The following is a 57,671-nucleotide window of genomic DNA, read 5'->3' on the forward strand; positions in this document are numbered from 1 at the left end:
ATTGTTATCGGTCTTATAAGCTCTACTTCTACTCCCGCTTCTTTTGCTTTTTTGACAGCACCTTTTGCTGGTCTGGTGGTTGAACCAAATACAAAGAGGGCTGTTTTTGCTTTTTCATTTTTCTCGTTCTCCAGCATTACTATATCATCATAGTATTTATCAAGTTTGGAATTTATCCTTCTTACATTGGCATCTATTGTCGATGGAGTTAAATCCGGTATTCCGTCTTCTCCGTGAATCATGCCGGATATATTGTACCTGTAGCCTCCACCTAATGGCGGCAGTACAGGTAAACCTGTCTCATCTATTTTGTAGGGAAGGTATTCCTCTTCTGGTAATGCATCCTTCCTTCTGTCTACTATCTCTAGGTCTTCTTTGTCAGGTATAACTATACTTTCTCTCATGTGTGCCAGAAGTTCATCCATTAAAATCACTACTGGCACCATATATTTTTCTGACAGATTAAATGCCTTTACTGTTATCTCATATGCTTCTTTTACTGAACCGGGCATTACTGCTATCCGTGGGCTGTCTCCATGTGAACCCCATTTGGCCTGCATTATATCTGCCTGATGTGGTTTGGTGGCTCCACCTGTTGATGGGCCCACCCTCTGTGCATTGTAAATTACTATCGGCAGCTCTACCATTGCTGCATAACCTAAGTTCTCCTGCATCAGGCTAAATCCAGGTCCACTTGTTGCGGTCATGGATTTCTTACCTGCTGCTGATGCTCCTATTATTGCTCCTATACTCCCCAGCTCATCTTCCATCTGTATAAATCTTCCTCCATGAGAAGGCAGCTTTTCTGAAAGTATTTCTATTACTTCTGTTGAAGGGGTAATTGGATATCCAGCACAGAATTTTACTCCTGCTGCCAGTGCTCCCTCGGCTACCGCCTGATTACCCTGCATTAGTACTGCTTCTTTCATATACTTAATCCTCCTCCACTATTTCTATTGCAAAGTCCGGGCAGCGTAGTTCACACAGCATACAGTTAATACATGCATCTGCCTCCACTACCTTTAGTTTGCCTGTAATGTCCAGTTCTAATACATCTGTCGGGCAAAAGTCCACACATATGCCGCAGCTTTTGCACCATGCCTGATTGATCTCAATCTTTGCTTTGTTTTTGCTTTTACTCATAATTTAGCTCCTTTTCTAATTATTATTCAGCACTTTTTTTCTGAAAGTCTTAATAATCAACCCAAAGAGAGGTGTTGACTGCAGTGCAGAAAATAGTGCAAGTGCAAGTAAAATTGCAGAAATTGGACTTCTCAAAAAAATCATCCAGGATCCTCTACTCATTAAAAGTGACTGGTTTAAGCTTGTATCAAACATATGACCTAAAATAAGACCTATTACCATTGGAGCAGTCGGCATATCTATTTTGTTCATAAAATAGCCGAGTATTCCAAAAATGAACATCAATATAACATCAAAAAAACTATTATTGATTGCAAAAGAACCAACTACAGCCAGTACTACAATTAATGGCGCAATAACTTTATTATCTATTTTAGTTACATATATTGTTGCTCTTGTAAACATTAAGCCAATTATAAACATAAATATATTAGCAAAAAATAGCCCCCATATTAATGTATATGTTACATCAGCATGTTCTGTCATCAGAGTTGGTCCGGGTAAAATGCCGTGTACCATAAGTCCACCTATTAAAACAGCAGTAGATGAACTACCCGGTATACCAAGTGTTAGTGTTGGTATCAGGGCACCACCAACAACAGCATTATTAGCTGCCTCTGCTGAGGCAATACCTTCCGGCCTCCCCTGGCCAAATCCTGTTTTATCTTTTGCCCACCTCTTTGCTTCATTATAGGCAAACCAGCAGGCAGTGTCTCCACCAGTGCCAGGGATTAAACCAGTAATTACTCCTATTCCAGAAGATCTCAAAATTGTAACAATCAATTTTTTAAATTCTTTAAAAGTTGGTAGCATTTTATCTTCAATCGGATTAATTTCTCCGCTATTCATTGCAGACTTCTGTTCTATTAAATGTATTGCCTGTGGGATAGAAAACAAGCCAATAAGTGCTACAACAAAAGGAATCCCAGAAAACAAGTACATATTACCAAAAGTAAATCTCGGTGTACCAGTTGTTGGATCCATACCAATTAAGGCTAACAGTAACCCAATGGAACCAGATAAAAGTCCTAAAACCGTTGAACCTCTAACAAGAGAACCAATGATAGTCATTCCCAGTACAGCTACCGCAAATAGCTCAACAGGCCCAAATTCCAGTGCCAGTTTTCCCAAAAGTGGTGCAATAGTCAAAAGTACAAGTGCACTTATCATACCACCAATAAATGAAGAAGTTAATGATATACCAAAAGCTTTACCAGGATAACCTTTTTGAGCCATCGGATAACCATCCATAATTGTAGCTGCCGCAGCCGGTGTACCTGGTGTTTTTAAAAGTATAGCTGCAATTGATCCTCCATACATGGCTCCCATATATAGTGATGCGAGCATGCTGATACCTGAAGCAGGATCAAGTCCAAAAGTTAAAGGCAGCAGTATTGCAATAGCCATTGTAGCAGATAATCCCGGCATTGAACCAACAAATAAACCGATACTTGTGCCGAGAGCAATCAAAAGTAAATTAAAAGGCTGTATTACATTGGTAAGTCCAAATAAAATATTATCCATTATCATTTCAATTTATACCTCCTACGAAAGAATACCCATCGGTATCGGCAAATTTAAAAATTTAACAAAAACTAAATAAACAAATAAATTAAATCCTACAGTTATAAGAATAGTATTTCTTAAACTTGTTGATTTTAAATACATAAATGAGGCTATTATAAAAACTGGTGTAACTATAAAATAACCAAGAGTTTTTAAAGTGAAAACATAAATTCCTATCATAACTGCAAATATAAACGCTTTTAAATAATCAATTTCTCCTACAGCATCTGTAAATTCAGAATCAATTTTTTTCTTTTTTTTCTTTTTAGGCTTATCCTTATTAACAAATTTCAAAATTTGCTCCACCAGCATTAAAATAGTGAAAAATACAATTATATAAATCAAAATAACAGGAAATCTTTTAGCCATACTGGGTAATTTACCGGTTCTACTGTAAAAAACTCCAGCCATTGTTAAAACCACAGCAGCAGTTAAAAAATATTTCCATAATGCTTTAAACAATTTCACGCCAATTGTCACCTTCCTTTTAAGAAAATAGAAGGGATTTTTAAAAATCCCTTCTATTTTTATGTCTTAAATGCCTTTATTTATATTCAATATTTAATGCAGCTTTATTTAATTTTGGTACTGATCTTTAACGTTTTCCCAGATTTCACCATAAATTTCAGACTGAGTCTGTAAGTATTCCCAATATTCATCACCTGTTTTAATATCAAGATTCATAGCTCTATCTGCTGCAGCCTTCTGGAACTCAGGATCTTTGGCCATTTCTTCTACAGCTGCTATTAATGTATTTACTGCTTCTTCTGGCATACCCTTAGGTCCACTGATACCACGTGAAGAACCTGCAACAACATTATATCCTAATTCTTTCATTGTAGGAACATCTGGCAGTGCGTCCAATCTTTTTTCAGAATAAACAGCAAGTGCTTTTAAGTTACCTTCTTTAACCTGTGGATATGTGATACCTACGTTATTACTGCTTGCATCAATTTTTCCACCCATAGCTGCCTGCCATGAAGGTCCATCACCTGTGAAGGGAATAAGCTGAAAGTCAAGTCCTGTTTCTCTTTCCAGAATTAGCATCGAGAAAAAGTCATCTCCACCAACACCAGAATGGCCAACAGTAACTTCTCCAGGATTCTCTTCAGCATATGCCATTAATTCTTCCATTGTATCAAATGAACTATCTGCTGGTACAACCATAATACCAGGGTCTGTTACTATATTTGCAATAGGATCAAACATATCAATATGATATACTATTTCTTCATTCATAATATAGTTAGTCATAAGCATTGGAGTGTTTGTTACACTGATTGTATATCCATCATTAGGAGTATCATAAGCCAGTTGAGTCCAGGCAATTGCTCCTGTAGCACCAGGCTTATACTCATTAACAAAACTTGTATCTAAAATATCCTGTAGAAATGGTTCAATTAACTGTGCAAGTGCATCACTACCTCCACCAGGACTGAAACCCATAAGCATCTTAATTGGCTTTTCTGGATAAGCCGCCAGGGACAAACTGGAAATCACAAAAACCATGATTAATACCATTACTAAAATTCTCGATTTCTTTAACATAAAATGAAACCCCCTTGAATTTTTTAGTGCTTTGTTCTACAACATCCAGCTGATATAATTTCACAACCACCTCCTTCTAACTTATTACCTTATATTAATTATATTTTATATTTTTTAAACATAAAAAATTATAACACTATATATAACTGCAGAATGAAGCTTGTATAAGCTGAATTTTATATAAAATACTCATAATAGTAATCTCCTTTTTCATTATTGTCTGAAAATTCATTAAATTATTCGCTCATACACTCAATAAAAATATATATTATTTCTTTGTCAAATGTTTTGCCAAACAAAAGGATGGCAATTAAAATAATTGATTACTTATTAGAATATTTTATCTTATACTAATATAATAGAATATTTTGACGAAGAATGCCTTTCATATATTGTTCAATAGTAAATAATCATGCATATATTGTTGTATAAGTTTAAAAAAATAAAGGATTATCTAATTTTTTTGCGAATTCTTACAATAATAATTTTATTTTAGAAAGGAAAGATACATAATATGAAGAAAAAAAAGATATTTATTTTTGCTCTACATGTTCTAATGATAACACAGACTTACTTTTTTCTGCCATTAATTCCAATTTATGCTAAAGAATTTGGTATAACGCAATTTTTAATCGGCCAAATTATATTTTTTTACAACCTCCCCAGTGGATTTACCAAAATTTATATTGGTTTTCTAATTGACAAAATAGGAAGTAAAAATGTGCTTATATTATCAAATATTATATTTATAATTGGAGTAATATTTTATTTTTTTCCGGGGAGTTTTTTCATATTATGTACCGCTCAATTTTTAACAGGAATAAGCAGAGCTGCTTTCATGGCCAGTACAGCCTTTTATTTTTCCGAAATGGATGCAGAAGAGCGCGGGAAAAATCTGGGAATTAGAACTGCAGGAATTGGAATGGGATTTTTTATTGGCCCAGTTTTAGGAGGTTTAGCAAGTGACCTCTGGGGGTATTATGCTCTTTTTATTATACTGTTAATATCATTTCTTTTAAATGCTTTTCTTCTAAAAAATCTGCCTGAAATAAAGTTAGTTGGGCAACAAAAGTCTTTAAAACCAGAGAAAAACAGCAGCTTTATTGAAGATACTAAAATTCTGCTTAAAAATCCAGAATACCTTATAGTTATATTGAGTGGATTTACCATTTCTGCAATTATGATTTTGACAGATAATTATCTACCTCTTTATCTTAATGAAATAAGTCTTTCTATGAGGGCTGTTGGATTTATATTAAGTGTTAAAGGTCTATCTCAGATAATATTTGGGGGTATTATGGGCAGCCTATCTGATAAATATGGAAGAATGGTTTTTGTCTATGGAGGAGTAATAATTCCTGCCGTATCCATTATGCTGCTTCCTTTTTTAACAAATTTTTATCTTCTTGTTCTGTTTGTTTTTTTAATATCTATTGGCTTTACGGTTTTGAACCCAATCTTAAATGCACTTGCAGCTGAAACTGTAAAACCGGAGAAAAGGGGCTTTTCCATAGGCATCTGGCAGTCCAGTGTAAGTTTTGCAACCACTATATTTGCTCTTTTATTTGGCTATATGTACAGTGTTTTGAATTTGAAATTTATTTTCATTCTTGCCAGTTCGTTTCTTTTATTATGCCTTATTGGTGTCATTATTTTGCGGTACAAATTTGCGCTCGGCAGGAATAGTAAAATTACAGGAAGTGAGTTCTTATGACCAGTGATATTGATCACAGTAAATCTGATTTTAGTTTACTTATAGAGGATTTTATTATTTCTCACAGAAAAAAGCCAGTAGTTTTAAGAGGAGACAAACATTACCATAATGCATACGAGCTTCTGCTGACAAACAGCGGCTGTGGAAGATTTTTTATAAAAAATAGGAATTATAAAATTCAGGACAAAACTATTTTTATAATTGACGAATCAGAAATCCACAGACCAAAAATATCTGAAAAAAACCCTAGTTTCGATAGATTTATCATTCATATAAAAGAAAATTTTCTAAAAAGTTATTTTAACAATATTGAAAGTGATTTTAATCCACTGTATATTTTTAACAAAAATATTAAATCTTTAAAATTAAACAACTCTCAATACAACAAATTAAAATATATTACAGAAAAATTAATTTTCGAATCAACCAAAAAACAGCCTGGATATCAGTCAATTATTCATGCCTATCTTTTAGAAATGTTTGTTATGATTTTTAGACTTACAGAAAAAAATAATTTTCCTGAACAAAAAGTGGATTCTTCCAACCAAAAACTCCACCAAATAATTGAATATATCAATAATAATTATAAAAGAGGTCTTACTCTAAAAGATATTGCTCAAAATTTATATATCAGCAAATACTATTTGAGCCACTTTTTTAAAAAGAAAACTGGATTTACAGTCATAGAATTTATCAACAGCAGACGTATAATTGAAGCACAAAAAATGCTGACCAGCACAAATTTAAATATCACTGATATTGCAATGAATGTTGGTTTCAATACTTTAAATCATTTTGAAAGAACGTTTAAAACTATTAATGGTATTACACCAACACAATACAGAAATATTAACAGCAATAATTTTTAGAGCAGTTTAACTGCTCTTTTTTTTGAACAAATTTAAAAAATAATCCATCTAATTTACAAATTACAAATATATTATTTATATTAACAAATATTTATACTTGATTTATAATAAAATTTATTATATAATTAAATAGGTTTATTTTTACCTATTTTTCAATTTATTTATATTAATAGAAGGGAGTAGATATTAATGTTTAATCAAAAAGGAAAGATTTTCGTTATGCTCAGTCTTTTAACTGTCTTTAGTCTTTTTGTTTCCGGAAGTGTTATGGCCCAAACAAAATTTTTATCCATAGCTACAGGAGGAACTTCCGGTACTTATTACCCAATTGGTGGTGCAATTGCAAAGGTACTGAATGAAAACATAGAAAATGTAAATGCTTCTGCTCAGTCTACAGGTGCCTCTGTTACAAACAGCAGATTAATTTATAATCAGGAAGTTGAACTTGCCATACTGCAGAATGATATAGCCAGTTATGCGGTTAATGGCCAGAATCAATTTGAAGGAAATACTGTTAAAAATATGACAGGTATTACCGCACTATATCCCGAAGTTATACAGATTGTAGTTCGAGCAGATGCAGGTATAGAAAAAATATCTGATCTAAAAGGAAAAAAAGTAGCGGTTGGAGCTCCCGGCAGTGGTGCTGAGGCTAATGCCAGCCAAATTCTAAACTTTTTTGGATTGAGTTATGATGATATCGAAGAAGATTACTTATCATTTGGAGAAGCTGCAAGCCGTCTTAAAGACAGGCAGATAGATGCTGCTTTTTTAACAGCAGGTATACCCACTGCAGCAGTTATGGATGTTGCAGCCACCCAGAAAATCTCTTTACTAAATTTTAGTAAAGCAGATATAAAAGCTTTAAACGGCAAATATCCATATCTTACTGGTGTAACAGTTCCTGCAGGTACTTATAATGGTTTAGATAAAGATGTTACTACTGTTGCTTTAAAAGCAATTTTAGTTGCAGATTCTGATCTTTCAGAAGAACTTGTTTATAATATTACTAAAGCTATTTTCGAAAATCGCGATACACTTATCAATGCACATGACAGAGCAAAAGATATTAAACTTGAAAATGCTAAAGATGGTATGACAGTTAAACTTCATCCTGGTGCAGAAAAATACTTTAATGAAGTTGAATAATTATCTTTATAATTTTGAAGTTGATTTATGGAATTTTAGTGACTATTTTAATTAAGCTGAATAAGTAATTTTTGAGTTGGAAGGGAGGTGACCGGGTTTTCTATACCCGGTCATAATCCATTATGAAAAAATATTTTACAGCACTTATGATTATAATTTCTTTTATTTTATTGCTATATTTCAATTCCACTGTTTTAACTTTAAAAATTTATGATCTGGACAAGAATAATCTAATTTTTTCTGAACCAGTAAAAAATACAGATTCTTTTACAATTAAATATAATCATTCTGTAGCAAGAACACCTGTTTTTGAAATTTTTATAATTCAAAATGAAAAAATATATCTAAAAAAAACCATATATCAATCGTATGGTGCCGGCTTACCTTTTTTGAATAAAAACGATTATAAATTAAAAAATGATAAATTTATTATAGATAATATTGATCAGCAATTACCAGAAATTTTGCTTAGAGTAAGCAGTTATGCTGAACATAAATTTATATATGCAGATAATACTTATAAACTCTATAGTTTATCTGAAGATGAAAATCTCTTAAAAATATATCTTGAAAGAGAAAAGGTCTTTTCAAAAATTCTGGAGGAGATAAAAAATGTCTGAAAAACCACCATTAAAAGAAAATGAACTTTTGAAAGATTTTGATCCAACTGCTGATTATAGAAATTTCAGAGGTAAAGCAGCATTAATAATTACCATTATAGCTGTTTCTCTCTCTCTATTCCACCTCTATACTGCGGGATTTGGAATATTACTGGCTTTAAAACAGAGATCCGTACATTTAGGATTTATATTTACACTTATTTTTCTGCTTTATCCACCAGTAAAAGGGAAAAAAAATAATAAAATATTCCTGTTTTTTGATATCATTATGGCCGGACTCAGTATTGTTATATCTTCATATATATTTATAAACTATCAGGAATTAGTACGAAGAGCCGGTATGTTTACACAGCTTGATTATATTATGGCAATTACTGCAATAATTGTTGTACTGGAAGGAACCAGAAGAGTGATCGGGCCAGAACTGCCAGTTATATCTGTTCTCTTTTTGGCATATGCTCATTATGGTCCTCAGATGCCTGGCATGCTGGCACACAGAGGATATTCCTGGTCCAGAATTGCCAGCCATATGTACTTTACAACTGAAGGTATCTTTGGCATACCACTTGGAGTATCTGCAACATATATTTTTCTGTTTTTACTGTTAGGTTCTTTTGCTAAAAGGACTGGTTTAGGAGATCTCTTTATAGATCTGGCCATGGCATTAACCGGTAAAACTACCGGAGGCCCGGCAAAAGCTGCTGTTATTTCCAGTGGTTTTATGGGCTCTATTTCTGGAAGTTCAGTTGCCAACACAGTAACAACAGGTTCTTTTACAATCCCATTAATGAAAAGAGTAGGCTATAAGCCGAGATTTGCTGCTGCAGTAGAAGCTGCTGCTTCAACCGGTGGACAAATAATGCCGCCAATAATGGGAGCCGCCGCCTTTATTATGTCAGAATTTATTGGAGTACCATATGCCAACATAGCCAAAGCAGCAATTTTACCTGCAATTTTATATTATTTTTCTGTTGGTTTAATGGTCCATTTTGAGGCCAAAAAATTGGGTTTAAAAGGTATGAATAAAAATCAAATTCCAAAATTATTAAATGTCTTAAAAAATAGAGGCCATATGATTCTTCCTCTGGTAATAATATTTTATTATCTTTTTAAAGGTTATACCCCATTAAGGGCAGCATATATAGGAATACTTGTCTCTTTTGCTCTTTCTTTTTTGAAAAAAGATACAAGAATGAGCCTTAAAGATCTTATAGATACATTAAAAGAAGGAGCCATTTCTGCTCTCGGGGTTGCAGCTGCATGTGCCAGTGTAGGGTTTATAGTAGGTTCTACAACTTTAACCGGTCTGGGACTTAAATTCACCACAATAACAGTTTCACTTGCGCATGGTAATTTATTCTTAGCTTTATTTTTTACTATGGTAGCCTGTACAATTTTAGGAACGGGTCTACCGACAACTGCAACTTATATAGTTCTGGCCACTATGGCCGCCCCTGCTTTAACTGAACTCGGTGTTCCTATACTTGCAGCACATCTTTTTGTTCTCTATTTTGGAGTTGTTGCTGATCTGACACCTCCAGCTGCACTTGCAGCCTATGCAGGAGCAGGAATTGCAGAATCCAATCCGCTTAAAACAGGATTTACAGCAGTAAAACTAGCCTTCGCAGGCTTTGTTGTTCCATTTATTTTTGCATATTCCCCCTCTTTACTTCTAATAAATACCAATCTGGTAGGAGTAATAATTATTACAATGAGTTCTCTTATTGGAGTATTTGCACTTTCTGCTGGGGTTTTAGGCTATCTAAAAAGGAGAACAACAATTATTGAACAGCTTCTGCTCGGAATAAGTGCTGTTGGCCTGTTATTTCCAGGCTGGGAATCCGATCTTTTCGGCATTACTATATTATCAATTGTCATTTTTATGCAGTTTACAACTGATAACACAACTTCTGAAATATTAGGGGAAAATTAAATATATAAAATAAGAAAACTCCGCCTAAATATTTTTAATATCTATCAGGCGGAGTTTATGATTCCAAATTAAAAAGTTTATGTTATTCTAATACAGAATTGGGGACAAACAGGACTGCAGTATCCACAGAGTATACATTTTTCGTGATCCACTGTAACCTTATCATCAACAATGGAAAGTGCATAATTAGGACAGGTTTCTATGCATTTCAAACATTTTATACACAGCTTATTCAATATAGTAAGCTTTTTCTTCTCTTTTTCTATTTTCATATCCTCGGTTATTTTTTCACCGGCAAATATTTTCAGATTTAAATCCACTTCTTCTTTTGCAACCATTCCAACTGCAATAGAATCTATAAACTCTTTATTTAAAACAAATTCAAAGGCCTCATTTATATCATCAATCAAATTACCTCCCGCAAGAGGCTTCATTGCATAAACAGCTTTGCCAGAATCATGTGCATACTTCAATGCCAGGCTCATATCTTCTCTGCTTCCATCTACTATTCCTCTGCCTGTTATATTATAAATTGCAAAAACAACATCAATATTCTCATTTTCTGCTGCCCTTTTTACAACTTCAACATAGTGGGTGGCAATTCCAATATTTTTTATTTTACCCTTTACTTTCAGATCAATCAGTGCACGCAGAGTTTCTTTTCTTTTAGAAAAAGGCTCTGACTCTCTGGCAGCATGGATATGAAATATGTCGAAATATTCAATTCCTAATTTTGTTAAGCCATTCTCGACATGCTCTACTACCTCCTCATACGTCTCAGCATGTGATTTAGAAGTTATTACAAAATCTTCCCGATCCAAATTTTTAATTACTGGAGCAATATAATCATAAGTTCTGTACATTTCTGCAGTATCAATAAAATTTATGCCTGAATCAAAAGCATATTTGATTACCTCTATACCATCATTTAACGGCATGTTTTTCTGTGCTGGCCCAAGTGGAAGTGCACCAAAACACATTTTGCTAACTTCCAGATCAGTACTTCTCAATAATTTTTTTTCCATTATTCCACCCCTCTTTAATTTAATATATAAACATGAATTTTTTTATTTCAGCCCAAATTGTATCACTCAACAACTATAATATTATAAGGTTTATCAAGTACTATTTCTGGAACATTTTTATATACTTCTATTTTACCTAAGACTTTAACTTCTTTTCCTTCAAGATATTCGGCAGGGTTGTAATCGAATTTAATCAAATCTTCATTAAATATAACCACAGCGAAATCTTCATTATAATTCTCCGAAAAATTTAGGTATGTTACTTTATCTGAGCTGTAGGTGGATTCAATTTTTCCCTTAACAATAACTATTTCATTTACATAAGAGTCAGCATTTTGCCAGCTTATAACCTCTACCTGATCCTGATAATATTCTATTTTGGACCAGATTCCTGTTTTTTCCCTTCGTGCTCTTTTTGCTGTTTCTTTAAATTCCGCTTCATATCTCTTATTTGGTGGAATGATCATCAAATTAGCATAACCTTCCTGAAGCAGCTGCAGGTTAAACATTTCTGAATCATTTAAATAAATATAGGCCAGCAGGCGTCCATATTTATCTTCTTTTTCAGTATCAAATTCCAGCTCCACTTTTTTATCCAGAATCTTATCTTCTGCAAATTCTTTTGCTTTAAAGGCGAAATATTCTCCTTTTCCTTTTTCCCAGTCGATCTCTGGACAGTCAACACCCAGAACTCTTATTGTTTTACCACTGGAGGTTTTATATGTATCTCCATCAATTATTTTATTTATATGAACTTCTGCCAGAGAATTCTTCTGACTTATAAAAAAATAAGACCCTAAAAGCAAAATTAATGCTGCTGTCAAAATAAATAATTTATTTCTCATAATATACCAACTTTCTTCAATACAATCTTTCCCCTTTTTTATCTAAAACAGTCAGAAAGCTCCATCTAAATCTGTTTTTGATTTAGGTGGAGAGGTTCACACTCTGCTAAAAAAAGAAAAGAGAGCAGGGATATTTAATTTTTTAGTATATGAATCTTAAAGAAATCCCCGCTTTTTGCAGCTTAAAATTTTTTTGAGAAACTCCTATATTTATATTATTCTATATTAACAGCATTTATACCTTCAAAAATATATCTAATATAAACCACATTCTCTACTTAAAGTAAATATTTGATTTTTTAATAAACCAGGAATTTAAAATAAATCTGTCCTGTAGTAGTAGGCAGTAAATTTTAAAAAGTCCTCAATCTTAAAAAACTCAAAAATAAAGAAAGAGGACTTTTTATTTATCTTTAGCTGTCATTAATATTAAATTGATTTACCAGTTTGTTTAAGTTTGCTGCCATTTCGGCAAGTGTATCTGATAGGCCTGTAATTTCTTCAATAGATGCATTCTGCTCTTCGCTTGCTGCTGCGACTTCCTGAGTATTTGCAGAAGTTTCTTCAGAAATACCTGCAATTTCTTCTATTTCACTGACAATTTCTATACTATATTTATCCACATCATCTACAACCTTAATTGATGAATTGATTCCAGAAGATACATTTGCAATTTTATCTTCAATCTCAACAAAAGATTTTTCTGCACTGTTAACTACCTTTTCTCCATTTTTGATTTCTGTAATTCCCTCGTTCATACTCGAACTTGCATTTCTAGTCTCATTTTTAACATCTTCTATCAGCTTTCTAATTTGTGCTGCTGAATCAACTGATTCTTCGGCCAGTTCTCTAATTTCGTCTGCAACAACACTAAAACCTCTTCCTGCTTCTCCAGCTCTTGCAGCCTCAATAGCTGCATTTAAAGCAAGCAGATTTGTCTGTTCAGCAATATTATTTATTATATTGAGTATTTCATCAATTTCATCTGAAATTGATTCTAGATTACTTATTCCAGCTGCAACATTCTGTATCTGACTGCGGATTTTCTGCATCTGTTTGCTTACATTACTTATTTCTATTTTTCCGCCAGCTGCAGCATTTTCCATTTCATCAGCCAGTAATTTGACATCCTGATTTGATTTTTTTAGTTTATCTATATCTTCTGCCAATTTTTTAACCCTGTTATTGATATTTTCTACACTTTCTGCCTGTGTATCAGCACCCGTGGAAACATCGCTTATAGACTGTGCTACCTGGGTTGATACACTTCCAACTTCCTGAGAAACTTCTTTTAAATATGTAGAAGATTCTTTTACTTCATCTGAAGCTTCATTTATATTTAAAATCAGTTCTTTAAATTTGCTGACCATATTGTTAAAAGATTTACTTAATTTACCTATTTCATCATTTCTATTATTTGTATTACTGAGCATAACCTCTTTATTTAAATTTCCAGCCGCCAGTTCTCCAAAAGCTCTGATAAGTTTTTCCAGAGGTTTCAACTGCCAGTTAATTAAAAAATATGAGCTTAAAAACAGCAGTAAAATCCCAATTGCTGAAATTATGAGTATTATATTTCTAATTCTATTTACAGGATCTTTTATTACCTCTAATGGAACATCAACAGCCATATAAATACCATACTGATCACTTATCTGCTCAAAGGTCTGCTGTATGCTACCTCCAGTGCGGGAAGATGATTTTACACCACTATTAATCTGCTGCAGAAACCATGTATTTTCAATTTTTTCTCCCATCAATCTTTTATCAATATTGCTTAATATGATTCCATCTTTATTAATAACACTAAAAGCAGATATATTTTCCACCGTTTCTATGCTTTTACTATAATAAATATCAAGACCGGTCGCAATAATATAATAACCAATAATTTCTTCCTGATCACTGCCATTTTTAACAATTGGAGAACTGAATAATATTCTTTTTTTCCCTTCAATAGTATAAACTTTATCATTCTCAATATTTTTGTACATATCATCTGTTAATTTTTTACCAATATACTGATATAAGTTTTCCTCATCTTCTACTCTAGAATCAGCAAGTACTATTCCATCTTTGTTAACAACATAAGAGAATTCTGATTCTTTCATAATCTGGTTGTTTTCTCGCATTAGAGAAGCTCTTTCAAGAAAAGTGCCTATAAGTCCACTCATCTGCAGATCTATAAGTTGTCCATCTCTTATGTAAAAACTACTCATATCAGCCAAATCATATATATCTTCTATCTCAGAAAAATAATCTGCTGTATATTCCGCCTGCTCAATTTTTGCTAAAATCTCCTGCCTCTGGTTCTCCCTAATCAGGCTTACTTTTTCATTTATCTGCTCAGACATTATATCCTGACTGTAATTATATGTAAAAAATGCTACAAAGCCCATTACAACTACTATAACAGCTGTTAATATAATACTTATTTTCCATTTTAAATCAATATTTTTAAACAACCGCAACAACTCCTACTTGATTTTTTCTGTTATTAAAAAATGAATAATTCTGCAAATAAAGTCATTTGCCTGAAGCCAACTTCCCTCCTTCCATAATTTAGTTCTTTAAAAAAATTAGTCATTATTATATATATTTATACTCAAACTTCGCACTTGTGAAAGTGCTTTTGCACCTTGAAATTTCAATATTATTCAGCAAAAAAATATCGAATAGCTTCTGTTTTAAAAGCTGCAAACGCTTATAAAACTAAGGGAGTTCCTGTAAGCTCAATCTTTTTCTATCTGTTTTCTCTGATTTTTGATAACCGTTCTATGTATATGGATATTTTAACAGGAAAAAATGAAAAAGATTTTGCCAAAGATACTGTTTATCGTTTTATGAAATCTATCAACATTAACTGGATACAGTTCACAACTCTTCTTGCTGGTAGAATCATTGATGACAGCATTGAGCATTTAACAAATAATGATCGTGTAAACGTTCTGATTATTGATGATACAACCTTTGAGCGTTCAAGATCCAAAAAAGTTGAACTGCTTGCCAAAATATATGATCATGCCAAAAAACAGTATAAATTTGGATTTAGATTACTTACTCTGGGCTGGTCAGATGGAAACACATTCCTGCCAGTTAATGGCTGCCTGCTCTCTACTAAAAACTCTAAAAATCGAATTAATGAAGCAGCTGAAGTTGACAAACGTACTGTCGGTTATTCCAGAAGAAAACTTGCTCAGACTAAAGCTACTAAAGTTATGCTTGAACTGCTTGAAGCTGCTAAAAAAGCAGCTATTCCAGCATCTTATGTACTTTTTGATACCTGGTTTTGTTCTCCATCTTCTCTGATTGCTATCAAAAATATTGGCTATGATGTAATAGCAATGGCTAAAAAGACATCTAAAGTGCATTATCTTTATAATGGGAAGATGCAGCCTTTAACAAAGATCTTCAGAGAAAATAGAAAACGTCGTGGCAGATCACGTTATCTTCTTTCTGTAGAAGTTACTGTAGTTAAAGATGGGCAGTCTATCCCTGCCCGCTTTGTCTATGTTCGCAACCGCAATAAACGAAATGAATATCTTGCTCTAATCAGCACTGACATGAAGCTAACTGAAGAAGAAATTATCCGGATTTACGGCAAACGCTGGGAGATAGAAGTATTCTTTAAGGTTTGCAAGTCATATATAAAGCAGAGTAAAGAATGTAGATCATTATCGTATGATGCTATGACAGCTCATGCAGCAATTGTTTTTACAAGATACATGTTACTGTCAGTAGAAAACAGAAAATATGCAGATGACAGAACACTTGGGCAAATGTTTTATCTTCTGGTTGATGAAATGGCAGATATCACCTGGATTCAGGCCATACATATGCTGATGGAAGTTTTTATTACAACAATTAAAGACAAATTATCATTAACTTCAAAACAGCTGGATCAGCTTTTAGAAGCATTTATCATGGCATTACCAGAAAATTTAATAGAATATCTACCAGTATCTGCCTAAAACAGTGAAAATCACATTACTTTAATTCTGCTAAATATTGAAATTTCAAGGTGCAAAAGGGTTATCTATGTGCGAAGTTTGAATATATTAGCAAAATGTTTAAGATTATCATCTAACATTTTAATCATTTTCTTATCTGCACCTTTTTGAGGTCCATATACTTCAGCTGCACCTCGTTTCCCAACCAAAGGATTATCAACATCACAAGCTACAATAATATTTATATTTTTTATCCTATTGTCTAAATTTGTGGTTTCAATTTGTACAATATTATTTAGATTTTTACCACATGGTTCAACCAAATTCCCATTTTCATCAAAAAAGTTAACACCCATAGCATTAGCCATTCCAGCACCACAATCATTTGTCGCACTTCCACCGATTCCGATGATGATTTTATTTATTCCACGATTAATTGCTGACATAATTAATTGTCCAGTTCCATAAGTTGTAGTTATAGCTGGATCCCTTTTATTTTCTGGAATAAGTGTAAGTCCAGATGCTTCAGTCATTTCTATTACTGCAGTTTCTTCATCACCTAAAATGCCATAATGAGCTTCAACTTTATTTTTCAACGGTCCTAAAACTACTTCTTTTATAAATATACCATTTGTTGCATTAACTAAAGAATTAACAGTTCCTTCCCCTCCATCTGCAAGAGGGAGAATTTCTGTTTCAATATCATCAGAGAAAAATTCTATTCCCTTTTCAATAGAATTACACACCTTTAATGATGAAAGTGATCCTTTAAAAGAATCTGAAGCAATTAATATTTTCAAAAGAATCATCCTCTAAAATAATTTTGGATTAAAAAAATTTCATATATTTATTTACTTATCTACATAATATTCCTTAGTAGGCCTACCTACTTTTCCATATATTAATTTAATCTGTATTTTATTTTTTTCAGCTAAATACTCTAAATATTTTCTTGCTGTAATTCTGGAAACACCAAGCTCTTTAGCAATTTGATTTGCTGAATTATATTCTTTTTTATTTTTAAGATAATTATATATTTTTTTTAAAGTTATTTCTGATATACCTTTAGGTAATAATTCATTTGATTTCTTTTCTTTTTTTTGGTAGATAATTTTATCAACATTTTTTTGCGTGAAATTTTCATTTTTATTAAACATATCTATATAATTTAGATATTGTTCAAGTGATTTTTTTAACCTTTCAAATTTGAAAGGTTTTATTAAATAGTCTATAGCTCCATATGAAAATGCTTCATGTATTTTATCAACGTCACTAGCTGCAGTAATAAAAATAATATCACATGAAAGTTCTAATTTTCTAATTTTTTTTAATATTTCTATACCATCATTATCTGGCAAAAATATGTCTAATAAAATTAAATCAGGTTTTTTATTCTTTATTTTTTTTGTTATTAATTTAAAATTACTATTTACTTCTCCAACAACAGTAAACCCCTTTATTTTTTTTACAAATTCTTTGTTTATTTGTAACACCATAGGGTCATCTTCAACGATCAAAACTTTTATATCCATCTAAATAAACCTCCAGGAAAAGCTTAAACTTAATAAGGGATTTTTATCTTGAACTTTGTCTCAGTTTTATTACAGTCAACTTCTATTTGACCTTCCGCTTTATTAACAATATTAATCACATTATTTAAGCCCATACCCTTTCCGTCTTTTTTGGTAGAAAACCCTTTATCAAATATCTTATTTTTACACTTTTCTTTTATACCTGAACCATTATCTTTTATTTCAATAATTAAATTTTTATTTTCTTGCTTCACAAGAAGTCTGACTTTTTTATCATCTTTTTCAATATTTTTTAATGCATCAAAGGAATTATCAATTAGATTACCTAATACAACTATTGCATCATGTTCATTAAAATGTTTCGGTAATTTTTCTAAAAAGCTATTTTTTAGTACATTAAATTCAATATTATTTTCTTTAGCCTCACTATATTTTCCCAACAAAAATCCAGAAATACTAAAAATTTTTATTCTTCTAAGTATATATCCAAGGTTTTCTTCTTCAAATTTTTGCTCATGATTAATGAAATTAATTGCATTTTCATATTTTCCTAATTGAATTAAACCAGATATAGTGTGCAGTTTATTAATATATTCATGTGTTCTTGCTCTTAATGCTGAAACAATATTTTGAAATCCAGTTAATTTTTCTGCTAACTCATTTATTTCAGTTGAATCTCTAAAAGTTGCTACTGCTCCAATTATTTTATTATTTACAATTATGGGAATCCGATTTGTTAAAATTTCTTTTCCTGAAATAAGTTGTTTTTGATCAAATTCAGGTTTTCCACTATTTACTACATCTACTAAACGCGTTGTTTTTATTATTTTTTCAACAGGTTTATCAAGAACATCCCCATTTATATTTAATATATTTTTTGCCGAATCATTGATCATTGTTATTTTCCCTTTTTTGTTTATTGCAATAAGACCCTCTCTCATTGAATCAAGAATTGTTTCTTTTTCTTTAAGCAAAGTAGCTATTTCAATAGGTTCTAATCCAAATATTGAATTTTTAATATTTATAGACAGATAATATGATAATATAATAATTAAAATAAAACCTATCGGCAGTGTAGTAATAAAAATTTTATAAATTTCATTAAAATATTGCGAAAATTTTGGTTGAAAAAAACCAACAGCAACAAATCCTATTTGTTCATTTTCTGAATAAATTGGTGCAAACCCTCTGATAGAAGGTCCAGATATACCTACAGCCCTAGAATAATAACTTCTGCCATTTAACGCACCTTTTTCATCTCCACCGGTAAATTTTTTTCCAATCAAATTTTTGTTAATATGACTATACCGAATAGAATCCATATTATTAAATACAACAAAACTAACATTGGTAGTATCTACAATATTATCAGCAAGATCATCCAAATATTGAGACGGATGTTCACTAAGATAAGCTTCTATAACTTCTTTATCTCTAGACAAAATCTTAGCAATATCTTGTACGTGCTCACCTATTCTTTCTACCACATTTTTTTGTAAAGTGTTAAGCATAAAAAGTGAAATAATAAGAAGAATGAACACTCCTCCTAAACTTGTGTATAAAATTATTTTATTTCTAAGTTTCATGCTTAACACCTAACTTTAATAATTATAAATTATTAGCATAATCTTCTATTTCATCTATTTTTAATAATCTTTTCTTTTTAATAGCATTCTTTTTAATAATCTTTAATAATTTCATTTGTTTTTCTTCATTTAATTCAATATCAAGTAAGTCAAGAACTCTTTTAATATTAGCTAAACCATTATGTTTACCAAAAACAATATCTGTTTTTTTCTGACCAACAAGCTCCGGAGAAATAGGAGAATATTCTAACATATTCTCCTTACCACAATTAAGTACCCAGGAAGTTACAATACCTGATTCTACATCAAAAATATTTTCTCCAACTATTGGACGATTAGGTCTAATATTTATTCCTGATAATTTTTGTACTAATAAAGATAATTCTTTTAATTTTGAAACATCTATATTTAAATCTTTATTATACATTGTAAGAAGTGAAAGAATTACATCTTCAAAAGGTGCATTCCCAGCTCTTTCACCAAGCCCTGTAATAGTTGTATGAACAACGTCTACTCCTGAAGCTAAAGCTATAATAGAATTAGCCGCTCCAATTCCAAAATCATCATGAAAATGAACTTCTAAAGGTTTATTAATATTACTTTTTATTTTATTTATTAAATAAGGTATAGAGTGAGGATTCAAACCTCCCAAAGTATCAACTAAAGCAAGTGAATCCATATGCCCTTCAGAAGAAACAGTTTTTATTAAATCTATGAACCAATCAAACTCTGCTCTGCTTCCATCAATAGGAAAAAAAACTGTATATAATCCTTTTTCTTTTGCAAAACTTGTTGCTTCAATTGAAAGTTCAACTGCTTTTTCTAAAGACCAATTATATGCATTTTCTATTATATGTTTGCTAGCAGGAATTTCTATAACAATACCATCTGCTCCACACTCATGAGCAATTTTCACATCTTCCTTCATACATCTAGCAAATGAAAATATTTTTGCGTCTCCTAAATTAGCATGTGCAATACTTTCTAAAGCCTCCCGATCGTCTTTTGATACCGCCGGCATTCCAGCTTCAATCCTATGGACACCAATTTGAGCTAATTTTTTTGCAATTCTTACTTTTTCATTTTTAGTAAACACAATTCCCGCCTGCTGCTCTCCATCTCTTAAAGTAACATCATGTACTTGTATATTATCTGAAAAATTATAATTTGACATTACTTCTTCTGAAAAATTCCAGGGACTAGTAAACCAATTCTCTGTCTTCCAGGGTTTCTCACGTAAATTCAAAAAAATTCTCCTCTCTATTTATTATATAATTTATTAATTAAGAACTCAAATAACATTTTCTTGTTTAATCATTTTACAACACAATTTAATTGCTTCACTCATTGCTCCAGGATCTGCTTTATTTTCACCTGCAATATTATAAGCAGTTCCATGTGCGGGAGTAAGAATTGGAAAAGGTAATCCAGCATTCAAAGTAACTCCTTTATCCAGTCCTTTTAGTTTTAAAGCTATTTGACCTTGATCATGATACATAGTAATAATTATATCGTATTTTCCTCTAAAAGCATCAATAAATATTGTATCTGCAGAAAAAGAACCGAAAATTTCAAGTCCTTTTTGTCTTTTGTTTTCAATTACTGGTCGAATTATATCAATTTCTTCTCGACCAAAGAGACCATCTTCACCTCTGTGAGGGTTAAGAGCACAAACAGCAATTTTAGGTTCTTTATTTTCTACTTTTTTAAATGTATTATACGCTAAATCAATTACATTATTTATATTTTTAAAATTAATGAAGTTATTGACTTCACTAATTGAAACATGTGAACTAACTCTTGCTGTCCATAAACCATGCAAATAATTCATTTCACCAACTATATTTTCCCATGATAAAAGATCAACAAACAACTCTAATTCATCTCGATATAAAAATCCACCAGAATTAATTTTCTTTTTATTTAGAGGACCATAAACAATTCCATCAATATACTGATTATCAGCATAATAAAGGATTTTTTGTAATATTGGTATTACTAATTTTGAAGAATTATTATAAATTTTATTTTTAGAAAGACTATTTTCTTCGTATTTTTCAAATCTTAGAAAAGCAATATTATTATCTGAGAAATTAACATTTTCTATATTTTTGTAAGTAGAATACTTTATATCAACATCCGTAATATTAATTGCTCTCTTTATATCTTTTTCTATTCCAAAAAGCAGAATATTTTCATTATAATTATATTCCGATAATGCTTTAACAACAATTTCAGGTCCTATTCCTTCAGGATCTCCTAAAAATAAACCAATCAAATTTATCACATCCTTTTGGATCAGATATCAATGATTTTAATTTTAACATTTAAGGTTTTATCAATACTTTAATTAAATTATTATCATTACTGACAGCCTGAAAAGCCTTCTCGATCTCTTCCAATTTATACTCATCTGAAATCAAGCTTTCGATATCAATTAAACCTTGCTGTACTGGTCTTAAAGCTTTAGGAGCCCAAACATATCTCTCTTCAGGAGTATGATGAACTAAACCAGTATTTCTGATATATAAACTGTGATGATGCCAGCGGTGAATATCTAATGTCACGGGCTCAGTAATCCAGCTATATAATGATATAATTCCATTGTGTTTTACTAAATCACTAGCCATGTTCATACTTTCTTCTGTTCCTGCTGCCTCTATTACTACGTCAAAACCTTCTCCATTTGTTATATCCATTAATTTTTGATTAATATTTTCGTCATTAAAATTAAAAACAATATCTGTGCCTAGTTTTTTTGCTAAAGAAAGTTTTCCTTTTACAACATCTACACCCACAACCTTATTAGCCCCTTTCAACTTTGAACCTTGAGCTAAAATTTGACCGGCAAATCCTAAACCTAGAACTAAAACATTATCTCCTAAATTTACACCCGAATTTAAAGATGAATATAATGCACATGCAATAGGCTCTCCCAATGCTGCATAACGCATATTCATTCCTTCTGGAACAGGTTGAAGATATTTTTCTTTAATCACAAAATAATCAGAAAAAGTATGATAATGTCCAAAAGAAATAACTTTATCACCAGGTCTATATTTACTTACTCCTTTTCCAATATTTATTACTTCACCTCCACCTTCATGACCTAAAAGAAGGGGATAATCTTCTTCAGGTGGTAATTCTCCCTTATAAAACATTTTATCAGTGCCACATATTGAAGCCTGTTCAGTTTTTACTAATACATCATTTTTCTCTATATTCAATTCTTTTTCTACCAAATATATTTCGCCTTCATTAGCGAGTTTAGCAACTCTTGTTTTCATTATTTTTCACCTTGTTTATTTATTGGAATCAAACATAAAAATTCAAAGTTCTCATCATAAGGATTTTTAAATTGATGAGTTTCATTAGCTTTTACATAAGCAGACATCTCTGGCCCAATTTCATGCTCATCACCATCAGAAACCATTATGCCTCTACCTTTTATAAAATAATTTTCATGTTCCCAATTATGCTTATGTAAGGGGGTATTGCCACCAGGTTCCACAATAAAATATCTCATTATAAAATTTACATCACCATCTTCAGGTCCCACTAAAACTTTTTTATAAGTTTTTTTTACGCCTTCTTGACCTGATAAATCCACTTTTTTTACATCAGAATTCTTTTTTATAATCATTAATTCTCAACTCCTATTTTAAAATATAAATATATCTTCCGGTTGAATTCAACCGGAAGATATTATCCTATATTATTTACAACATTTCTTCAATCAATCTTTTTGTCCTTACTGGATTTATTACTCCACAGTGACATTGTTTGGTTATTTCATTAACAGCTTTATCAATATTTAATTTATTATTTTTTACCTTCTGAGCTAAATCTTGAACTAAATTAAAAGATACCATTCCATGTCCACACATAGTAGATATTTGTAAAACTTCTTCCCGTGGTAATCTGTTAGTATTACCCCATATTCCTAATGAATTATTTACAGTGTGAAATTCTGTTCCACTTTCTTTACAAATTTTTTCAACACTATCAATTAATCCTGACACTACTATAGATAAACCTAAATCTTTATCCTTTAACTCTTTTAATACTTTAACAACTTCTTTCCTTTCATCAAAAACTGCATGAACTATAGAATTATCCTGAAATTCTTCTTCAATTTTTTTAACACCAACTGAATACATATTACCAGTTTTCATATCACCTAAATTTTTATAATTATATTGCTTTACCACTTTAAAAAAATCTGCAAACAAAGATGCTGTACCTTTTGCATTTACTTCTTGTGCAGATATAGCAAAAACTACATAATCATCTTCAAGACTTTCATATGGACCTCGGCGATGCAATGTATGAGTCATTAGTTAACCTCCTTGAAATCATATTTTGGTTTGCCCAATCCAACATTTATTTTCCCATTTGGATATACTTCGTATCCTTTTTCTTTAACTATATCTCTAGCTGGTATTTTATTATTTTCAACAACTTTTGATATTAAATCAATACTAAATACTGTTTCAATTTCTTTTTCTACATCTTTTAGATCTTCTAATAAATTTTCAAGCTGATCAAGAGGTAAAGTGAATTCAATAATTGCAGATAATGTCTTCTCATTTAAATACTTTTCTGTAATTGCTCCAGTATTTTTATCTTTCATTACTGTTGTTACCGGGTTACAATCTGCAAATTCAACATCATATTTTGCACAAGTTCTTGCTACTTTTTCAACTTCATAAAATCTTGTTCCTGTATTGGGACGACCCATCTCAATTCCTACTCCAGCATAACCAGGTTTAAATGTACCTGTTACATCATTAGTTTTCATTTCCTCTGTTCCTCGCCCTAAAACATTTGTGGACTTATGAGTTTTTAATGGATCACTAAAAGTATTTCTGAATTCCCTTAATTCATCTTCTAACGGATCCTGAATGAAAGCAGATGTTGGACAAACATTTGCATGATAACATATATTACATTCTACACATTCATCAATATCTATTTTAACTGCATCATCTACTTTTATAATTGCACCAACTGAACAATAAGGTATACATGTTTCACATTTTATGCATTTGTTTTGATCTATTTTCATTTTCTTTTTCCTCCTTAAAATTCTTTTAGCATTTTTATGTAATTTTCTTTGGTTTCTTCTTTTATATGATAAACATGACCTTCTTCAGGAAATTTCTCTTCTTTAACATCTTTAATATATTCCTTAAAAGCATTTATTTCTATTTCTGCTACATTTGCATACTTTTTAACAAACTTAGGTGTAAATGCCTGAAACATTCCCAGCATATCTCCACAGATTAGAAGCTGTCCATCACAGGGTAAACCTGCCCCGATTGAATATATTGGAATATCTAGTTTCTTTGTTAAAAATTCAGTTAATTCCGGTGGAATTGCTTCAACAAGAATTGAAAAAGCTCCAGCTTCTTGAATAGCAAGGGCATCTTTAATTAATTCTCGTCCACTTTCTGGGTTCAATCCCTGAGCTTTGAAGCCACCTAATTGACCGGAACTTTGTGGTGTTAATCCAATATGACCCATAACTAAAATTCCAGCATCAGTAATTGCCTTTATCTGATCAGCAACCCTTCTTCCTCCCTCTAGTTTTACGGCATCAACATCAGACTCCTTTAAAAACCTAACAGCGTTGTTCACCGCTTCAGTGGAAGAGCTTTGGTATGATCCAAATGGCATATCTCCTATAATAAAAGTTTTTTCAGCACCTCTTCTTACATCCTGACAGTGGGCTATACAGTCATCCATTGTTACAGGTACTGTACCTTTATAGCCTTTAACTACCATTCCCAGTGAATCTCCAACTAAGATCATATCCATACCTGCTTTTTCTGCAAATTGGGCTGTTGGAAAATCATAGGCTGTGATCCAGGCTACCTTTTCTCCTTTTTCTTTCATCTTCATTAAGTCAAGAACACTTTTCTTTTTACCCATTTTTATCACCTTTCCAAACAGTTTTTTATTTTATAACGCCATATTAAAAATATTAACAATATCAGCCTTATTTAATTCCATATATCCACCCACTGGAGCAATATTATCTGCCATCTCTTCAAACTTTTCTTTTCCAATATTAAAATATGATAAAGAAAGTGGTGCTCCTATTTCTTTAAACCATTTTCTTAAAAGTTTAATACCCTCTGTGGCAGTATACTTCTCTCCTAGTTTATTCACATCAAGTCCAAAAATCCTATTTCCGAATTGTACAAACTTAGATATATCATTTTTCATAACATAATCAAGCCAATTTGGAAGTAGAATGGATAAACCTGCACCATGTGGTATGTCATAATAAGCACTCAATTCATGTTCTAATTTGTGACAGGGATGAGTTGTTCTTTCATCTTCAACTCCCATTGCTAAAAGTCCATTTAAAGCCATCGTAGAACAAAGAAGAATATTTGCTCTTGAATCATAATCTTTAGGATTTTTTAGTACTTTTTTGCTCTCTTCCATTAAAGTTAAAATTATTCCTTCTGCCCATCTGTCTTGAAGTGGTACCTCCTTTACATGTGTAAAATACTGTTCCAATACGTGAGCTGTGATATCAATTATTCCATAAATTGTATGTTTTTGAGGAACACTAAAAGTTATTGTTGGGTCAAGTACAGAAAATTTAGGAAACAAAACATCACTATGTATTGAAAGCTTTCTGTTTTCAATTTTATTTGAAATTACAGCCCCGTTATTCATTTCAGAACCTGTAGCAGCAAGTGTTAATACAGTTGCTATGGGCAAAGCAGCAACAGGATCATTATTTTTATCAAACATTTCCCATGGATCACCATCATATTTTACTGCAGCAGCTACTGTTTTAGCAGTATCTATAGTGCTACCTCCTCCAACCGCAAGAACTATATCAATTTTTTTTTCTTTTGCAATCTTTGTACCTTTTCTAACAAGGTCTATTCTTGGATTAGGTTCTACCCCTTCTAAATTATAGATTTTAATATCATTTTTTTCTAAAATTTTAACGACTTTTTTATACAAACCAATTCTTTTCACACTTCCTTGCCCGGTGACTAATAAAACTTTTTTTCCATACTTTAAAATTTCGCTTCCTAAAACATTCAATTTATCACTGCCAAAAAAAATTTTTGTAGGATTATAAAATTTAAAATTTTTCATATAACCATCCTTTATCTATCAAAATATATATTCTTACCTGTTATAGAAATTGGAATACCTACAACAATTTCTCCATCAATAATCTTCTCTTTTTTTGCCACAGCTCCTATTCTATACATTATTCTGTTATCAACATTAAACAAAGCTGCTGTCTTCACTGCTGAACCTAATGCAATCCCTAAATCTATTAATCTCCAGGCACAAACAGGACCATCAAATTCTTCTCCTTTTCTCATTTCTAAATCATTACAATTATTATAACCACATGCTCCACAATTCAGGCCTAATGCTTTAGCTTCATTTAATGATATAATTAAAACAGCAGAACTTTTTTTTACATTTTCACCATCTCTATCAAAGTTTTTCTTTTTGTTTTCTTTTCCATATTTAATCATAGCATCAGCAAGTTTTTTTATTTCTTGTTCTTCTAATATTTTTGTTTTCAGATAGTTACTTCCACCTGCTTTAGGTGCTGTTATAGCAGAAATATTCATGAATTGTGCAACTGTTTGAGTTACTTGTTTCATCTTTTTCCTCCTCAACCTTCAGATTTGATATTTTTAGTAATCTGATAATCTTTAAAAGCACTATACATTGACCAAATGAATAATATGAGGCTTAAAATTAACAATGTAGCCGAAATTGGTCTAGTAAAAAATATTGTGAAACTTCCATATGACATACTTAAAGCTCTTCTCATACTGGGCTCTGCAATTCCTCCGAGAACAAGTCCCAAAATAATAGGAGCCAATGGATAATCTTGTTCTTCTAAGAAATATGCTATTATTCCAAATATTAACATAACCCAAATATCGAATACATTTGTTCTATTGGCATAAGCCCCTATAGTACACAGTAAAATAATTATACTAATTACTACTGTATAAGGGACTTTAAAAATTTGAGTGAACACTCTAACAAATCCTTTATTCAAAAGAAGTATAAAAACATTCACAATAAATAAACCAGCAAAAATAGTATAAACTAATTTAGGTTGTTGTTGGAAGAGCAATGGTCCTGGTTGCATTCCATGTAATATAAATGCTCCTAACATAACTGCTGTTGTAGCACTACCTGGTATTCCCAAAGATAATAGTGGTATCATTGCTCCTGCAGAAGCAGCATTATTTGCAACTTCTGGAGCAGCTACACCTTCTGGAACTCCTGTTCCAAAGTCTTTTCCATTTTTTGAAAATCTTTGGGCAAAACTATATCCAAATAAACTTGCAGTTGTTGCTCCAGCTCCAGGAAGAATTCCTATAAAAGTTCCCAAAAGAGAGTTTATACTCAATATTTTTTTAAATTTTACAAAAAAATGAAAAGGAGGTAATAAAGTTCCTGAGTATTGTGCTTCACTGTTCATTTCAGATAATTTTGCTCCTTTTCTAATTTGCCTTAACATTTCAGAAATTGCAAAAGTACCTAAAATAATTGGCACTAAATCAATACCACCTAAAAATTCAGATATTCCAAATGTAAATCTTGGCATCATTTTTACAGGATCTAAACCTACAGTGGCTAATAAAAGACCTATACACATAGTTATAAAAGCTTTTACTAAATTTTTGCTTCCAAGAGAAGACACTAAAGTAAGACCAAAAATTGCTAATGAAAAATACTCGGCTTCTGAAAAATTTAAAGCCCATTTTGCAAGCTGTGGAGCTAAAAAAGTTAATATAATTGTTCCTACAATTCCACCAGTTGCTGATGCAAACACGGCAGTTGATATTGCTTCGTTCATCCTACCTTTTTGAGTCATTTTATATCCATCTAAAGAAGTTACAACTGCTTCAGGAGCTCCTGGAGTTCTAAACATAATTGCACTAATAGATCCAGCATAAACAGCCGCTGAATAAACTGCAGTTAGTATCAAAAAAGCTTTTACAGGCCCAATCCCATATGTTATTGGCACAAGAAGTACAACAGTCATTACACCACTCATGCCTGGAACTGCTCCACTAACTAAACCAAGCACTACTGAACTTATAATTAATATTAAGTTTACTGGAGAAAGTGCTGTTCCAAATCCCATCAATAAATTATTTATCATAGGTAATCCCCCTAACAAATTTATTAATCAATAAAAAATATAGCTAACTTTTCTAAATATACTTTGTCCTCTGGGCAATAATAGATTAAGATAATTTGGAAATATATATGCCAATAAAACAACTATAACAATAGCAATAACAGGAGCTAATATTTTTTTTCTATATCCTAAATTCCAGAACATTGAAACTAATAACAGGGGGGTTAACAATATAAATCCTAAAGTTCTTAAAAACATAGAATAAATAGATAATATAATTAAACTTATAAAAAATTTTTTACTGTTATTTTTTATTTCTTCAATATCTTTTTCTTCTTTATATGCCTCAGTTTCTTCCATTATTTTATCTCTTTTTTTAAATAAAGAACCAAGATTAATTAAACTTAACACTAGCATAAAACTAATTATTATTCTTGGCCAAAAAGCTGGTCCTACTCCTTTAGATTGATTTACATCAAACGTATTGACATAAAAAAGCAAAAATATTGAAATAAAAAATATAATTAAAGCTATAATAATTTCCTTTTTGAAAGTTCTCATTAACAACCCTCTCTTTTCATTCTAGGCACTAGTTTTAAAACTAGTGCCTAGGTAATAACATTTACTTAATATAAATATACTAGTCAAGCAAATGCTTGAGATTTTTCATAGTTTCAACATCTTTCTTGAAAAATTCTTCGAATTCTTCTGTACTCATATATCCATTTCTTAAATCTAAAAAGTTCTTACTTTCGAATTCTTTATAATGATCACTACTCATAGCTTTTTTATACATATCATGAATCTTTTTAACTATATGGTCTGGAGTACCCGCTTTAACAAAGATACCACGCCAAATTCCTAATGTTGCATCCCAACCTTTTTCAACAGAAGTTGGAACATCTGGATAACCTGCAACTCTCTCTCCATCTTTCAAAAATACCAATGGTCTTACTTCCCCAGCATCTAATAAACCTTTTATTTCCTGCATCTCAGCCTGAAATGCATGTAAGTTTCCTGCCAAGCCATCTTTTTGTTCACTACCGGCAGAATCATAATTCACAGTGGTAATGTCAATTCCTGCTGCTTCTGCAAAATTTTCAATAAATAATTGTGTTATAGAACCAACAGTACCGATTTTCACTTCACCTGGATTATCTTTAGCATAGTTTACTAATTCATCTATTGTTTTAAATTGACCATCTTTTCTTGTAACAATTATTGAAACATCTGATTGAGCTCTCATCACAGGTTGCCAATCTTCAACATCATATTCAACAGTGCCCATTGCTATATTTAAAGAAAGAGAAGATGGAGCAAATAAAATTGTATATCCATCAGCAGGTTGGTTTTGAACATAAGCAGATGCCAAAGCACCATTAGCTCCAGGTTTATTGCTTATAACTAAAGGAACATCAATATAATCTTTTGCAGGAGTAGAAAGTGAACGAGCAGCATTATCAGTACCTCCACCTGCACCATAACCTACTATAACATTAATTGTTCTCTCAGGATATTCAGCCAAAACTGCACTCGAAAAAAGACTCATAATTAAAAACCCAAGAACAAAAATAGTTGTTAATTTTTTCATAAAAATCCCCTTTCGCTAAATTAATAGCTAATAATTTAATGTCAAACCAACTGAACTAAAATAATTTTATATCACCTCCCAATTTAAATTTAATTAATTCTCAGACACAATTCTCTCAATTATCTTAGCTGCTCTTTCTGGATTAAAAACTCCACAATGACAATTAGGTGCAATCTTTTTTGCTGCTTGTTCTGGAGTCATTGTTCCTTTTTTAACATTACTGATTACTAATTGGGTCAAATTAGAAGAAATCATACCATGTCCACACATAGTAGTTATTTCTAATATTTCTTCATCTGGAAGAAGATTAGTATTCCCCCATATGCCAAGAGAATGTTCTATAGTATGTCTTTCAATACCAACTTTTTTAGCTATTTCATCAACTGCATCTAATACACCAGTAGCAATAACAGACATACCCAAATCTGCTTCTTTTACTTCTTCCATTGCCTTTTCCATAGTTTCTTCGTCAGTAAAAACTGCATGAACTACCGAACTCTCAGTAATATTTTCTCTTATTCCCTTCTCTCCAACACCATATTTATTTCCAGTTCCACAATCACCAAAGTTAACGGGATCATATTTTATAACAATATCAAAAAACTTTGTTAATTTGGGTATACTCCCTTTTTCATTAAAACCCTGAGCTGGAATTGCAAATAATACAAAATCATTTATTAAACTTTCATAGGGACCACGGCGATGTAATGTATGAGTCATTATTTTCCCTCCTTAGCTTTTGGTCTACCTAAACCAAGATTTGTTTTCCCATTTATAGAAGGGTCAAATCCTAAATCTCTAGCAATTTCTGCAGCAGGCAAAGTATTATCATTCTCTAATTTCCCTGCTAAATCAAGACTAAATACTGTTTCTAATTCTTTAGAAACTTCTTTAATTGCATTTAAAGCTTCTGGTACTCTTTCCCTATCGATATCAAATTCAACAATAGCTGATAAAACTCTTTCATTTAAATACTTTTCTTGAATTTCTCCAGTTTCTTCATTCTTCATTAAAGGTTTTAATGGATTACATGGTTCTAATTTATTAATACCAATCGATGCTAATTTTTTAGTAACTTTTTCTACATCATAAAATCTTGTTGCAATTCCTGGACGGCCCAATTCAACTGCTATACCTACATGCCCTTTTTTAAATCTACCTGTCACTTCATTCGTTTTCATTTCTTCAGTTCCTCTTCCTAATACGGCAGTCGATTCATGAGGCACAAGTGGATTGGAAAATGCTTTTCTTAATTTTCTTAATTCATCCATTTCTCCTTCATAAAATGCATCTACCGGACAGCCAGCATGTTTCTCACAAATTCCACACTCAACACATTCATCTTCTACTATGTAACAAGTTTCTTCTCCTTCTTTTATAGCTTCTACTGGACAATACGGTATACACTGATTACATAATATACATTTACTTTCATCAATTTTCATTAATAAATTTCCTCCTTTTTAAACTTTAATTTTTGACTTATTTCATATTATGGTATAATCTTTTGATCCCCCCTATTATCAATCCCCTTATTATTAAAAATAGCTATTATTTTAATACCAGCTGTAACTAAAAACATAAAAACTTTTATCACGATCTCTTAATTTATTATTCTTTAACAAATTTTTGTTTCCTAGATAAGAAAATAAAGAAAATAAAGTAAATTGTGTAATATCATATTATTAAAAATATTATGTCTTTTTATATTATAAGTTATATTAAGCTTTTTTTGTGTTGTAAATGTAAATAATATGTATTAAAGTTGAAAAAGGCCCCAGTACTGGGGCCTTGATTTATAATCTGTTTCATTACATATTAATATTTAAATCTTATTTAAATCTATTGATCATAGAATTTGTTCATAAAATTATTCTGCAGTTACATTATTATTATCGGCAGTCATAAAAAAAGATAACCAGATTCAGAAGTACTGTGACTTCATCAGCTGGCTTTAGATAACATATGCTCTTTATATTGATATTATTTAACTTAATTTAAATTTTTTCAAATATTTTCGTCATTATTTGACAGATTATTTTTTTCAATTAAAAACTTTAATTTCTCCGCAAATCTTAAATCATCTGCTTCAGATCTTTTTTTATGGGAATTATGGCGTCCTGTTTTACGCCTCCATTTAAAGTTCTGATGCCTCTGCATTAAAAGATAATCTATATTATTATCAGAAAAAATTTTACCGGAAAAACTTATTACCTGGGCACCTTTTCCCAGAACAACTGCTGCCAGACCATAATCACCGGTAACTACAATATCATTTTCCCGACAGAAATTAAATATTTCCATATCGGCAGACTGATATTTCTGATCAACTACAAATATCTTGCCATAATCAACCGTAAGATGGTGATTTAAATCAGTAAAAATATCAAGCTCAATTCCATATTCCTCGGCAATATTTTCTACTATTCCAACAACAGGACATCCATCACCATCTACTAAAATTCTCATTTTCAATCTTTGTACCTATCAAGAATTTTATCCAGCTGACCGGTTTTTCTAAATAAATGCTGTAAAATTTGTCTTACAGCACCATTACCACCATTATAATCAGAGATATAATCTGCTATTTCTTTTACAGCTTCTGCTGCATCAGCCGGACAGCCGGCAAAAGCTGCTTTTTTCATGACTTTAAAATCATTTAAATCATCACCCAAATAAGCTATATTTTCGAAAGTTATTTCTTTGTCCTGCATTATTTCCTGCAGTTTACCTTCTTTATCCTTTATATCCTGATAAAGTTCTTTTATTCCAAGTTCTGCCGCCCTTCTTTCAACTATCTTTGATTTCCGTCCAGTTATAATTATTATATCAATTCCAGTTCTTAGAGCTCCAGCAACCATAAGACCGTCCTTTACATTAAAAGTTTTCATCTCATTATCAAAGTTATCCAGATAAACCTTTCCATCTGTCAGTGTTCCATCTACATCAAGAAAAATAGTATTTATTTTTTCCATTATACCAGCTCCATCTTAAAATATTTCTGCCTCAGCTTCTCTTTGTACCGCCAGGTGGTACTCTTTCTGTTATCCATAAATAACAGCACCTCATCTTATAAATTTAATCAATTATTGAGATTCATTATCAGTTATTATATATCTTTTAACATTTACTGTAAAGTAAAAACTCCACCATTATGGTGAAGTTTTTAAATTAAAAATATTTAGATAGTAAAGATATATCAACCTATTTTATACAGGCTGAATAATGACCCGATTCCTTTTCTTCAAGCTCCACCTCTGTTCTAAGGCATTTCTCATCGGCCAGAGGACAGCGGGAACTGAAACTGCACCCTTCCGGCAGATTAATCATACTGGGGATTTCTCCTTCAAGCTTTATTTTAATATCTTCTTGTTCTGGATCTGGCTCAGGAATAGCAGACAGCAGTGCCTCTGTATAAGGATGGAGTGGATTACTAAATATCTGGTCAACTGTTCCCAGCTCAATTATTTTCCCCATATACATTACCGCTATCCTGTCAGCTATATATTCAATAACTCCTAGATCATGTGTTATAAAAAGCATAGTAAGGTCAAGTTTTTTCTGAAGATCCTGAAGCAGGTTTAATATCTGGGCCTGAACAGAAACATCGAGTGCAGAGGTCGGTTCATCAAGGAGCAAAAAATCCGGATTTAAAGCTATTGCTCTCGCAATACCGATGCGCTGTTTCTGGCCACCGCTAAATTCATGTGGATAACGGTAAAGATGTTCTTTTTTTAAACCTACAATATCCAGCAGCTCCAGTATTCTCTGCTTTAAAATTTTATTTTCTATATCAATATCATGAATTCTAAAAGGTTCTTCAAGAAGTTTTTTTATTGTTCTTCTGGGACTTAGAGAAGAATGTGGATCCTGAAAAACAATGGCCATATTTTTACGGAGTTCTTTTATCTCATTTTTGGAAAATTTATTTATATTTTTATCTGCAAATATTATTTCTCCACCATCCGGTTCAAGCAGAAGCATCAGAGTTCTGGCCAGAGTAGATTTTCCACAGCCCGATTCTCCCACAACTCCAAAAGTTTCTCCTTTTTTTATGAAAAAACTCAGATCATTAACTGCTTTAATAACTGTTCTTTCTTTGTTAATTAATCCTTTTTCTTTTACAAAATATTTTTTTAAATTTTTTACTTCAATTAATTTATCCATTAAAAATCCTCCAGTTAAAATTGCAGATGACATTTCACATAGTGATTTTCATCTATGTATTTTCTCGGCGGTATAGTAGAACTGCATACATCCATTTTATATTCACAGCGTGGATGAAATCTGCAGCCAGATGGTGGTGTTATCAGATTGGGAACTTTTCCTTTAATAATTTTAAGTTTTTCTCCCCTGCTCTCCCTGCGAGGTATTGCTTTAAGCAGCCCCTCGGTGTAAGGATGAGATGGGTTCTTAAATAATTTTTTAACAGGAGCATATTCAACAATATTACCAGCATACATAACAGCCACCCTGTCACATACACGTGCCACAACACCAAGATCATGTGTTATCAGCAGCATCGAAGACGACATCTCATCTCTAAGATTTTTAATCAATTTAAGAATTTGTGCCTGTATAGTAACATCTAGTGCTGTTGTTGGTTCATCAGCAATAAGCAGCTGTGGATGACAGGAAAGTGCAGTAGCTATCATTACTCTCTGCTGCATACCTCCACTTAATTCATGCGGATATTTTCCCATAATGTGTTCCGGATCAGGAAGACCTACTTTTTTAAACATTTCCAGCGCTATTTTTTTCGCCATTCTGCTGCTTTTCCTCTGGTGCTTTTTTATAACCTGTTTTATCTGGGTACCAACATCAAACACGGGATTGAGAGAATTCATAGGATCCTGAAAAATCATAGATATCTGATTACCTCTAATATCCTGCATTTCTTTTTCTGTTTTTTTGATCAGATTTTCTCCATTAAAATTAATTTCTCCGGAGAGAATTTTACCCGGTGGATCAGGAATAAGTTTCATAATAGAAAGAGCAGTCACAGATTTACCGCTCCCGGTTTCTCCCACAAGACCCAGTGTTTCCCCCTTATTTACTACAAAAGAAACATCTTCAAGTGCTTTCACTTCCCCTTCATAAGTGAAAAAAGATGTCTTCAAATTTTTAACTTCAAGTAAAATCTCATTTTCATCCAAATTATTTTCCTTTTCCATTTTACTACCTCCTGAGCCTGGGATCAAGCACATCCCTCAGACCGTCACCTAAAATATTAAACCCTACCACCACAAATAGTATGGCAAGTCCTGGAAATGCAGCAACCCACCATTCAGAAACAATATATTGGCGGCCATCACTGACCATAGCTCCCCATTCTGGGAGTGGAGGCTGAGCACCAAACCCTATAAAGCTCAGTCCTGCTGCTGCAAGTATAACTGTACCCAAATCCATAGTTGCCCTAACTATTATAGGGGAAAGGCAGTTTGGTAAAATATGAATAAATAATATGCGGATATCACTGCCCCCCATAGAGCGAATTGCCTCAATAAACTGAGAGTTTTTAATCGATAAAACCTGGCTCCTCACCAATCGTGCATAAACCGGCCAGCGCACAAGTGCAATTGCAATAATAGTATTTCTTAAATTGGGTCCTAATGCTGCTGCAATTGCCATCGCTAAAATAAGTGGTGGAAAAGATAAGAACATATCGGCTATTCTCATCAGTATATTATCACCTGCACCACCAATATAACCACTTACAGCTCCGACAATAATACCTATGGCTGCTCCAATTGAGACAACTATAATTCCTATCAGCACAGAAATCCTGCTGCCATATATAATTCTGCTCAAAATATCTCTTCCCATATCATCGGTTCCCAGAGGATGCTGAAAGCTGGGAGCTTCAAGTCTGGCCGACATTTCCTGATAATAAGGATCATGTGGAGCCAGAAAGGGAGCAAAAACAGCTATCAATAGAAAACAGGCTATTATAAATGCTCCAATCATAGAAAGTGGACTTTTTGAAATTAAATGTAATGTATATTTAAATTCTTTAATTTTAGATTCATGTTTTTTTAACCAGCTATCTATAAGTGTATCTGTTGTTTCCATGTCTGCTGCCTCCTTATTTAATTAATTTATCTCATCATATTTAATTCTTGGATCAAAAAATCCATATAATAAATCTACAAAAAGATTTGCAAGTGAATATACCAGTGCTATTAAAAGAGTAACACCCATTACAGCTGGAAAATCAAGAAAAAGCATGGATTCGACAACATAACGTCCGATACCAGGCCAGGAAAAGATTGTTTCTGTCAGCACAGCACCAGACAAAAGACTGCCATAAGACAGTCCAATAATAGTTAATGTAGGTATAAAAGCATTTTTAAATGCAAGCTTAAATATAATCAATTTTTCTGACAATCCAAAAGAATATGAACTTCTAATATAATCCTGATTCATAACTTCCAGCATACTGGAACGCATCATTCTTGCAATCTGTGCTGTAGAAAGATATCCAAGACAAAAAGCTGGAAGAATTATGTGTTGCAAACTGCTCCAGAATGCATCAAAATTTCCGGTTATTAAGCTGTCTACAAGATAGAGACCTGTAATATCTCTGGGCGGCATAATAAACATTGCAATTCTGCCTGAACTCGGTAAAAAGTGAAGATGATTATAAAATAAGGCCATAAGTAAAAGTCCAAGCCAGAAAACAGGCATAGAAACACCCAGCAGTGAAAAAATTCTCGCTCCCTGATCAAGCCAGCTGTCTTTTTTTACAGCAGATAATATTCCCAGGGGAATTCCTAAAATAATGGATAGAATAATAGCAAAAGTGGATAATTCAAAAGTGGCAGGAAAAAAATTTTTTAAATCTGCAGTCACATCCCTCTTGGTTCTTATAGATTCACCAAGATCAAAATTAATAAGTCCTTTCATATATATAAAATACTGTTCATGAATTGGTTTATTTAAACCCAGATCCTCTCTCATCTTTTCTATCTGCTCATCTGTTCCCCGTCCACCGAGCATTGTAAGCACAGGATCTCCAGGCACAACATGAGAAAGGGTAAATGTTATTATTGAAATTCCAATCAGCATCAAAACTGTATAAAACAGCCTTTTAAGTAAAAAAACTTTCACCAAAATACCTCCTTGACGACAATTAAATTCGCTGCCCTCAAAAAGAGAGCAGCGATACAGTTTTACTTATAAGCACTGGTGAAATCAAAGATTCTTACTGGATTGTACTCATAACCTTTAACTTCATTTCGCAGTACTACAATATTCTGAGGCTGATAAAGCATTGCCCATGGTCCTTCTTCAGCCAGCATTCTATCAATTTTATGATATAACTCTTTTCTTTTTTCTGGATCATTAATTTCTGCAGCTTCTTCTATTAAATCATCAAGCTCTTTACTGCTGTATGCTACCCTCTGAGTAAGTGAACCTTCACTGTGTCCAAAAGGATGAATAAAGTTATGTGGATCAGGATAATCAGAACCCCATCCGCTCAGCATAAGTTCAAGCTGCTGATTTCTGAACAATTCATAAAAAGCAGCCGCATTTAACTGTCTAACTTCTGCATTAATTCCTACTGCAGACAGATCATTTTGAACACTACTTATTACCTGCTTCCACATTGTTGAAGAAATACCGGTCAATTCAATATCAAACCCATCCGGATATCCGGCTTCAGCCAGCAGCTGTTTTGCTTTTTCCGGATTATATTCATATACCCCCATATCTTCCTGATAACCAAGCAGTGGTTTTACTATAGCCCCTTCTAATTTATTACCTGCACCTCTAACAAGGTGTTCAATCATTGCATTATAGTCAATAGCATGTTTTATAGCCTGACGTACTTTGAGATTATTTAGAGGTTCTTTGCTTACATTCATCCCCAGATAATAGGCTCTTAAATCAACACCTTTTATAACATTTAAATCTTCATTAGCCTCAAGATCAGCAAGCTGGTCTGGTGTGAGTTTATACGCCATATCTATATCTCCATTTTCCAGCATCATTTTCTGTGTAACGCTTTCAGAAACGTTTTTTATTATAACCTGACGGAAATTAGGCTTTTCACCCCAGTAATTTTCATTTCTCTCCAGCACAATGGAATCTCCCCTGTTCCAGGTGACAAGTTTGTATGGTCCTGAAGCAGCCTCTCCGGACTGACCGTTTAACCATCCTTCCCCCCAGTCACCATCTTCTTCATGTGCCATGACAACTTCTGGATCTACTATTCCTGCACATGTATTACTCAGAACACTTGCAAAATATGAGGCAGGAAATTTCAGCCCTATTTCCAGTGTATACTCATCAACAACAGTTATGCTCTCAGGGGACATAACTTCATTTAACATCCAGGAAGGGCCCTTACCCATTTCCATAGATCTCTGCAGAGAAAACTGAACGGCTTCTGCATTAATTGGGTTTCCACTTGCAAACTCTGCATCTTCTCTGAGTTTAATAGTCCACTTTAATCCATCTTCAGAAATCTGATATGATTCTGCCAGATGTGGAACAACCTCTCCTTCATCAATTACAAAAAGATTATCATACACATTTTGTATTGTATTACAGGAAGTAAACTCATAGGCAACCGCAGGATCTAAAGAGGCAGCATCAAAATTATCAGCAACTACAAGAACATCATCAGGTATAGCTGCAGCACCAACAAAAGCCGTATTAAAAACAAAAACAGACATTAAGAGTAGTAAAATTAATATTTTTTTCATTTATTTTAAGCCTCCTATTTATTATTCTACTACACACTCCAACCGAATAAAAGGAAATTCACCTCCAACTTTATATTTTTGAAAATTTTCAAGTCAAAATTGCTTCCAGCAAAAACTGCAGGTAAAAATAAAATGTCCTTCGGACTTCTTTATTACAGTAAGGTTAAATTTTGTTGATGTCGGAAATTATGAATCTATAAATTTTATCCACAATAAATCAACTGGTATAATTTCTTAGATATTAAAAAACCCGGTGGATTGCCACCGAGTTTGATTTTCCAGTAGAAATCACCTGCATTTTATTAAGAGAGGTAGCACATCACCAACTGAATAAATATGGTGACAGTACTGCATATCTTATATACAGTCCCAGCACTCTGTTTCGGACAAAACAGAAAGCTTCGGCAGATCCACCTTTCATTTTAGACCACTGTCCAGTGTTATGCCCAAAATTACTGATCAGTCTCTGCACCTCTACCCCATCTTATTAAGATGAGGCAACCTCTTATATTCTCTTTTAGTTAATTAAATTATAACTGAGATAATTTTTTTTGTCAAATTGACTTACACTAGGAGTTTCCCCAAAATTTATTTTCAAGCTGCTCTAATTTTTGAATTAAATCGTAAACTCTGTTATAATATTTCTAATATTCTTTATTTTAACACCACTGCCGAAAATACTGTCTGAACGGTATTCTCTTTATTTTTTAAAAATCATTTGCGGAATTTCTGTATTTATTTAAATATAATTATTCAAAAAGAGATTCAAACTCCTGATAACCTTCTTCAGCCAGGTTTTCTGCTGGGATAAATCTTAGAGCTGCTGAATTAATACAGTAGCGCAAACCTGTTGGCTCAGGGCCATCCGAAAATACGTGACCTAAATGAGAATCTGCACCTTTACTTCTGACCTCAATTCTAGTCATCCAGAGTGAGTTATCTTCAACTTCAACAATATTTTCCTCGACCAGCGGTTTAGTAAAGCTCGGCCATCCGGATCCGGATTTAAATTTATCTGTTGAAGAAAAAAGAGGTTCTCCTGAAACAACATCTACGTAAATACCAGGCTTTTTATTATCCCAGTATTTATTATTGAATGCAGGTTCTGTAGCATTAAGCTGAGTTACCTTATACTGCAGGTCTGTCAGCCTTGCTCTCAATTCCTGGTCACTTTCTTCTTCATTAATTACTACACTGTCAGCATCTTCAGTCTTACAGAAAGTCACACATTCTGCCGAGTCAATATTATTTTTTTCTAATAGCCTTTCCTGCAGCTCGGTAGTCAAACCAAGCTCACCTATATTTTTAATAATATTATCCCGCTCTCCATTACCGGTAATATAGCCGCTCACTTTTGTTACCGCTGGAGAATTTATAAACTCCTGTATTATCATCTGATTCAAATAATCCATCTAATCTACCTCCTGTATATAAAATAATATATATCCTACCTTGCTACTTATATAATAGTATTAATTACTGTTAAATAATAGTAAGTAGATTACTCAGGATTAAATTTGATTTTAGCTTAAAAAATAGATATGATTAAAACAATGTTCATAATTTAACTAAAATAAATACATAATAAGGAAGTTGATTAAATATGACTAAAGAAAAAAATAAAAAACCAACTACAAAAACGGCAGTTACTGCACTATTGACAGTTATTGCAGTGATTTTAATTTCAATTCGTACAGCTCTTGTTTTACAGTCAGCTTTAGTTTTAGGAGCAATGACCGCCGCTTTATTTGCCCTTTATCTCGGTTTAAGCTGGAAAGAAATTGAAAGTGGAATGATTAGCGGTATTAAAAATGCTCTGGGGGCTTCAATAATTTTAATTATCATCGGCATGGTAATTGGAAGCTGGGTTTTATCAGGAACAATCCAGACAATGGTCTATTATGGATTGGAGATTTTGAGTCCGAGTTTCTTTTTACCGGCCGCCTTTCTGCTCTCAGCTCTTACCTCTATTTTAATCGGAAGTTCTTTTGGAACAATTGCCACCATGGGGATTGTCCTGCTTGGAGTTGCTGAGGGACTGGGAGTTCCTAAAGCAATTACTGTAGGAGCAATAGTCTCTGGTGCTATGCTGGGTGATAAAATTTCTCCCATGTCGGATTCAACAAACTTAACTGCCGCCATGAGCAGTACAGATTTATTTGAACATATTAAATCAATGCTTTACATATCAGTTCCGGCAGCTTTTATAAGTTTAATCCTCTACTCTATTATTGGATCTTCCTATCTTGATGTTGGAGCTAACTTAAGTCAAATTTCAATGATTATGGAAAATTTAAGCAGCAATTTTAATATTTCTTTGTGGACTTTAATTCCACCAGCTTTAATGCTTCTGCTTTCACTCTTTAAAATGCCTGCTATTGCCTCACTTTCGATCAGCTTTATCACAGCTTCCATTTTTGCATTTTTAACTCAGGGGGCTTCTTTTGCTGAAATTTTAAATGCAGCTGCCAGCGGCTATCAGGCAGATACCGGGATGGAACTTTTGGACAGCCTCTTAACTCAGGGGGGAATAAATAATATGATGAGTACAGTTGCTATCATTATGGCGGGTACTGCGATGGGAGGTATTTTAGAAAAAGCAAGAATTTTAGAAGTGATACTGGAATCAATGCTAAAAATAGTTAAAAAACCGAGGGATTTAATTTTAATTTCTCTAACTTCAGCTTATGTAATGCTCTTAGCAACTGGAGAAATGTTTGTTTCAATTGTAATTCCAGGACGTACTTTGGCTCCTGCTTATCAGGAAATGAATATCAATACCAATGTGCTTTCCCGCTCCTTAGAAACTGCTTCCACACTGGGCTGCTCAATTTTGCCATGGGGTGTTGTTTCAGTCTATATCCAGAATGTAATGGACATCGGCTTCAGCTATATTCCTTATACATTTTTGGCCTTTCTGGCGCCGATGATTGCTGTGCTCTATGCAGTGAGCGGTACTTTTATCTTTAAAAGCAGAAAATAATAAATAGAAAGCTGGTGGAAAAATGATATGTTCTCCGCCAGCTTTTTTTAGTCATATTTTTATATTTTAATGAAAATTATTGAAACACAACTTTCTCTTCTAATTCAGTTTTTTTACACTCATATACTTCAATAATTAAGATTCTTCAATCATCTCTTCTGTTTTCTGATAGTGAGAACCCTTCCAGTAAATTATGCTGCAAAAAAAGGAAGATACAGGAATATTGAAATTTTAATCCCTCTCTGCATTATTTTTTAATGCTTCTTTAAGGGTATGCCAGGAAAGTACAGCACATTTTACTCTTGCCGGCATATTAGCTATATTTTTTAAAGCTGCTGCATCTTTTAATTTTTTGAGATCAGATGGATTATCTATTTCTTTTTTAATCATATTAAGAAATATTTCCACCAGTTCAAGTGCTTCTTCTATCTTTTTACCTTTAATAAGATCTATCATAATTGAAGTTGATGCCTGAGAGATGGCACAGCCGCTCCCTTTAAAAGCAGCATCCTCTATCATGTCATCATCCAGCTTAAGTTCCAGTGTGATATCATCACCACAGTTTGGATTATGACCATGTTCTTCAATATCTGCATCATCCATTTCTCTCTTATTGGGGCTGTTCTTACTGTGTTCCATTATCAACTCTGTATAAACTGAATTAAGATCCATAGTCAAACATCTCCCTCACTTTTTTGATACTATTTATAAACACATCAATGTCTTCCCTATCATTATAAAGGTAAAAACTGATCCTTGCTGAGGAATTAATATCAAGATATTTCATCAGAGGTTGAGCACAGTGGTGTCCTGATCTCAGAGCCACTCCTTCACTATCTACAATTGTAGCCAGATCATGTGAATGAACACCTTTAATATTAAATGATATAATCCCACCCCGCATCACTGTGTTTTGAGGACCATATATCTCAATGTAAGGAAGTTCTTTCATTTTTTTTAGAGCATAATCAGTTAAATCCCTTTCATATTCTGCAATATTATTCAGACCAATACTGCTTAGATAATCAACTGCAGCAGATAAACCCACCACCCCTTCTACATTTTGCGTCCCGGCTTCTAACCTTTCTGGAAGAGGTGCAAAGGTAGTCTGCTGTTCTTCCACATATTCTATCATTCCACCACCCAGTATAAATGGAGGCATTTCAGTTAATATCTCTTTTTTTCCATAAAGAACACCAATTCCCATAGGAGCCAGCATCTTATGACCGGAAAAAGCATAGAAATCTACATCAAGATCCTGCACATCCACTTCCATATGGGGAACTGCCTGAGCTCCATCAGCCAGCACATAAATGCCATTTTGATGAGCTATTTCGGCAATTTTTTTAACTGGATTTATAACACCGGTAACATTTGACATATGTGTAATAGAAATCAACCTTGTAGAATCAGTAATTTTATTTTTTAGCTCTTCCAGTGATATTCTTCCTTCATTATCAACATATAGGTATTTTAATTTCAGATTTTTTTTCCTGGCCAGCCTCTGCCAGGGAATAATATTGCTGTGGTGTTCAGCAATTGAAAGAATAATCTCATCTCCCTCCTGTAGAAACTTTTCTCCAAATGAATTTGCAATAAGATTTATCGATTCAGTAGTATTTCGTGTAAATACTATTTCCTTTAAAGAATCAGCATTTATAAACTCTCTAACTTTTTCTCTGCCATCTTCATACTGTTCTGTAGCTTTAACACTTAAAAAATGAGCTCCCCTGTGTGGATTTGCATTATAATTTTTATTGTAGTAATCAACTTCATCCAGTACCGCCAGTGGTTTTTGAGTTGTGGCGGCATTATCTAAATAGTGAAGTTTTTTCCCATTTACATCTTTTTTCAGAATGGGGAAATCATTTATAATTTTTTCCACTTCAAATTTTTCAGATTTCAAGTCTGTGTTTAACTTCATTTATAACACTTCCTTTAAGATCATTTAAAGGTATCTTTTCGAAGATCGGATTAAATGCTGCCTCTATTATCAGCTTCTTAGCTTGCTTCTCATCCATTCCTCTGCTCATGAGATAAAACAATCGGTCTTCATCAAGCTGACCAGCACTAACAGCATGTTCTCCCTCAACATTATCCTCTTCAGTAAATAAAGCGGGAATAGAATCAGATTTAACTGTCGGATCCAGCATCAAAATCTCTTCTCTTTCAGAACCATCTGCAAGAGAGGCACCCTTTTTAAAATATAAGTCTCCCCTAAATACCTTTTCTGATCTATCTTTTAGTACTCCCTTTGTCTCTATCTGACTACTGCTGTGTCTTCCAGAATGATTCATCCTGTATGACAGATCCATCTTCCTATCACCATCACCAAAATAAATGGAACTTATGCTGGCAGAACTTCCATCAGCAAGAAGATTGTTTTCACTGCTTGTAATAGTACTTTTTGCACCTATTTCAATCGGAATAAAATTCAATTTACCATTGTTTTCTACAGCAGAAATATTGGTATCAAAATTGGTAGATTTATCATTCAATCTCTGTACCTTAATTATATTTAAAACAGCACCTTCTTTAACAACAATCCTCGTCAGTCCATTATGAAATGCTTCTGTATTTTTATCAATTAAGCGGTAATCAAAAACGACAGTTAGATTGGAATTTTCTTCAGCTACAATTAAATTATTGTCAATTAAAAAGCTGTTTTTTTCATCAAATTCGTAGATAGCTTCAACAGGTATTGAAAATTTTTCTCCAGCAGGAGCTTTTATAAAAAGCCCGGCATTATAAAGAGATTCAGCCAGAAGAGTATATTTTTTGTCTATTCCGGAATTTAATTCTGAATCTGAAAAAAAATTAAGATATTCAATAATTTCTTCTTCATTATTGAGGCTGTCTGTCAGCTTTTTTACGATAATACTGCTGTCAATAGTGTTGTGTTTTAAATAATTTTTATTATAGGGCTGGTATTCTGGTATTTTATTATCTGTCAGCTTTATTCTTTTAAATTCAGGTATCTCTACCTCCTGATAATCTTCAAATTTTTCCCGCCTTATTCTGCTCAGCAGCTCTGACTGTCCTGTTGTTAAATTATCAATAAATTTTTTCTCTAATTTCTTTTCCATATCTATCACCTATCCTATTGTTCCTTCTAATTCAAGGTTAATTAAGTTGTTAAGTTCAACGGCATATTCTAAAGGCAGTTCTTTAGCAATCGGTTCAACAAATCCCCGCACAATCATTGCTTTAGCCTCTTCTTCACTTATTCCTCTGCTCATCAGATAAAATATCGATTCTTCACTTATCCTGCCCACCTTAGCCTCATGTCCAATGTCTATATCATCAGTATTGAGATCCATTATCGGCAGTGTATCAGAGTGTGATTTATTATCAAGCATAAGAGATTCACAGGAAACAGCTGCTTTTGAATGGTGGGCTTTTTCCGTAACTTTAAGCAGCCCTCTGTAGTAGGCATGACCCCCATCTTTGGCAATAGAACGTGAATTAACATTTGAAGTTGTATTTGGTGCAGCATGTATCACCTGTGCACCGGTATCTAAATACTGACCTTCTGCTGCAAATGTTATACCTGTAAATTCAGCTCTGGCTCTTTCTCCTTTAAGTATACTCATTGGATAAAGCATAGAAACTTTTGAACCAAATGAACCGGATACCCACTCAATAACTCCATCTTTTTCTACAACTGCTCTTTTGGTATTCAAATTGTACATATTCCTGGACCAGTTTTCTATAGTGCTGTACCTTAATTTTGCACCTTCCCCTACAAATAGTTCCACCGCACCTGCATGCAGGTTATTTACCGAATATTTTGGAGCAGAACATCCCTCAATGAAATGTGCCTCTGCACCTTCTTCGAGAATAATAAGTGTATGCTCAAATTGGCCGGCACCTGGAGCATTCAGCCTAAAATATGACTGTAGAGGAATCTCCACATTTACCCCGGCCGGGACATATACAAATGATCCTCCAGACCATACAGCACCATGCAGTGCAGAAAATTTGTGATCACCAGGAGTGATCAGCTTCATAAAATGTTCTTTAACAATATCTTCGTGTTTTTTTACAGCATTTTCCATATCCATGTAAATTACACCCTGATCTGTAAGCTCTTTCTTTAAATTATGGTAGACAACTTCTGAATCATACTGAGCTCCAACACCGGCCAGAGATTTTTTTTCTGCCTCCGGTATTCCCAGAGAATCAAAAGTATTTTTAATATCTTCAGGTACCTGATCCCAGTCACTCTGGAGATCAGCCTCAGGACGAATATAGGTTATTATATTATCAATATCAAGATCAGAAATATCTGCTCCCCATTCAGGTATTTTTTTATCCTTATATATCTCTAGAGATTTTAATCTAAAATCAGTCATCCATTCTGGTTCATTTTTTTCACGAGAAATTTCTTTTATTACTTCAGGTGTTAAACCTTTCTGTGATTTAAACTTGTAGTTTACTTTATCTTTTTTATCAAAAATCTCTCTATTAACATCTTCTACATGAGTTTTTTTGCTCATTCTAAAACCCCTCCTAACAGCAGAGTTCTTCTTCTTTTAATTCTTTATAACCCTTTTCTTCGATTTCACGGGCCAGTTTAATATCACCAGTTTTTACTATCTTTCCATCTATAAGAACATGTACAAAATCTGGTTTCACATAATCTAATATCTGATTGTGATGGGTAATAATTATCACGGCATTATTATCAGATGACAGCGTTTTTATTCCTTCTGCTACAGTTTTTGTAGCATCAATATCAAGTCCAGAATCTGTTTCATCAAGTACTGCCAGTTTAGGTTCTAAAACAGCCATCTGCAGGATTTCATTTTTCTTTTTTTCTCCTCCAGAAAAACCTTTGTTTAAATACCTTTCCGCATATTCCTTATCTATATCAAGTAATTCCATTTTTTCTTCAAGCAGAAATTTAAATTCAAAAATACTCTGATTTTCACCGGTCACGGCCGATTTTGCAGTTCTGAGAAAATTCTCTACTGTTACACCTGGAATTTCCTGAGGGTATTGAAAAGACAAAAATATTCCTCTTTTAGCTCTTTTATCAACAGCAAGATCATTGATAACATCTCCTTCAAACTTAATTTTACCCTGAGTGATTTTATATTCAGGATGTCCCATCAATACATTTGCCAGTGTTGATTTCCCTGCACCATTAGGCCCCATTATTACATGGGTTTCCCCCTTATTTACCTCTAAATTAATTCCTTTTAAGATTTCCTGATCTTCAACTATAGCTTTCAAATTATTAATTTCGAGAAGTTTTTTATTCATAATATCGATTCCCCTTATTCATAGTTTTTTACTCAAGTTTATTACTGTGTATATCATACTATATTACTCGGGATTAGTCAAGTTTTTAGTTAACAAAAAAATAGCTATTTTGAAGTGAATGTACTCTCTCCAAAATAGCTTAATAAAACAGCGGAAAATAATGATTCCCTTCAACAAATTCAGTGTTTTCACTTTCAGCAATTTTATGCTCATTCCAAAAAACTTTGATCATTCTAAACCCTTCTTTCATTAAAATATAAACTATGGTTCTCCCACAAAAAAGGTATTTGCGTCTCTAACTCATTTTTCGATTAAACTATCATTTTATTATTTTATATTATTTATAAAAATACTTTATAAATTAACATCTTTATGTTATAATATAAATCGATGTGAAAACAATAACATAAGAGGTGATATTTGTGGAAAAAGAAAGAAAAGAAAAATTGCTTGCTGAAACAAGAAAAACAGCTGAAGATTATTTTAGGAGGGGAGATTATTTCTGTTCAGAATCAGTTATTACTACAATTAATGATGCTTTAGGACAGCCTTTTGACCCCTCAATTGTAAAAATGGCTTCAGGTTTTCCAATTGGAATTGGAAAGTCAAAATGTTTATGTGGAGCAGTAAGTGGAGGTGTTATGGCACTCGGACTTGCTTATGGCCGCGAAAACCCTGGTGATCCAATGCCAGATTCATTTCCAAATAGTGCTGATCTGCATGATTATATAATCGAAAACTATGGTTCAACCTGCTGCAGAGTTTTAACAAGAGAATTTGATGATTTTAATTCACAAGAAAGAGCCAATCACTGTATTCAAATAACCGGAGAAGTTGCTGCCTGGGTAATGAAAAATTTTATTGAAAATGAAATAATAAAATAAACGGGGTGTTTACAAAATGAAAAATATAATTAAGAATACACCTATCGCTATATCAGGATTAATGCTGGGACTTGCCGGATTGGGAAATTTAATTGCTCCTTATGGAAGTATTTATAAAACAGCTGCTGGTATTTTATCAGCAGCAATAGCTTTACTTCTCATAAGCAGATTTATTTTTTTCTATCCAGATTGTTTAAAAGACTTAGAAAACTCAATTATTGCAAGTGTTGCTTTAACTTTTCCGATGGGAATAATGATCTTATCTACATATATAAAAAATATTTCCCATCAGGCCGCACTATTCAGCTGGTATACAGCTGTAGTACTACATGCTCTATTAATTTTACTGTTTTCTTTTAAATTTATTATCAATTTTGATATCAAAAAAGTATTTCCAAGTTATTTTATAGTTTATGTGGGTATTGTAGTTGGAACTGTTACTGCTCCAGCTTTTAACAGGATTCAGCTGGGACAGATTCTTTTTTATTTTGGTTTTATATGCTATATGATTTTATTACCTGTTGTAAGTTACCGGGTTTTTAAAATAAAACAGATAGCAAAGCCAGCATTACCCACTCTAGCAATTTTCACTGCACCTGCCGGACTGTGCCTGGCTGGATATATGAGTTCTTTTTCTGAAAAAAATACATTTATTTTCAGTCTGCTTTTGGCTTTAACATTAATTTCTGCAGCAGCAGTTATATCTTATTTACCAAAAATGATTTCTATAGGATTTTATCCGAGTTTTTCTGCTTTTACATTTCCTTTTGTTATAACAGGAATAGGGCTAAAAATGAGCAGTATTTATTTGAAAGAAAAATTTAATTTCAGCTTTTTAAAATATCCAGCTTTAATTGTTGAATTGCTAGCAGTTATACTGGTTATTTATGTTTTTTTACATTATTTTAAATTTTTATTAAATAAAGCTAAATATTAATATATATTATTTCACCAGCACTGCAAAATATTTAGATACAAGCTATAATTCCATGCCAAAAAAACAAAATGTCCTTTTAACTTCTTTATTACAGCAAGGTTAAATTTTGTTGATGCCGGAAATTACGAATCCATAATTTTATCCACAATAAACAATCTGGTATAATTTCCTGATATTATATAATGTTGATAGATAAGAAAAAAGCTAAAAAATTTATGATATTATCATAAATGAATTGAAAAATAGAATTAATAATAAAAATTAACTAAAGCTTTACTGCCATATTTAATTTTCCGCAGTAGAGCTTTTTTGTTTAAATTCAATTACAATTCATCTTAAAATAATGTTATTTAACCTTGAATTTTTACAGTTCAGTTTCAGAATATTGTTTATACTTTAATAAAAGATTAAAATTAAATTAGAAAATAGACGAAAAAATTAAAGGTTGGAGGCAATTAATGTGAAAACTAAAAATTATTTTACAGCCTATGAATATCTCAATCAGCTCAAATTAATGTATAAATCCTATTTTGATTTAGAAGAAAATAAGGAAATTGCCAATAAAAAATTTGATCTATATGCATTTGCCCAGATAAAAAATGAAAAATATTTTGCCAGTAGAAAACTTAAAATTTGGGAATACACTCAATATGACCACTGTTTAATTGATATCAATAATAGAAATAAATTAATTCCAGATAAAAATTTTCTGAAAAATACCATTGAAAAAATTGTCGATCCCCATCGCAATCATATGCAGAGTTATATAACATTTGTAAATATAAGAGAAAACTCTTTTACTGAAAAAGAAATAAATGAAATCAATAACTTTTCCTATTCCAAAAGTTTTCTTTTAGGCTTTAAAGGCTGGTGTGATGTTTGCTTAATAGCAGTTGACCTTTCAAATAATAAAGTATATACAAATCAGAAAGGTAAAAAAGTAGCTGATAATTATCAGCCCGAAAGATTCATTAAAGCAAAATCTTCATAAATAACTTTATATTCCTTGAAGGGGGGTCTGAGAGTAGTTAAACTGGTTAAGTTAATAATATTCTAACATTTATACTCATAAAATATTATTAACTAAAAACAAAATTATTAAAGGGGGAAATGAAATTGAGTATTTCTATTATATTAATTTTAATTGCTCTAGTATTATTTATTTTAGCATTTTTTACTTATGGTAGTTTTCTCAAAAAAGAATGGGGATTAGATAATAGTAAGGATACTCCTGCTCATACTATGAATGATGGAGTAGATTATGTACCTGCTGAAGCTCCTGTATTATTGGGGCACCACTTTGCATCTATTGCTGGTGCAGCACCAATCATTGGACCAATAGCTGCTTCTGTATTTGGCTGGATGCCTGTACTTGCCTGGCTCGTTATTGGTGGTATCTTCTTCGGTGGAGTTCATGATATGGGTTCACTATTTACTTCAGTAAGAAATGGCGGACGTTCAATTGGAGAAGTTATAAACAAAAATATAGGTTCTACTGGCAAAAGATTATTCAGTATTTTTGCCTGGTTAACACTCATTCTTGTAATTAGTGCTTTTATGTCCATAGTTGCTGAAACTTTTACTTCTACACCTTCAGCTGCTACAGCCTCTATTCTTTTTATTGCATTAGCTATATTATTTGGTATAGTGAGAACTCGCTCCAACTTATCACTTGGTTCTTTAACATTAATTGGAGTTATCTTATTATTTATTGCTGTTGCAATTGGGCTTAATTTTCCAATTCAAATTGGCTATAATACCTGGTTAATTATCTTAAGCATTTATATATTTATTGCTTCAGTAACTCCAGTCTGGATTTTACTTCAGCCTAGAGATTATCTAAATTCATTCCTATTATATGCACTTTTAATTGGAGGATTTGTGGGAATTATAATTGGAGGTCCATCTTTTAAATTACAAGCATTTACATCTTTTCAAACTTCCAGTGGATATTTATTCCCGGTTTTATTTGTAACTGTTGCCTGTGGTGCTATTTCTGGATTCCACTCCTTAGTAGCTTCAGGTACAACTTCCAAACAGTTAAATAAGGAAACAGATTCACAAATGATTGGTTATGGTGGTATGTTAATTGAGTCCTTCCTGGCAGTTATTGCCCTTATTACCGCTGCTATGCTTACAAAAGGACAGTATTCTGAACTTCTTGCAAATGGTGGCCCGGTTAATGTATTTGCCAATGGTATTGGTAATTTAACTGCTAATTTTGGTATTCCTTTTAAAGTTGGTATGAACTTTGCTGCTCTGGGTGTATCAGCATTTGCTATGACTACTCTTGATACAGCCACAAGGTTAGCCCGCTTTATTTTTCAGGAATATTTTATAGAAGCTGAAAGTGTAGAAGAATCAGACAATCCATTAAGTAATATGTATGTTGCTACTTTAATTACAGTAGTTTTATCTGCAGCCCTTACATATTCTGGTGGCTGGTCAACAATCTGGCCAATCTTTGGCTCAGCCAACCAGCTATTAGCTGCACTGGCACTACTTTCACTATCTGTCTGGCTTGCCCAAAATGACAAGAAAAATTTCTACACAGTTATTCCAATGGTGTTTATGTTTGCTGTAACTTTAACTGCTCTTGTTTTCCTTGTTTATCAAAATCTTGCAGCTGGAAGTATGATTATAGCTGTACTTGGTGTGCTTCTTTTCGTACTTGCAATAGTACTGGTAAAACAGTCTTACAAACATCTTACAAAAGATACTGGGAAGTTGAATATTTAACCCAAAGTTAACTGGACTTTCCCCATTTTTTATATACTGCTGCAAAAAGGGGAGATGCAGGAATATTGAAATTTTTAGTCAATGAATCTTAACGAAATGAAGGAAGAAATAGGGTTGAACTGCAGGATGGAGTGAGCTAATCATGAGTCAGGAGGACTCATTGATTAGTGTGCCCTATTTCACACCCGAATTGAGTTTTAGCTAAATCTAAAAATTTCGTTGATGACTAAAGCCCCCTTTTTGCAGCTTGAAAATAAATTTTGGGGAAACTCCTAAAAGTTAAGAATTGCACCTTACAACTTGTATAATGTAAAAAGGCTGGTCTGATAATTTACTCAGATCAGCCTTTACTTTTTATTATTTTTAATATATTATTTATGAAATATTATTCTTCTATTTCTGTCAGATATTTTCTTTTAAAAATTAACCTCAATATTACATAAATAGGTACAGCAGTTAAAGCTCCAATAAAACCAAAAAGATATACTGCTGCCAGTACAACAAAAAGAACTACTAATGGATGTATTTCCAGCCGTTTCCCCTGAACAAATGGACGTATCAGATTTCCTTCTAGATATTGAGCTATTAAAAGTACAATACCTACACCAAAAATCATTACAAAACCTTTGGAAAGTGCTACAAAAAAAGCCGGTAAACTGCCTATAATTGGCCCTATAATCGGCACAAGAGAAGTTATCATTGCTATTAAAGCCAGTGTAATGGCATTAGGCAGACCAATTATTAAAAATCCAACCAACATTACAACTCCCAATAATAATGCAACAACCAGCTGTGAGCTTATAAAAGTGGATAATACCTGATCTATCTCTATTAATAAAGTTTTGGTGCTTTCTTTTTTCTCTTTAGGCATAATTCTCATTAAATTTTTATAAATTTTTTCATCATCTTTTAGAAGGTAAAAAAGGACAAATGGAATTAAAACAATTATCATTCCAACATTAGTTATAGAAGCAAATATACCCATATAATTATAAGTGGATATTTTTTGAATAATCCTGTTTGCATAATTAATTACTCTTTCCTGAAGATTTAGCTCCTGTAAGTAATCTGTTTCTGCAGTCAGAAAGCCGCGCAATTTTTCTAAATTGTTTAAAATAATTTCATAACTTGAAGAATAATATCTGCTCAGTTCTTTTACTTCATTATAAATAATACTGCCGCCAAAATAAAAAATGAGTATAAGAAGTAAAATAACCGCCAGCAGAGTTATAATAATAGATATTGCTTTGCTTTTTATCCATCTATTTAAAAATCGCACTGAAGGACGCAGAAGATAATATAAAAATCCACCAAATAATAGTGGCAGTAAAACAAAAGATAAAACCGATGTAAGCGGCTTCATCACATATGGTATCTGACCTGCTAAAAAAATAATTAAAAGCACCAGTATAACTGCATAAGCATTCCTAAAAAATTTGTTTTCTGTCATTAGAATTTCTCCTCAAAATTTTCTGTAATCTATTTTCTGCTGTCAGACAAATTTACTCTTTTGGATTATTATGATGGCAATCTTTGGCAACAACATTTATTGCCCTTGTTACAGTTGCCAGCAAATCTACAGAATTCTGCTGTTCTAATTCTGCTGTTTTTGTAAAAACCTCACCTTTTTTTGTTGCAACATATTTTGCCGGCAGCCGATTAAGAGCATAAGTTGCCATATCAATAAGACATTCCTCACAGGTACAAATATTCTGAAACTTTTCTCTTTTAAGAAGTTCAGACATGCTGTTTAAGACTATATCCTCTGTGTGATTATGCAGTTTCTTCCTTATATTTTCTATATACTTTTCTGCACTCATAAAATATATCCCTCTCCTTTTATATTTTAGTTATTGTTATTTTTATATTTCTTTATAAAACAGCAAATACCTGCTTTTAAAAAATACAGCTCCTATAATCCATTCTAACTATAATCTGCTAAAATTTATCAGAATTTATACGCTGAATTATAGTGAGATTTAGAGATTTATCATAAACTGCAGCAATTTTTAAATCAGCAAAAAAAAGAGGAGGGAAAACCCTCCTCTCATTATAAACCAGGATATTAAATTAACTGCCATATTTATTTTATATTATTTATACTATTTTATATAATCTTACAGCTGTTTAGCTTGATATTCTCCAAATTCATCTCTTAGAACATCACTTATTTCATTTAAGCTGGCATATGCTTTTACTGCTTCAATGATTGGATACATTAAATTTTCTCCATTTTGAGCTGCTTTTCTTACTTTTTCTAGGCTTTTTTCTACTGCTTTATTGTCGCGTTCTGCTTTTACTTTTTTGAGCCTTTCTAACTGTTCCTGTTCAACTTTGGGGTCAACTTTTAGTAGATCTACTTTTTCATTTTCTGTTTCGGTAAATTCGTTTACTCCTACCACAATTCTTCTTTTTTCGTCGATTTTTTTCTGTGTGTTATAGGCACTATCCTGAATTTCTTGCTGTACATAACCGGCTTCTATGGCTTTAGCCATTCCACCTAACTGATCAATTTTTTCGATATATTCTTTAGCTTCTTTAACAAATCTATCTGTCATATTTTCTATATAATATGAACCAGCAAGTGGATCAATTGTATCACTTACACCACTCTCATGTGCAATTATCTGCTGTGTTCTTAATGCCATTTTAACTGAATGTTCTGTCGGCAGACTTAAAGCTTCATCATATGAATTAGTATGCAGTGATTGTGTTCCTCCTAATGCTGCAGCAAGTGCCTGTAGAGTTACTCTTATAATATTATTCATAGGCTGCTGTGCTGTTAATGCAGCTCCTGCAGTTTGTGTATGAAATCTCAGCATTTTTGATTTATCCTTTTTGGCTTCAAAACGTTCTTCCATAATTTCAGCCCAAAGTCTTCTGGCTGCTCTAAATTTAGCAACCTCTTCCAGGATGTTCATCTGTGCATTAAAGAAGAACGATAATCTTGGTGCAAAATCATCGACATCCATTCCTATATCTACTGCAGCTTCCACATATTCTATTCCATCTGCAAGTGTAAATGCAAGCTCCTGTACTGCATCTGAACCAGCCTCGCGAATATGATATCCACTGATACTAATTGTATTCCAGCGCGGCATATTTTCAGAACAGTATTCGAAAATATCTGTAATTAATCTCAGAGAAGGTGCTGGGGGATAAATATATGTGCCTCGGGCAATATATTCTTTTAAGATATCATTCTGAATTGTTCCAGCCAGTTTTTCAGGACTTACACCCTGTTTCTCTGCAACTGCTATATACATTGCCAGCAAAACAGCAGCTGGGGCATTGATTGTCATAGAAGTACTTACTTTATCTAATGGAATTTCAGTAAACATTGTTTCCATATCTTCTAATGTATCTATTGCCACTCCAACTTTACCAACCTCTCCCTGTGCAAGAGGATTGTCAGAATCATAACCAATCTGTGTCGGCAGGTCAAAGGCAATACTTAAACCTGTCTGCCCCTGTTCTATAAGATAGTGAAACCTCTCATTTGTTTCCTTGGCAGTACCAAATCCGGAATACTGACGCATTGTCCAGAGTCTGCTTCTGTACATTGTTGGATAAACTCCACGTGTAAATGGATATTTACCCGGGAAGCCAATATCTTCTACTGGATCGATACCTCTGGTATCAAGTGGTGTATATAGTGGATCCAGCTCCACACCAGAATCAGACTTAAATTCTTCTTTTCTCTGTCCAAAACGATCTACTGTTTTTTGAAACTTTTCTTCACGCCACTTTTTATCTTCTGCTTTTAATTTTTTTTCATCCATAAATATTGACTCCTTTTTATTGTTTCAATTTTTGGCCCAGTTCAAAGGCCTTCATGTTCATTTCCACAGTCTTTTCTGGAACACGGTTTTTGATCGCTTCTTTTATATTTTTTGATGGAATTGTATTCCCAATAATTTCAGAAATTACTCCAAGTACAACAATGTTTGCTGTTAAAGTTAATCCGACATCTTCAGTTGCAGTTTTCATTATCGGCAGTGAAAGAATATTATCCTTCACTTCTTCTGCTGCTTCCGAGATATCTATTCTTTGATCTACGATCATTACTCCATCTTCTTTTAGTTCAGACCCGTATTTATCAAAGGCAGCCTGTGTCAGACATAGCAGGCAGTCTGGTGTAATTACCTTTGGATAATCAATAATCCCATTATTTAATACTACCTCTGCTCTGCTGGCACCACCTCGGGATTCTGGCCCATAAGACTGAGTTTGAGTTACATTTAAACCATCAACTTTTAATGCAGCTTCAGCCAGAATAATTCCAGCAAGGATCATACCCTGTCCACCAGCTCCACTTAATCTGATTTCATATCTGGACATTATTCATCCTCCTTTGCAAAACTGTCTATTATCTGCTGATAACGTGCAGTATATTCTGATTCAGGATCATCTTTGCGGTGAATAACACCCAGTGGAAAGATTCCTTCCTTTTCTTCTTCGGGCATTTTCTCCCATTTTGATGCAGGTACTGTATGTTCTTTCTGCCAGTCCAGCATTTCTGTCGGGCCACCAATATTATTTTTACGTCCATAATTTACAGGACACTGATCTAAAGTTTCAATAAAAGAAAATCCTTTATGTTCCAGACCTTCTTTGTACAATTTGGTCATCTGACGTGGATTATATGTTGCACCACGGGCAACAAAAGTTGCACCTGCTGATCTTGTTAAATCTACCAGATCAAAGTCCTGATCAATATTTCCATATGGTGAAGTTGTTGCAACTGCACCTGTAGGAGTCATCGGGGAATACTGACCACCTGTCATACCATAGATTTGATTGTTGAAAAGAATTACTGTCAAATCAATATTTCTCCGACAGCCGTGAATTAAATGATTACCACCTATAGCAGATCCATCGCCATCTCCGGTAAGCACAATTACATTCAGTTCAGGATTGGCAAGCTTAATACCTGTTGCAAAGGCAATTGCTCTACCGTGTGTTGTGTGTAAAGTATCAAATTTGAGATAACCTGGTGCTCTACCTGAACATCCAATTCCTGATACTACAACTGTTTTATCTGGATCTATGTCTGTCTGATCTATTGCTCTGACTAAACTGTTCAAAATAGTTCCATGACCACATCCTGGACACCAGATATGCGGCAGCTTGTCTTCTCTTAAATATTTATAGATATCTACAGCCATTATTTTACCCCCTCAATCTCGGCCAGTACGTGCTCTGGTTTAATTAATGTTCCATCATAGCGGTTAATACCGACAACTTCCGCCTGACCTTTAGCAGCTCTTTCTACTTCTCTTATAAGCTGGCCCTGATTTAATTCAGGTACAATAATTTTATTGGCTTTTTCAGCCAGTTTACTGACTTTTTCTTCAGCAAATGGCCAAATCGTTTTAAGTTTAATCCACCCGGCATTTAAACCGTTTTCTCTTGCCTCATTGACTGCACTAACTGCAGAACGAGCAGTTGAACCATAACTTAAAACCACAATATTGTCGTCTTCTCTAATATCTTCATCATAAAGAATAATTTCATCCAGATTATTTTCTATTTTTGCTGTCATACGGTCCATCAATTTTTTGGCATCTTCTGTAGTTCCTCTTGGGAATCCTGTTTTATCATGAAAAAGTCCTGTTGTATGATAGCGAAATCCTGTACCATAATCTGGCATAGGTGGAACTAAATCATCTGTCCACTCATAAGGATTGAAGTTTTCTTTATCTGCATCTGCAGGAGGTCTTTTTCTATCCCAAACCTCTATCTCATCAGCATCTGGTAGTATTACCTTTTCTCTCATATGTCCTACTATTTCGTCTAATAATAGAATAACCGGCTGACGATACTTTTCTGCAAAATTAAATGCTTTAACAGTCAAATCAAACGCTTCTTTTACCGAACTTGGAGAAAGTGCAATAATAGGGTGATCACCATGTGTACCC

Annotated in this window: 54 protein-coding genes, 1 pseudogene and 1 riboswitch (1 of these 56 running past the window's edge); of the genes and pseudogenes, 11 read left to right on the forward strand and 44 right to left on the reverse strand. The window is 32.9% G+C overall.

Annotation, left to right across the window (positions count from 1 at the left end; all coding sequences use genetic code 11):
* The 5 genes from DFR78_RS05245 to DFR78_RS05265 form a co-directional block, all read right to left on the reverse strand.
* Nucleotides 1-929: 2-oxoacid:acceptor oxidoreductase subunit alpha (locus DFR78_RS05245; protein WP_114457790.1), on the reverse strand; the 929-nt coding region annotated here is incomplete at its 3' end.
* Nucleotides 930-933: 4 nt separating this feature from the next.
* The gene (locus DFR78_RS05250; protein WP_114457791.1) at nt 934-1,143 is read right to left on the reverse strand and encodes a ferredoxin family protein; all 210 of its coding nucleotides are present in this window, start codon (nt 1,141-1,143) and stop codon (nt 934-936) included.
* 15 nt (nt 1,144-1,158) lie between these two features.
* The gene (locus tag DFR78_RS05255) at nt 1,159-2,673 is read right to left on the reverse strand and encodes a tripartite tricarboxylate transporter permease (protein ID WP_199505556.1); all 1,515 of its coding nucleotides are present in this window, start codon (nt 2,671-2,673) and stop codon (nt 1,159-1,161) included.
* A gap of 15 nt (nt 2,674-2,688) precedes the next feature.
* Entirely contained in the window at nt 2,689-3,177 is a 489-nt protein-coding gene (locus tag DFR78_RS05260; protein ID WP_114457792.1) for a tripartite tricarboxylate transporter TctB family protein, read from the reverse strand.
* Nucleotides 3,178-3,285: 108 nt separating this feature from the next.
* Nucleotides 3,286-4,257, reverse strand: coding sequence for a tripartite tricarboxylate transporter substrate binding protein (locus DFR78_RS05265; RefSeq protein ID WP_114457793.1), 972 nt, complete (start codon nt 4,255-4,257; stop codon nt 3,286-3,288).
* A gap of 514 nt (nt 4,258-4,771) precedes the next feature.
* Here DFR78_RS05265 and DFR78_RS05270 point away from each other — a divergent pair.
* The 5 genes from DFR78_RS05270 to DFR78_RS05290 all read left to right on the forward strand — a co-directional run bounded on the left by DFR78_RS05270 (nt 4,772) and on the right by DFR78_RS05290 (nt 10,542).
* Nucleotides 4,772-5,971, forward strand: coding sequence for an MFS transporter (locus DFR78_RS05270; RefSeq protein WP_114457794.1), 1,200 nt, complete (start codon nt 4,772-4,774; stop codon nt 5,969-5,971).
* On the forward strand, nt 5,968-6,840 hold the full coding sequence (locus DFR78_RS05275) for an AraC family transcriptional regulator (RefSeq protein WP_114457795.1): 873 nt from the start codon (nt 5,968-5,970) through the stop codon (nt 6,838-6,840). Before DFR78_RS05270 ends, DFR78_RS05275 begins: the two co-directional genes overlap by 4 nt.
* Before the next feature lie 189 nt (nt 6,841-7,029).
* Nucleotides 7,030-7,989, forward strand: a complete 960-nt coding sequence (locus tag DFR78_RS05280) for a TAXI family TRAP transporter solute-binding subunit (protein ID WP_114457796.1) — start codon at nt 7,030-7,032, stop codon at nt 7,987-7,989.
* A 122-nt stretch (nt 7,990-8,111) separates the two neighbouring features.
* The gene (locus DFR78_RS05285; protein ID WP_114457797.1) at nt 8,112-8,609 is read left to right on the forward strand and encodes a DUF1850 domain-containing protein; all 498 of its coding nucleotides are present in this window, start codon (nt 8,112-8,114) and stop codon (nt 8,607-8,609) included.
* Nucleotides 8,602-10,542, forward strand: a complete 1,941-nt coding sequence (locus DFR78_RS05290) for a TRAP transporter permease (RefSeq protein ID WP_114457798.1) — start codon at nt 8,602-8,604, stop codon at nt 10,540-10,542. The genes DFR78_RS05285 and DFR78_RS05290 overlap by 8 nt, the downstream gene beginning before the upstream one ends.
* 77 nt (nt 10,543-10,619) lie before the next feature.
* Here DFR78_RS05290 and DFR78_RS05295 read toward each other — a convergent pair whose 3' ends face one another.
* The 3 genes from DFR78_RS05295 to DFR78_RS05305 form a co-directional block, all read right to left on the reverse strand.
* The gene (locus DFR78_RS05295) at nt 10,620-11,567 is read right to left on the reverse strand and encodes an aldo/keto reductase (RefSeq protein WP_114457799.1); all 948 of its coding nucleotides are present in this window, start codon (nt 11,565-11,567) and stop codon (nt 10,620-10,622) included.
* 62 nt (nt 11,568-11,629) lie between these two features.
* A complete protein-coding gene (locus DFR78_RS05300; protein ID WP_114457800.1) occupies nt 11,630-12,412 on the reverse strand; it encodes a thermonuclease family protein in 783 nt (260 codons plus the stop codon).
* Nucleotides 12,413-12,825: 413 nt separating this feature from the next.
* Entirely contained in the window at nt 12,826-14,877 is a 2,052-nt protein-coding gene (locus DFR78_RS05305) for a methyl-accepting chemotaxis protein (RefSeq protein ID WP_114457801.1), read from the reverse strand.
* A 174-nt stretch (nt 14,878-15,051) separates the two neighbouring features.
* On the opposite strand from DFR78_RS05305, the gene DFR78_RS05310 reads away from it, so the two are divergent.
* Nucleotides 15,052-16,383: a transposase gene (locus tag DFR78_RS05310; RefSeq protein WP_114457802.1), complete on the forward strand. Its 1,332-nt coding sequence runs from the start codon at nt 15,052-15,054 to the stop codon at nt 16,381-16,383.
* Between the two features lie 65 nt (nt 16,384-16,448).
* Here the strand turns inward: DFR78_RS05310 and DFR78_RS05315 are convergent, their stop codons facing one another.
* The 25 genes and pseudogenes from DFR78_RS05315 to msrB all read right to left on the reverse strand — a co-directional run.
* Nucleotides 16,449-17,162, reverse strand: coding sequence for a glycerate kinase (locus DFR78_RS05315; protein WP_158531714.1), 714 nt, complete (start codon nt 17,160-17,162; stop codon nt 16,449-16,451).
* A 51-nt stretch (nt 17,163-17,213) separates the two neighbouring features.
* Complete coding sequence (locus tag DFR78_RS05320) at nt 17,214-17,894, reverse strand: response regulator (protein ID WP_114457804.1); 681 nt, start codon at nt 17,892-17,894, stop codon at nt 17,214-17,216.
* Between the two features lie 29 nt (nt 17,895-17,923).
* The gene (locus DFR78_RS05325) at nt 17,924-19,435 is read right to left on the reverse strand and encodes a sensor histidine kinase (RefSeq protein WP_158531715.1); all 1,512 of its coding nucleotides are present in this window, start codon (nt 19,433-19,435) and stop codon (nt 17,924-17,926) included.
* 67 nt (nt 19,436-19,502) lie between these two features.
* Nucleotides 19,503-20,726: a LeuA family protein gene (locus DFR78_RS05330; RefSeq protein WP_199505557.1), complete on the reverse strand. Its 1,224-nt coding sequence runs from the start codon at nt 20,724-20,726 to the stop codon at nt 19,503-19,505.
* 45 nt (nt 20,727-20,771) lie between these two features.
* Entirely contained in the window at nt 20,772-21,758 is a 987-nt protein-coding gene (locus tag DFR78_RS05335; RefSeq protein ID WP_158531716.1) for a 4-hydroxythreonine-4-phosphate dehydrogenase PdxA, read from the reverse strand.
* Nucleotides 21,759-21,807: 49 nt separating this feature from the next.
* Nucleotides 21,808-22,767, reverse strand: coding sequence for a zinc-binding dehydrogenase (locus DFR78_RS05340; protein ID WP_114457807.1), 960 nt, complete (start codon nt 22,765-22,767; stop codon nt 21,808-21,810).
* Entirely contained in the window at nt 22,767-23,123 is a 357-nt protein-coding gene (locus DFR78_RS05345) for a cupin domain-containing protein (protein WP_114457808.1), read from the reverse strand. Before DFR78_RS05345 ends, DFR78_RS05340 begins: the two co-directional genes overlap by 1 nt.
* Nucleotides 23,124-23,199: 76 nt before the next feature.
* Nucleotides 23,200-23,817: a hypothetical protein gene (locus tag DFR78_RS05350; RefSeq protein ID WP_114457809.1), complete on the reverse strand. Its 618-nt coding sequence runs from the start codon at nt 23,815-23,817 to the stop codon at nt 23,200-23,202.
* Complete coding sequence (locus DFR78_RS05355; protein ID WP_114457810.1) at nt 23,817-24,548, reverse strand: 4Fe-4S binding protein; 732 nt, start codon at nt 24,546-24,548, stop codon at nt 23,817-23,819. Before DFR78_RS05355 ends, DFR78_RS05350 begins: the two co-directional genes overlap by 1 nt.
* 14 nt (nt 24,549-24,562) lie before the next feature.
* A complete protein-coding gene (gene panB / locus DFR78_RS05360; protein WP_114457811.1) occupies nt 24,563-25,414 on the reverse strand; it encodes a 3-methyl-2-oxobutanoate hydroxymethyltransferase in 852 nt (283 codons plus the stop codon).
* Nucleotides 25,415-25,444: 30 nt separating this feature from the next.
* Nucleotides 25,445-26,608: an iron-containing alcohol dehydrogenase gene (locus DFR78_RS05365; RefSeq protein ID WP_114457812.1), complete on the reverse strand. Its 1,164-nt coding sequence runs from the start codon at nt 26,606-26,608 to the stop codon at nt 25,445-25,447.
* Between the two features lie 11 nt (nt 26,609-26,619).
* A complete protein-coding gene (locus DFR78_RS05370) occupies nt 26,620-27,135 on the reverse strand; it encodes a ferredoxin domain-containing protein (protein ID WP_114457813.1) in 516 nt (171 codons plus the stop codon).
* Between the two features lie 11 nt (nt 27,136-27,146).
* Nucleotides 27,147-28,658, reverse strand: coding sequence for a tripartite tricarboxylate transporter permease (locus DFR78_RS05375; RefSeq protein WP_114457814.1), 1,512 nt, complete (start codon nt 28,656-28,658; stop codon nt 27,147-27,149).
* Between the two features lie 27 nt (nt 28,659-28,685).
* A complete protein-coding gene (locus DFR78_RS05380) occupies nt 28,686-29,198 on the reverse strand; it encodes a tripartite tricarboxylate transporter TctB family protein (protein ID WP_114457815.1) in 513 nt (170 codons plus the stop codon).
* A gap of 79 nt (nt 29,199-29,277) precedes the next feature.
* The gene (locus DFR78_RS05385) at nt 29,278-30,228 is read right to left on the reverse strand and encodes a tripartite tricarboxylate transporter substrate binding protein (RefSeq protein WP_114457816.1); all 951 of its coding nucleotides are present in this window, start codon (nt 30,226-30,228) and stop codon (nt 29,278-29,280) included.
* A gap of 93 nt (nt 30,229-30,321) precedes the next feature.
* The gene (locus tag DFR78_RS05390) at nt 30,322-30,948 is read right to left on the reverse strand and encodes a hypothetical protein (protein ID WP_114457817.1); all 627 of its coding nucleotides are present in this window, start codon (nt 30,946-30,948) and stop codon (nt 30,322-30,324) included.
* A complete protein-coding gene (locus DFR78_RS05395; protein WP_114457818.1) occupies nt 30,948-31,673 on the reverse strand; it encodes a 4Fe-4S binding protein in 726 nt (241 codons plus the stop codon). Before DFR78_RS05395 ends, DFR78_RS05390 begins: the two co-directional genes overlap by 1 nt.
* Before the next feature lie 562 nt (nt 31,674-32,235).
* On the reverse strand, nt 32,236-32,697 hold the full coding sequence (locus tag DFR78_RS05400; RefSeq protein WP_114457819.1) for a DUF188 domain-containing protein: 462 nt from the start codon (nt 32,695-32,697) through the stop codon (nt 32,236-32,238).
* 2 nt (nt 32,698-32,699) lie between these two features.
* Complete coding sequence (locus DFR78_RS05405) at nt 32,700-33,203, reverse strand: HAD family hydrolase (RefSeq protein WP_114457820.1); 504 nt, start codon at nt 33,201-33,203, stop codon at nt 32,700-32,702.
* Between the two features lie 229 nt (nt 33,204-33,432).
* Nucleotides 33,433-34,395: an ABC transporter ATP-binding protein gene (locus DFR78_RS11990; protein ID WP_233486988.1), complete on the reverse strand. Its 963-nt coding sequence runs from the start codon at nt 34,393-34,395 to the stop codon at nt 33,433-33,435.
* A 14-nt stretch (nt 34,396-34,409) separates the two neighbouring features.
* Nucleotides 34,410-35,402 carry an ABC transporter ATP-binding protein gene (locus tag DFR78_RS11995; protein WP_199505559.1) on the reverse strand — a complete coding sequence of 331 codons (993 nt, stop codon included), beginning with the start codon at nt 35,400-35,402 and terminating at the stop codon, nt 34,410-34,412.
* A 4-nt stretch (nt 35,403-35,406) separates the two neighbouring features.
* Complete coding sequence (nikC, locus tag DFR78_RS05415; RefSeq protein ID WP_114457821.1) at nt 35,407-36,300, reverse strand: nickel transporter permease; 894 nt, start codon at nt 36,298-36,300, stop codon at nt 35,407-35,409.
* Nucleotides 36,301-36,321: 21 nt separating this feature from the next.
* Nucleotides 36,322-37,338, reverse strand: coding sequence for an ABC transporter permease (locus DFR78_RS05420; RefSeq protein ID WP_199505560.1), 1,017 nt, complete (start codon nt 37,336-37,338; stop codon nt 36,322-36,324).
* A gap of 62 nt (nt 37,339-37,400) precedes the next feature.
* On the reverse strand, nt 37,401-38,939 hold the full coding sequence (locus tag DFR78_RS05425) for an ABC transporter substrate-binding protein (RefSeq protein ID WP_114457822.1): 1,539 nt from the start codon (nt 38,937-38,939) through the stop codon (nt 37,401-37,403).
* 304 nt (nt 38,940-39,243) lie between these two features.
* A riboswitch (Lysine riboswitch) is annotated at nt 39,244-39,424 on the reverse strand.
* Nucleotides 39,425-39,688: 264 nt separating this feature from the next.
* Nucleotides 39,689-40,102 (reverse strand): annotated as a pseudogene (msrB, locus tag DFR78_RS12385) (peptide-methionine (R)-S-oxide reductase MsrB); the annotation flags it as partial.
* Between the two features lie 440 nt (nt 40,103-40,542).
* Between msrB and nhaC the strand changes: the two are divergent.
* The gene (nhaC, locus tag DFR78_RS05435; RefSeq protein ID WP_114457823.1) at nt 40,543-41,922 is read left to right on the forward strand and encodes a Na+/H+ antiporter NhaC; all 1,380 of its coding nucleotides are present in this window, start codon (nt 40,543-40,545) and stop codon (nt 41,920-41,922) included.
* Nucleotides 41,923-42,153: 231 nt separating this feature from the next.
* On the opposite strand, the gene sufU is transcribed toward nhaC, so the two are convergent.
* From sufU to sufC, 5 genes are read right to left on the reverse strand one after another with little or no spacing between them, the layout of a single operon-like run.
* Complete coding sequence (gene sufU, locus DFR78_RS05440) at nt 42,154-42,594, reverse strand: Fe-S cluster assembly sulfur transfer protein SufU (protein WP_114457824.1); 441 nt, start codon at nt 42,592-42,594, stop codon at nt 42,154-42,156.
* Entirely contained in the window at nt 42,584-43,846 is a 1,263-nt protein-coding gene (locus DFR78_RS05445) for a cysteine desulfurase (RefSeq protein WP_114457825.1), read from the reverse strand. The genes sufU and DFR78_RS05445 overlap by 11 nt, the downstream gene beginning before the upstream one ends.
* The gene (gene sufD / locus DFR78_RS05450) at nt 43,818-45,008 is read right to left on the reverse strand and encodes a Fe-S cluster assembly protein SufD (protein WP_114457826.1); all 1,191 of its coding nucleotides are present in this window, start codon (nt 45,006-45,008) and stop codon (nt 43,818-43,820) included. The genes DFR78_RS05445 and sufD overlap by 29 nt, the downstream gene beginning before the upstream one ends.
* A 9-nt stretch (nt 45,009-45,017) precedes the next feature.
* Nucleotides 45,018-46,421 (reverse strand): Fe-S cluster assembly protein SufB, encoded by a 1,404-nt coding sequence (gene sufB, locus DFR78_RS05455; protein WP_114457827.1) that lies wholly within the window; start codon nt 46,419-46,421, stop codon nt 45,018-45,020.
* A gap of 13 nt (nt 46,422-46,434) precedes the next feature.
* A complete protein-coding gene (sufC, locus tag DFR78_RS05460; protein WP_114457828.1) occupies nt 46,435-47,190 on the reverse strand; it encodes a Fe-S cluster assembly ATPase SufC in 756 nt (251 codons plus the stop codon).
* Between the two features lie 422 nt (nt 47,191-47,612).
* Between sufC and DFR78_RS05465 the strand changes: the two genes are divergently transcribed.
* The 4 genes from DFR78_RS05465 (at nt 47,613) to DFR78_RS05480 (ending at nt 51,750) form a co-directional block, all read left to right on the forward strand.
* Nucleotides 47,613-48,074 carry a C-GCAxxG-C-C family protein gene (locus DFR78_RS05465; protein WP_114457829.1) on the forward strand — a complete coding sequence of 154 codons (462 nt, stop codon included), beginning with the start codon at nt 47,613-47,615 and terminating at the stop codon, nt 48,072-48,074.
* Between the two features lie 16 nt (nt 48,075-48,090).
* Nucleotides 48,091-49,011, forward strand: coding sequence for a TDT family transporter (locus tag DFR78_RS05470; RefSeq protein ID WP_114457830.1), 921 nt, complete (start codon nt 48,091-48,093; stop codon nt 49,009-49,011).
* Between the two features lie 460 nt (nt 49,012-49,471).
* Entirely contained in the window at nt 49,472-50,002 is a 531-nt protein-coding gene (locus tag DFR78_RS05475) for a hypothetical protein (protein WP_114457831.1), read from the forward strand.
* A gap of 119 nt (nt 50,003-50,121) precedes the next feature.
* Nucleotides 50,122-51,750, forward strand: a complete 1,629-nt coding sequence (locus DFR78_RS05480; RefSeq protein ID WP_114457832.1) for a carbon starvation protein A — start codon at nt 50,122-50,124, stop codon at nt 51,748-51,750.
* A gap of 385 nt (nt 51,751-52,135) precedes the next feature.
* Here DFR78_RS05480 and DFR78_RS05485 read toward each other — a convergent pair whose 3' ends face one another.
* From DFR78_RS05485 to DFR78_RS05510, 6 genes are all read right to left on the reverse strand, one after another.
* Nucleotides 52,136-53,200 (reverse strand): AI-2E family transporter, encoded by a 1,065-nt coding sequence (locus DFR78_RS05485; RefSeq protein ID WP_114457833.1) that lies wholly within the window; start codon nt 53,198-53,200, stop codon nt 52,136-52,138.
* Between the two features lie 52 nt (nt 53,201-53,252).
* A complete protein-coding gene (locus DFR78_RS05490) occupies nt 53,253-53,570 on the reverse strand; it encodes a late competence development ComFB family protein (RefSeq protein WP_114457834.1) in 318 nt (105 codons plus the stop codon).
* 297 nt (nt 53,571-53,867) lie between these two features.
* Nucleotides 53,868-55,532 carry a methylmalonyl-CoA mutase gene (locus DFR78_RS05495; protein ID WP_114457835.1) on the reverse strand — a complete coding sequence of 555 codons (1,665 nt, stop codon included), beginning with the start codon at nt 55,530-55,532 and terminating at the stop codon, nt 53,868-53,870.
* Between the two features lie 16 nt (nt 55,533-55,548).
* Complete coding sequence (locus tag DFR78_RS05500) at nt 55,549-56,091, reverse strand: 2-oxoacid:acceptor oxidoreductase family protein (RefSeq protein ID WP_114457836.1); 543 nt, start codon at nt 56,089-56,091, stop codon at nt 55,549-55,551.
* Nucleotides 56,091-56,918: a 2-oxoacid:ferredoxin oxidoreductase subunit beta gene (locus tag DFR78_RS05505; RefSeq protein WP_114457837.1), complete on the reverse strand. Its 828-nt coding sequence runs from the start codon at nt 56,916-56,918 to the stop codon at nt 56,091-56,093. Before DFR78_RS05505 ends, DFR78_RS05500 begins: the two co-directional genes overlap by 1 nt.
* A protein-coding gene (locus DFR78_RS05510) for a 2-oxoacid:acceptor oxidoreductase subunit alpha (protein ID WP_114457838.1) crosses the window boundary here: on the reverse strand, nt 56,918-57,671 show its 3' portion. Its footprint extends 389 nt past the window's final position; 754 of the gene's 1,143 nt are visible here — the last part of the coding sequence; the start codon falls outside the window, past its right edge — the gene reads right to left on this strand; it ends in the stop codon at nt 56,918-56,920. The genes DFR78_RS05505 and DFR78_RS05510 overlap by 1 nt, the downstream gene beginning before the upstream one ends.

Source organism: Halanaerobium sp. MA284_MarDTE_T2 (genome assembly GCF_003337245.1).
In the GTDB taxonomy this organism is placed as follows: Bacteria; Bacillota; Halanaerobiia; order Halanaerobiales; family Halanaerobiaceae; genus QPJE01.

Excerpts from the sequence above, each read along its gene's own strand:
- DFR78_RS05500 (WP_114457836.1), bottom strand. The coding sequence starts at position 56,091 with ATGTCCAGATATGAAATCAGATTAAGTGGAGCTGGTGGACAGGGTATG.
- DFR78_RS05480 (WP_114457832.1), top strand. The coding sequence starts at position 50,122 with ATGAAATTGAGTATTTCTATTATATTAATTTTAATTGCTCTAGTATTA.
- DFR78_RS05350 (WP_114457809.1), bottom strand. The coding sequence starts at position 23,817 with ATGACTCATACATTGCATCGCCGAGGTCCATATGAAAGTCTTGAAGAT.
- DFR78_RS05390 (WP_114457817.1), bottom strand. The coding sequence starts at position 30,948 with ATGACTCATACATTACATCGCCGTGGTCCCTATGAAAGTTTAATAAAT.
- DFR78_RS05425 (WP_114457822.1), bottom strand. The coding sequence starts at position 38,939 with ATGAAAAAAATATTAATTTTACTACTCTTAATGTCTGTTTTTGTTTTT.
- nikC (WP_114457821.1), bottom strand. The coding sequence starts at position 36,300 with ATGGAAACAACAGATACACTTATAGATAGCTGGTTAAAAAAACATGAA.
- sufU (WP_114457824.1), bottom strand. The coding sequence starts at position 42,594 with ATGGATCTTAATTCAGTTTATACAGAGTTGATAATGGAACACAGTAAG.
- sufD (WP_114457826.1), bottom strand. The coding sequence starts at position 45,008 with ATGGAAAAGAAATTAGAGAAAAAATTTATTGATAATTTAACAACAGGA.
- DFR78_RS05300 (WP_114457800.1), bottom strand. The coding sequence starts at position 12,412 with ATGAGAAATAAATTATTTATTTTGACAGCAGCATTAATTTTGCTTTTA.
- DFR78_RS11995 (WP_199505559.1), bottom strand. The coding sequence starts at position 35,402 with ATGGAAAAGGAAAATAATTTGGATGAAAATGAGATTTTACTTGAAGTT.
- DFR78_RS05280 (WP_114457796.1), top strand. The coding sequence starts at position 7,030 with ATGTTTAATCAAAAAGGAAAGATTTTCGTTATGCTCAGTCTTTTAACT.
- DFR78_RS05255 (WP_199505556.1), bottom strand. The coding sequence starts at position 2,673 with ATGATAATGGATAATATTTTATTTGGACTTACCAATGTAATACAGCCT.
- DFR78_RS05250 (WP_114457791.1), bottom strand. The coding sequence starts at position 1,143 with ATGAGTAAAAGCAAAAACAAAGCAAAGATTGAGATCAATCAGGCATGG.
- DFR78_RS05495 (WP_114457835.1), bottom strand. The coding sequence starts at position 55,532 with ATGGATGAAAAAAAATTAAAAGCAGAAGATAAAAAGTGGCGTGAAGAA.
- DFR78_RS05445 (WP_114457825.1), bottom strand. The coding sequence starts at position 43,846 with ATGAAGTTAAACACAGACTTGAAATCTGAAAAATTTGAAGTGGAAAAA.
- DFR78_RS05405 (WP_114457820.1), bottom strand. The coding sequence starts at position 33,203 with ATGGAAAAAATAAATACTATTTTTCTTGATGTAGATGGAACACTGACA.
- DFR78_RS05490 (WP_114457834.1), bottom strand. The coding sequence starts at position 53,570 with ATGAGTGCAGAAAAGTATATAGAAAATATAAGGAAGAAACTGCATAAT.
- DFR78_RS11990 (WP_233486988.1), bottom strand. The coding sequence starts at position 34,395 with ATGGATAAATTAATTGAAGTAAAAAATTTAAAAAAATATTTTGTAAAA.
- DFR78_RS05355 (WP_114457810.1), bottom strand. The coding sequence starts at position 24,548 with ATGAAAATAGATCAAAACAAATGCATAAAATGTGAAACATGTATACCT.
- sufB (WP_114457827.1), bottom strand. The coding sequence starts at position 46,421 with ATGAGCAAAAAAACTCATGTAGAAGATGTTAATAGAGAGATTTTTGAT.
- DFR78_RS05275 (WP_114457795.1), top strand. The coding sequence starts at position 5,968 with ATGACCAGTGATATTGATCACAGTAAATCTGATTTTAGTTTACTTATA.
- DFR78_RS05295 (WP_114457799.1), bottom strand. The coding sequence starts at position 11,567 with ATGGAAAAAAAATTATTGAGAAGTACTGATCTGGAAGTTAGCAAAATG.
- DFR78_RS05395 (WP_114457818.1), bottom strand. The coding sequence starts at position 31,673 with ATGAAAATTGATGAAAGTAAATGTATATTATGTAATCAGTGTATACCG.
- DFR78_RS05400 (WP_114457819.1), bottom strand. The coding sequence starts at position 32,697 with ATGAGAATTTTAGTAGATGGTGATGGATGTCCTGTTGTTGGAATAGTA.
- DFR78_RS05470 (WP_114457830.1), top strand. The coding sequence starts at position 48,091 with ATGAAAAATATAATTAAGAATACACCTATCGCTATATCAGGATTAATG.
- DFR78_RS05345 (WP_114457808.1), bottom strand. The coding sequence starts at position 23,123 with ATGATTATAAAAAAGAATTCTGATGTAAAAAAAGTGGATTTATCAGGT.
- panB (WP_114457811.1), bottom strand. The coding sequence starts at position 25,414 with ATGGGTAAAAAGAAAAGTGTTCTTGACTTAATGAAGATGAAAGAAAAA.
- DFR78_RS05320 (WP_114457804.1), bottom strand. The coding sequence starts at position 17,894 with ATGGATATAAAAGTTTTGATCGTTGAAGATGACCCTATGGTGTTACAA.
- DFR78_RS05290 (WP_114457798.1), top strand. The coding sequence starts at position 8,602 with ATGTCTGAAAAACCACCATTAAAAGAAAATGAACTTTTGAAAGATTTT.
- DFR78_RS05380 (WP_114457815.1), bottom strand. The coding sequence starts at position 29,198 with ATGAGAACTTTCAAAAAGGAAATTATTATAGCTTTAATTATATTTTTT.
- DFR78_RS05375 (WP_114457814.1), bottom strand. The coding sequence starts at position 28,658 with ATGATAAATAATTTATTGATGGGATTTGGAACAGCACTTTCTCCAGTA.
- DFR78_RS05485 (WP_114457833.1), bottom strand. The coding sequence starts at position 53,200 with ATGACAGAAAACAAATTTTTTAGGAATGCTTATGCAGTTATACTGGTG.
- DFR78_RS05370 (WP_114457813.1), bottom strand. The coding sequence starts at position 27,135 with ATGAAACAAGTAACTCAAACAGTTGCACAATTCATGAATATTTCTGCT.
- DFR78_RS05385 (WP_114457816.1), bottom strand. The coding sequence starts at position 30,228 with ATGAAAAAATTAACAACTATTTTTGTTCTTGGGTTTTTAATTATGAGT.
- sufC (WP_114457828.1), bottom strand. The coding sequence starts at position 47,190 with ATGAATAAAAAACTTCTCGAAATTAATAATTTGAAAGCTATAGTTGAA.
- DFR78_RS05265 (WP_114457793.1), bottom strand. The coding sequence starts at position 4,257 with ATGTTAAAGAAATCGAGAATTTTAGTAATGGTATTAATCATGGTTTTT.
- DFR78_RS05365 (WP_114457812.1), bottom strand. The coding sequence starts at position 26,608 with ATGAAAAATTTTAAATTTTATAATCCTACAAAAATTTTTTTTGGCAGT.
- DFR78_RS05340 (WP_114457807.1), bottom strand. The coding sequence starts at position 22,767 with ATGAAAACAAGAGTTGCTAAACTCGCTAATGAAGGCGAAATATATTTG.
- DFR78_RS05505 (WP_114457837.1), bottom strand. The coding sequence starts at position 56,918 with ATGGCTGTAGATATCTATAAATATTTAAGAGAAGACAAGCTGCCGCAT.
- nhaC (WP_114457823.1), top strand. The coding sequence starts at position 40,543 with ATGACTAAAGAAAAAAATAAAAAACCAACTACAAAAACGGCAGTTACT.
- DFR78_RS05270 (WP_114457794.1), top strand. The coding sequence starts at position 4,772 with ATGAAGAAAAAAAAGATATTTATTTTTGCTCTACATGTTCTAATGATA.
- DFR78_RS05285 (WP_114457797.1), top strand. The coding sequence starts at position 8,112 with ATGAAAAAATATTTTACAGCACTTATGATTATAATTTCTTTTATTTTA.